The 57671-nt window shown below is 32.5% G+C and carries 56 protein-coding genes (2 of these 56 cut by a window edge); 7 read left to right on the forward strand and 49 right to left on the reverse strand.

All coding sequences use genetic code 11. From position 1 onward, the window contains the following. The 23 genes from HMPREF1630_RS04850 to efp all read right to left on the reverse strand — a co-directional run. Positions 1–363, reverse strand: the 5' portion of a protein-coding gene (locus tag HMPREF1630_RS04850) for a V-type ATP synthase subunit E family protein (protein ID WP_037327580.1). The gene continues 243 nt to the left of window position 1, outside the view; only the first 363 of its 606 coding nucleotides appear in the window; the start codon lies at positions 361–363; its stop codon lies beyond the left edge, outside the window. Positions 364–374: 11 nt separating this feature from the next. Further along, positions 375–611 carry a V-type ATP synthase subunit F gene (locus HMPREF1630_RS04855; protein ID WP_004827556.1) on the reverse strand — a complete coding sequence of 79 codons (237 nt, stop codon included), beginning with the start codon at positions 609–611 and terminating at the stop codon, positions 375–377. Between the two features lies 1 nt (position 612). Beyond that, positions 613–1044 carry an ATP synthase subunit C gene (locus HMPREF1630_RS04860; RefSeq protein ID WP_004827557.1) on the reverse strand — a complete coding sequence of 144 codons (432 nt, stop codon included), beginning with the start codon at positions 1042–1044 and terminating at the stop codon, positions 613–615. Between the two features lie 11 nt (positions 1045–1055). Further along, positions 1056–2423, reverse strand: a complete 1368-nt coding sequence (locus HMPREF1630_RS04865) for a V-type ATP synthase subunit I (protein ID WP_037327583.1) — start codon at positions 2421–2423, stop codon at positions 1056–1058. Then, positions 2407–3300 carry a V-type ATP synthase subunit I domain-containing protein gene (locus HMPREF1630_RS04870; RefSeq protein ID WP_037327586.1) on the reverse strand — a complete coding sequence of 298 codons (894 nt, stop codon included), beginning with the start codon at positions 3298–3300 and terminating at the stop codon, positions 2407–2409. Before HMPREF1630_RS04870 ends, HMPREF1630_RS04865 begins: the two co-directional genes overlap by 17 nt. Before the next feature lie 2 nt (positions 3301–3302). Next, complete coding sequence (locus tag HMPREF1630_RS04875; RefSeq protein WP_004827560.1) at positions 3303–4283, reverse strand: V0D/AC39 family V-type ATPase subunit; 981 nt, start codon at positions 4281–4283, stop codon at positions 3303–3305. Positions 4284–4419: 136 nt separating this feature from the next. Continuing rightward, entirely contained in the window at positions 4420–5775 is a 1356-nt protein-coding gene (gene miaB / locus HMPREF1630_RS04880) for a tRNA (N6-isopentenyl adenosine(37)-C2)-methylthiotransferase MiaB (protein ID WP_037327588.1), read from the reverse strand. A 56-nt stretch (positions 5776–5831) separates the two neighbouring features. After that, complete coding sequence (locus HMPREF1630_RS04885) at positions 5832–7901, reverse strand: bifunctional 4-hydroxy-3-methylbut-2-enyl diphosphate reductase/30S ribosomal protein S1 (protein ID WP_037327591.1); 2070 nt, start codon at positions 7899–7901, stop codon at positions 5832–5834. Beyond that, positions 7882–8496, reverse strand: a complete 615-nt coding sequence (locus tag HMPREF1630_RS04890) for a lysophospholipid acyltransferase family protein (protein WP_331279817.1) — start codon at positions 8494–8496, stop codon at positions 7882–7884. The genes HMPREF1630_RS04885 and HMPREF1630_RS04890 overlap by 20 nt, the downstream gene beginning before the upstream one ends. Beyond that, the gene (gene cmk / locus HMPREF1630_RS04895; RefSeq protein WP_037327596.1) at positions 8483–9136 is read right to left on the reverse strand and encodes a (d)CMP kinase; all 654 of its coding nucleotides are present in this window, start codon (positions 9134–9136) and stop codon (positions 8483–8485) included. The genes HMPREF1630_RS04890 and cmk overlap by 14 nt, the downstream gene beginning before the upstream one ends. Continuing rightward, positions 9133–10347 (reverse strand): BaiN/RdsA family NAD(P)/FAD-dependent oxidoreductase, encoded by a 1215-nt coding sequence (locus HMPREF1630_RS04900; RefSeq protein ID WP_037327691.1) that lies wholly within the window; start codon positions 10345–10347, stop codon positions 9133–9135. The genes cmk and HMPREF1630_RS04900 overlap by 4 nt, the downstream gene beginning before the upstream one ends. A gap of 27 nt (positions 10348–10374) precedes the next feature. Continuing rightward, entirely contained in the window at positions 10375–11070 is a 696-nt protein-coding gene (locus HMPREF1630_RS04905) for a pseudouridine synthase (RefSeq protein ID WP_037327598.1), read from the reverse strand. Further along, the gene (scpB, locus tag HMPREF1630_RS04910; protein WP_037327601.1) at positions 11060–11584 is read right to left on the reverse strand and encodes an SMC-Scp complex subunit ScpB; all 525 of its coding nucleotides are present in this window, start codon (positions 11582–11584) and stop codon (positions 11060–11062) included. The genes HMPREF1630_RS04905 and scpB overlap by 11 nt, the downstream gene beginning before the upstream one ends. Beyond that, entirely contained in the window at positions 11581–12279 is a 699-nt protein-coding gene (locus HMPREF1630_RS04915; protein ID WP_037327602.1) for a segregation and condensation protein A, read from the reverse strand. The genes scpB and HMPREF1630_RS04915 overlap by 4 nt, the downstream gene beginning before the upstream one ends. Further along, complete coding sequence (locus tag HMPREF1630_RS04920) at positions 12269–12817, reverse strand: NUDIX hydrolase (protein ID WP_037327605.1); 549 nt, start codon at positions 12815–12817, stop codon at positions 12269–12271. The genes HMPREF1630_RS04915 and HMPREF1630_RS04920 overlap by 11 nt, the downstream gene beginning before the upstream one ends. Next, positions 12810–14498: a DNA repair protein RecN gene (gene recN / locus HMPREF1630_RS04925; protein WP_037327608.1), complete on the reverse strand. Its 1689-nt coding sequence runs from the start codon at positions 14496–14498 to the stop codon at positions 12810–12812. The genes HMPREF1630_RS04920 and recN overlap by 8 nt, the downstream gene beginning before the upstream one ends. Further along, complete coding sequence (locus HMPREF1630_RS04930) at positions 14498–14950, reverse strand: arginine repressor (protein WP_004827579.1); 453 nt, start codon at positions 14948–14950, stop codon at positions 14498–14500. The genes recN and HMPREF1630_RS04930 overlap by 1 nt, the downstream gene beginning before the upstream one ends. A gap of 8 nt (positions 14951–14958) precedes the next feature. Further along, positions 14959–15789, reverse strand: a complete 831-nt coding sequence (locus HMPREF1630_RS04935; RefSeq protein ID WP_081931873.1) for a polyprenyl synthetase family protein — start codon at positions 15787–15789, stop codon at positions 14959–14961. Next, complete coding sequence (gene xseB, locus HMPREF1630_RS04940; protein WP_004827583.1) at positions 15779–15964, reverse strand: exodeoxyribonuclease VII small subunit; 186 nt, start codon at positions 15962–15964, stop codon at positions 15779–15781. Before xseB ends, HMPREF1630_RS04935 begins: the two co-directional genes overlap by 11 nt. Next, positions 15957–17141 carry an exodeoxyribonuclease VII large subunit gene (xseA, locus tag HMPREF1630_RS04945; RefSeq protein ID WP_037327611.1) on the reverse strand — a complete coding sequence of 395 codons (1185 nt, stop codon included), beginning with the start codon at positions 17139–17141 and terminating at the stop codon, positions 15957–15959. Before xseA ends, xseB begins: the two co-directional genes overlap by 8 nt. Continuing rightward, on the reverse strand, positions 17138–17524 hold the full coding sequence (locus HMPREF1630_RS04950; protein ID WP_037327614.1) for a transcription antitermination protein NusB: 387 nt from the start codon (positions 17522–17524) through the stop codon (positions 17138–17140). Before HMPREF1630_RS04950 ends, xseA begins: the two co-directional genes overlap by 4 nt. Continuing rightward, positions 17524–17853 carry an Asp23/Gls24 family envelope stress response protein gene (locus tag HMPREF1630_RS04955; RefSeq protein WP_037327616.1) on the reverse strand — a complete coding sequence of 110 codons (330 nt, stop codon included), beginning with the start codon at positions 17851–17853 and terminating at the stop codon, positions 17524–17526. Before HMPREF1630_RS04955 ends, HMPREF1630_RS04950 begins: the two co-directional genes overlap by 1 nt. A 9-nt stretch (positions 17854–17862) precedes the next feature. Further along, positions 17863–18420 carry an elongation factor P gene (gene efp / locus HMPREF1630_RS04960; protein WP_037327619.1) on the reverse strand — a complete coding sequence of 186 codons (558 nt, stop codon included), beginning with the start codon at positions 18418–18420 and terminating at the stop codon, positions 17863–17865. A 150-nt stretch (positions 18421–18570) separates the two neighbouring features. Here efp and HMPREF1630_RS04965 point away from each other — a divergent pair, with 150 nt between their 5' ends. Next, positions 18571–19737 (forward strand): nucleotidyltransferase family protein, encoded by a 1167-nt coding sequence (locus tag HMPREF1630_RS04965; RefSeq protein ID WP_037327622.1) that lies wholly within the window; start codon positions 18571–18573, stop codon positions 19735–19737. Between the two features lie 12 nt (positions 19738–19749). On the opposite strand, the gene HMPREF1630_RS04970 is transcribed toward HMPREF1630_RS04965, so the two are convergent. From HMPREF1630_RS04970 to HMPREF1630_RS05020, 11 genes are all read right to left on the reverse strand, one after another. Continuing rightward, positions 19750–20235, reverse strand: coding sequence for a hypothetical protein (locus HMPREF1630_RS04970; RefSeq protein ID WP_004827596.1), 486 nt, complete (start codon positions 20233–20235; stop codon positions 19750–19752). An 8-nt stretch (positions 20236–20243) separates the two neighbouring features. After that, complete coding sequence (gene coaD, locus HMPREF1630_RS04975) at positions 20244–20726, reverse strand: pantetheine-phosphate adenylyltransferase (RefSeq protein ID WP_004827598.1); 483 nt, start codon at positions 20724–20726, stop codon at positions 20244–20246. After that, positions 20723–21265: a 16S rRNA (guanine(966)-N(2))-methyltransferase RsmD gene (rsmD, locus tag HMPREF1630_RS04980; RefSeq protein ID WP_037327624.1), complete on the reverse strand. Its 543-nt coding sequence runs from the start codon at positions 21263–21265 to the stop codon at positions 20723–20725. The genes coaD and rsmD overlap by 4 nt, the downstream gene beginning before the upstream one ends. After that, entirely contained in the window at positions 21265–23256 is a 1992-nt protein-coding gene (locus tag HMPREF1630_RS04985; RefSeq protein WP_052039373.1) for an ATP-dependent DNA helicase RecG, read from the reverse strand. The genes rsmD and HMPREF1630_RS04985 overlap by 1 nt, the downstream gene beginning before the upstream one ends. After that, positions 23249–24817, reverse strand: coding sequence for a DAK2 domain-containing protein (locus HMPREF1630_RS04990; protein ID WP_037327627.1), 1569 nt, complete (start codon positions 24815–24817; stop codon positions 23249–23251). The genes HMPREF1630_RS04985 and HMPREF1630_RS04990 overlap by 8 nt, the downstream gene beginning before the upstream one ends. Before the next feature lie 7 nt (positions 24818–24824). Next, positions 24825–25178 (reverse strand): Asp23/Gls24 family envelope stress response protein, encoded by a 354-nt coding sequence (locus HMPREF1630_RS04995; RefSeq protein WP_037327629.1) that lies wholly within the window; start codon positions 25176–25178, stop codon positions 24825–24827. A 183-nt stretch (positions 25179–25361) separates the two neighbouring features. Continuing rightward, entirely contained in the window at positions 25362–28889 is a 3528-nt protein-coding gene (gene nifJ / locus HMPREF1630_RS05000; RefSeq protein ID WP_037327632.1) for a pyruvate:ferredoxin (flavodoxin) oxidoreductase, read from the reverse strand. Between the two features lie 309 nt (positions 28890–29198). After that, a complete protein-coding gene (nifJ, locus tag HMPREF1630_RS05005; protein ID WP_037327634.1) occupies positions 29199–32723 on the reverse strand; it encodes a pyruvate:ferredoxin (flavodoxin) oxidoreductase in 3525 nt (1174 codons plus the stop codon). Positions 32724–32843: 120 nt separating this feature from the next. Next, positions 32844–33854 (reverse strand): HPr(Ser) kinase/phosphatase, encoded by a 1011-nt coding sequence (gene hprK, locus HMPREF1630_RS05010; RefSeq protein WP_156095808.1) that lies wholly within the window; start codon positions 33852–33854, stop codon positions 32844–32846. A 3-nt stretch (positions 33855–33857) separates the two neighbouring features. After that, positions 33858–35708, reverse strand: coding sequence for an excinuclease ABC subunit UvrC (uvrC, locus tag HMPREF1630_RS05015; RefSeq protein ID WP_037327637.1), 1851 nt, complete (start codon positions 35706–35708; stop codon positions 33858–33860). After that, the gene (locus tag HMPREF1630_RS05020) at positions 35705–37474 is read right to left on the reverse strand and encodes an aminopeptidase P family N-terminal domain-containing protein (RefSeq protein ID WP_037327639.1); all 1770 of its coding nucleotides are present in this window, start codon (positions 37472–37474) and stop codon (positions 35705–35707) included. Before HMPREF1630_RS05020 ends, uvrC begins: the two co-directional genes overlap by 4 nt. A 199-nt stretch (positions 37475–37673) precedes the next feature. Between HMPREF1630_RS05020 and ychF the strand changes: the two genes are divergently transcribed. Together ychF and HMPREF1630_RS05030 are read left to right on the forward strand one after the other, a co-directional pair. After that, positions 37674–38771, forward strand: coding sequence for a redox-regulated ATPase YchF (gene ychF / locus HMPREF1630_RS05025; protein ID WP_037327641.1), 1098 nt, complete (start codon positions 37674–37676; stop codon positions 38769–38771). Beyond that, positions 38764–39387 carry a thymidine kinase gene (locus tag HMPREF1630_RS05030; RefSeq protein WP_197049864.1) on the forward strand — a complete coding sequence of 208 codons (624 nt, stop codon included), beginning with the start codon at positions 38764–38766 and terminating at the stop codon, positions 39385–39387. The genes ychF and HMPREF1630_RS05030 overlap by 8 nt, the downstream gene beginning before the upstream one ends. Positions 39388–39414: 27 nt before the next feature. Here HMPREF1630_RS05030 and map read toward each other — a convergent pair whose 3' ends face one another. Together map and HMPREF1630_RS05040 are read right to left on the reverse strand one after the other, a co-directional pair. Next, the gene (map, locus tag HMPREF1630_RS05035; protein WP_004827623.1) at positions 39415–40221 is read right to left on the reverse strand and encodes a type I methionyl aminopeptidase; all 807 of its coding nucleotides are present in this window, start codon (positions 40219–40221) and stop codon (positions 39415–39417) included. A gap of 41 nt (positions 40222–40262) precedes the next feature. Continuing rightward, positions 40263–41060 carry a nitroreductase family protein gene (locus tag HMPREF1630_RS05040; RefSeq protein ID WP_037327644.1) on the reverse strand — a complete coding sequence of 266 codons (798 nt, stop codon included), beginning with the start codon at positions 41058–41060 and terminating at the stop codon, positions 40263–40265. A 96-nt stretch (positions 41061–41156) separates the two neighbouring features. Here HMPREF1630_RS05040 and HMPREF1630_RS05045 point away from each other — a divergent pair, with 96 nt between their 5' ends. Continuing rightward, positions 41157–42953, forward strand: coding sequence for an ATP-dependent helicase (locus HMPREF1630_RS05045; RefSeq protein WP_037327647.1), 1797 nt, complete (start codon positions 41157–41159; stop codon positions 42951–42953). Between the two features lie 43 nt (positions 42954–42996). Here HMPREF1630_RS05045 and HMPREF1630_RS05050 read toward each other — a convergent pair whose 3' ends face one another. Then, positions 42997–44271, reverse strand: a complete 1275-nt coding sequence (locus HMPREF1630_RS05050) for a bifunctional folylpolyglutamate synthase/dihydrofolate synthase (protein ID WP_037327649.1) — start codon at positions 44269–44271, stop codon at positions 42997–42999. A gap of 62 nt (positions 44272–44333) precedes the next feature. Between HMPREF1630_RS05050 and HMPREF1630_RS05055 the strand changes: the two genes are divergently transcribed. Together HMPREF1630_RS05055 and HMPREF1630_RS09435 are read left to right on the forward strand one after the other, a co-directional pair. Then, entirely contained in the window at positions 44334–45041 is a 708-nt protein-coding gene (locus HMPREF1630_RS05055) for a heparan-alpha-glucosaminide N-acetyltransferase (protein WP_037327652.1), read from the forward strand. 82 nt (positions 45042–45123) lie between these two features. Further along, positions 45124–45255: a hypothetical protein gene (locus HMPREF1630_RS09435; protein WP_004827634.1), complete on the forward strand. Its 132-nt coding sequence runs from the start codon at positions 45124–45126 to the stop codon at positions 45253–45255. 73 nt (positions 45256–45328) lie between these two features. Here HMPREF1630_RS09435 and HMPREF1630_RS05060 read toward each other — a convergent pair whose 3' ends face one another. From HMPREF1630_RS05060 to HMPREF1630_RS05090, 7 genes are all read right to left on the reverse strand, one after another. Continuing rightward, a complete protein-coding gene (locus tag HMPREF1630_RS05060; protein WP_037327656.1) occupies positions 45329–45925 on the reverse strand; it encodes a DUF4230 domain-containing protein in 597 nt (198 codons plus the stop codon). A gap of 56 nt (positions 45926–45981) precedes the next feature. After that, complete coding sequence (gene trmB / locus HMPREF1630_RS05065; protein WP_037327659.1) at positions 45982–46608, reverse strand: tRNA (guanosine(46)-N7)-methyltransferase TrmB; 627 nt, start codon at positions 46606–46608, stop codon at positions 45982–45984. Positions 46609–46650: 42 nt separating this feature from the next. Continuing rightward, complete coding sequence (locus HMPREF1630_RS05070; RefSeq protein ID WP_037327662.1) at positions 46651–47538, reverse strand: DegV family protein; 888 nt, start codon at positions 47536–47538, stop codon at positions 46651–46653. Between the two features lie 50 nt (positions 47539–47588). Further along, positions 47589–48932: a branched-chain amino acid transport system II carrier protein gene (gene brnQ, locus HMPREF1630_RS05075; protein WP_037327665.1), complete on the reverse strand. Its 1344-nt coding sequence runs from the start codon at positions 48930–48932 to the stop codon at positions 47589–47591. A 56-nt stretch (positions 48933–48988) separates the two neighbouring features. Then, the gene (locus HMPREF1630_RS05080) at positions 48989–49339 is read right to left on the reverse strand and encodes a Spx/MgsR family RNA polymerase-binding regulatory protein (protein ID WP_004827644.1); all 351 of its coding nucleotides are present in this window, start codon (positions 49337–49339) and stop codon (positions 48989–48991) included. A gap of 90 nt (positions 49340–49429) precedes the next feature. Then, the gene (locus tag HMPREF1630_RS05085; RefSeq protein ID WP_037327668.1) at positions 49430–51208 is read right to left on the reverse strand and encodes a phosphatidylglycerol lysyltransferase domain-containing protein; all 1779 of its coding nucleotides are present in this window, start codon (positions 51206–51208) and stop codon (positions 49430–49432) included. After that, positions 51205–51906 carry an alpha/beta fold hydrolase gene (locus HMPREF1630_RS05090; RefSeq protein ID WP_037327671.1) on the reverse strand — a complete coding sequence of 234 codons (702 nt, stop codon included), beginning with the start codon at positions 51904–51906 and terminating at the stop codon, positions 51205–51207. Before HMPREF1630_RS05090 ends, HMPREF1630_RS05085 begins: the two co-directional genes overlap by 4 nt. 95 nt (positions 51907–52001) lie before the next feature. Here HMPREF1630_RS05090 and HMPREF1630_RS05095 point away from each other — a divergent pair, with 95 nt between their 5' ends. Then, positions 52002–53369: a leucyl aminopeptidase gene (locus HMPREF1630_RS05095; RefSeq protein WP_052039374.1), complete on the forward strand. Its 1368-nt coding sequence runs from the start codon at positions 52002–52004 to the stop codon at positions 53367–53369. A 58-nt stretch (positions 53370–53427) separates the two neighbouring features. On the opposite strand, the gene HMPREF1630_RS05100 is transcribed toward HMPREF1630_RS05095, so the two are convergent. From HMPREF1630_RS05100 to HMPREF1630_RS05120, 5 genes are all read right to left on the reverse strand, one after another. After that, the gene (locus HMPREF1630_RS05100; RefSeq protein WP_004827652.1) at positions 53428–54141 is read right to left on the reverse strand and encodes an ABC transporter ATP-binding protein; all 714 of its coding nucleotides are present in this window, start codon (positions 54139–54141) and stop codon (positions 53428–53430) included. 12 nt (positions 54142–54153) lie between these two features. Further along, a complete protein-coding gene (locus HMPREF1630_RS05105) occupies positions 54154–54945 on the reverse strand; it encodes an ABC transporter ATP-binding protein (RefSeq protein WP_052039375.1) in 792 nt (263 codons plus the stop codon). Then, the gene (locus HMPREF1630_RS05110) at positions 54929–55903 is read right to left on the reverse strand and encodes a branched-chain amino acid ABC transporter permease (RefSeq protein ID WP_037327677.1); all 975 of its coding nucleotides are present in this window, start codon (positions 55901–55903) and stop codon (positions 54929–54931) included. Before HMPREF1630_RS05110 ends, HMPREF1630_RS05105 begins: the two co-directional genes overlap by 17 nt. A gap of 3 nt (positions 55904–55906) precedes the next feature. Further along, the gene (locus tag HMPREF1630_RS05115; RefSeq protein WP_004827658.1) at positions 55907–56794 is read right to left on the reverse strand and encodes a branched-chain amino acid ABC transporter permease; all 888 of its coding nucleotides are present in this window, start codon (positions 56792–56794) and stop codon (positions 55907–55909) included. A 74-nt stretch (positions 56795–56868) separates the two neighbouring features. Next, positions 56869–57671: the 3' portion of an ABC transporter substrate-binding protein gene (locus HMPREF1630_RS05120; protein WP_037327680.1), read on the reverse strand. It continues 367 nt past the right edge of the window; the window shows 803 of its 1170 coding nt (coding positions 368–1170); its start codon lies beyond the right edge, outside the window; the stop codon is at positions 56869–56871.

The raw sequence follows: 57671 nt of genomic DNA on the forward strand, positions 1-57671 counted from the left end.
TGCTTTCATCATTTTCTTAATATCTTCTTGTAAAGATTTTTTATATGCATCAGTTTTTTTATAAGCTCTTAGTTTAGTGATTAATCTATTATAAAAATCATCAAGCAATTCTTCTCTATAAGCATAGAAATCATTTTTTTCTTCTTGCTTTATTTTAGAGATTTCTTCATTTTTTCTTATTTTTAGAAAGTTTTTTCTATCTTTTATTTTTTCTTCAAATTCTTTATTTCTTTGTTTATTTTTATCGTCTATATAGGATGAATTTTTTTCAGTTGATAAGAATAACTCATTATCAGTTTTTAATTTTTCTTCATCCCAAACCATCTTCCTAAAACTTGATAGTTTTGCTTCTAAGTCTAGCATATTTTATCCTTTCAGCCATCAATAATTACAATCAAAGGCATTGAGTAATCTCTTCTATAATTATCTATCCTATTCATGTTTTTATTATAAACTGACCTTGTAATTATCAATATGGCAAGATTCTCATCCTTGTACGAATTTTTAAATTCCACTTCAAAATTTTGATCTCCAACCAAGCTTGCTTCAATTGCGCCAAGGCGGAACATTGTTAGCAAGCTGTTTGAGTCAGTTAGAATCTTTGCTTTCATTTTATGCGTTTAGAATCATGATAGAAATAATAACACCAAAGATAGCGATACCTTCAGCAAGACCAACGAATATGATTGTCCTACCAAGGATAGATTGGTCTTCAGAAATAGCTCCAAGTGCTGCTGAACCTACTGTACCTACAGCATATCCAGTACCAATAGCAGCAAGTCCTGTTGAGAGTGCTGCACCAATATATTTAAGTCCGTCAGAAGCTGCTGCGGCTGTTGCTGCAGTCTCTGCTGCTTTTGAACCTGTAGGAATCATAAGTACAACAATCATTAACATTACTGGCACAAAGGTAAATAAATTCATCTTTAATGCTTTTCTAATTTTAGATTTTGATGGGTCTTCGTTGTTTTTTAATAGGTACAAACCTGAATAAATTGTTATTATTACTACTGCAAGTGCAAGTAGTGCTGTGTATTTAATCATAATATCTCCTTTTATTTTCTTTCTTTAACTGGTCTAAATTTACGACCATTTCCTTGGTAATATTTACTAAACATTTCATAAAACTCTAATCTTAAACCCTGGATAAAAACTATCATGCCTTCAAGACCAATAATAAGTATGTTACCTAAGATTAAGATAATTAAACCTTTTATACCACCACCAGCTATTTTACTCATAACTTCAAAAGCCATATACAAGCCTACGTGGTTTATAGCAAAGGCTCCTACCCTTGTAAAAGAAACAAGGTTTGAGAATACTGAAAGAAGTGCTTCTATAATTGAAAATGAACTTTCAACATAATAATCAAAGGCACTTGATTCAAAAATTTCATCTCTTTTTTCAATCTTTGCCGCAATTGGTTTTGAAAAAATTATCATAACTATTGAAGCAATTAATAAAGCAAAGCCTACGCTAATAGGCATTGGGTTTACCTTTACAATATTAAGGATAATCAAGACAAAAGAAATCATCATCATAAGGCCTGCAATGCCTTCCTTGCCAAAGATACCTTCCTCAATATTATTTTGCTTTACTAACTTGTTATAAATGCCCATACAATAGGCTATTACAAGTAGTCCAATACCAAATGCAACAGATGCAATAAGAACTTTCATTATATTATCAAATGGTTTTATCAAAATAGCTGGTATAAGAGTTTCTATACCAAATACTGAACCATACATCAAACCAAAGAAACATGCTGAAAATCCGACCCTTCTGATAAGAGCTCCGAATGTTTTGTCTTTTTTGTCGACTAAAAAACTTAATAACACAAATACTAAACCTTGTCCAAGGTCACCAAACATCATTCCATATAGGAGCATGTAAGATACTGCGAAAAATGGAGTTGGATCTATTTCATTATAATTAGGAGCGCCATACATGTTTACTAAAAATTCAAAGGGTCTAAATAATTTGTTATTTCTTAGCTTAGTGGGTGGTTCTTGATTATATTTTTTTTTTACTTCAACATTAGTCTTATCATATTTCTTGGATAAATTCTCAAATTCTTTTACTTTTGAATTTGGAACCCAACCTGTAAGGTATAAATATTTTTCACCCTTTGCCATTTTACTGATGATATCTTCACTCTTTTCGTAATATTCAACAGTGCTTGGAAGAGATTCAAAAGTTTCCTCATTATTTTTTTTGAAATTTTCGATTTCATTTTCCAATGAGTCTAATTCTTGATTAACTTCACTTAATTTGCTTTCTATTGAGTCAAGATTTTCATCAGGAAGCTTTTTATCGATAAAGCCCATTGTATTAACAGCTCTACCTATATCCTCACTAACTTGTTTTGGATAGACTAACAAATAATTTTCTTTTGAATTTTTAATTTTATCTGTCATTGCCATCCCCCTCGATGATTTTGTTAAACGCATTATCTACAAGTAAATCTACTTTTTCTTTATACAAGCTTTCTATGTGATTTTTTCTATCAGAAAAAGAATTCTTTATTTCTAGAGCTTCTTTTTTGATTTTTTCGTCATTATTTGCATTTAAGTTTGCTACTTCACTTGAAAGCTTTTCAAAAAATGTTTGATCAATCTTATTAGCTACTCTTAAGCTCTCAGATTTTTCATTTTCAATTATTTCATCGACACTTTTTCTTCTTTGACTAGTCTTATTATCAAGCTCAATCAAAGTATTTAATGCATCAGCACTTTTTACAGCTTCATCATCTAAGTGAATAATCAATGATGGTATATTTTCATAATTGTTTTTCAATATAAATCTACCGTCTTTGGTAACATCACCGTATCTAAAATCGAAATAATTTAAATGCTTAATCTTTTCAATATCAACATTAGCTTTAGTAAGAATCTCTAAATTATTTTTGTAAGTTAATAATTTATCCTTTTCTTCTACAAGCTCCTCTCGTCTTTTAATCATTGGCTCAAGTCTAGTATATAATCTTTCGAGCTCATCCTTGCTAATAACTTTGGATATTTCACCAACTTCTTCATCATCGCTGATGTCGAAAAATCTCTTTAAATAATTCAACTTTTCAAGTTCTTCTTTAGAAAGCCCATGAAAACTCGTAATATTATTCATATCCTCGGTTAGTTCGACGTTCTCACTACTAGCCTTGACAGAGAAAGCTCTACTAGCCACTTGACCAAAAGCATCAATCGGTTCGATTTGACCTATATTAATAACATCTTTTAGTAAATCAGTAAGATTTTCCAACCTAGATGTTATATTAACAAGGTTCATTTTTTCTACTGCCATATCTACCTTCCTATTAACAATTCTCTCTTCTGATTATAGTCATACTTCTCATCCATTTCCAAAATAGAAACTATATTTTTTATATCAAGATACAAAAGATTTATAGCAGAAACAACATAAAGTATGTCGCAATTGTCGTTGATTATTTCATCCCTCGAATTTTTCCATCTTTTATCTTGTATTCTTTTATAAACCAAGTTTTCGTCTTCAAAAATATTTTTATACCTACCATCAGAAAAATACTCTATAAATTCTTCCTTATTTAGATTAGATATCTCTCTAAGTCTTTCTGCATTAAACAGATATCCACCCTCTATAAGGTAGTTAAAAACTTCATTATTATTTATTTCAAAAAATGATTTTAACCTGTAAAGCATCTCAAAATTCAATAAATTAATTTCTTCAGCTAAATATTTGTTGATATGCTTATACTCACTATTAGGAAATTTTTCGCTAATTTTTAATAAAGCCCTGTAGTACAACTTTATAAGCGCATTAGAAGATAAAAATATCAACTCGTCTTGATCCATATTTTCATTTAAAAATGGTTCAAGAACTCTTTTTATATGATTATCTTTAATTGAGTTTACAAAATCATTTAGAGAAAAATTAGGCAGAAGTTCCATTCCTTCAAAAAATGGACTATTAATAAAGTATTTATAGTTATCTTCCAAAGACTTATTTAAGATACTCGTAATTATTTCCTGTATCAAATAGATTTTATAAATTGAAAAATACAATTGATAAAATTTCTTTTCTAAGCCTCTTAAAAAGAACTCGATAGATTTTTCTTGTTTATAGAAATGATTATATAATTTTTCTTCTATAACAAGCTTGTTATCATTTTCATCTAAAAATTCATAGTTCTTCTTAAGATAAGAAATTTTTCTTGCTAAATCATTCTCGTTTATAGTTCTTTCAAGCAAATAATCATCTAAAAGTTTCCCTAATTTTGCCTTAGCTTTTACAGAAACATCTTTCATAAAACCTCCTTCCTACCACGGTATATTGTACCCAATATTTTTTTAAAAAAAAGCTTTTAAAATACTAATTATGAATCATATATAATGTTTAACATCCAATATTTCTATTGCCATAGAACAATATGAGCTATTAACTTTATTCTACTAAATCTCCAGAGATAGTAAAAGATGTATTTCCAGTGATTTTTACCTTAACAAATTCCCCAATCAGACTCTTATCTGCTTTAACATGAACCAATTTATAGTCGTCAGTTCTGCCAGTTAAGACCTCTGGATTATTTTTACTTTCTGATTCCAATAAAACTTCTACAGTTTTTCCTATATATGTTTGATTTTTTTCATTAAAGATTGGATATAATAAGTCTAAAAGTTTATCAAACCTTGCTTGAACTATATCATCATCAATTGGAGTTAACTTTGCCGCTCTAGTTTTTGGTCTTGGTGAGTACTTAAAAGTGAAGGCTGTATCATAACCAACTTCCTTACAAACCTTAAGTGTTTGTTCAAAATCTTCCTCAGTTTCAGTAGGATAGCCTACAATAATATCAGTAGAAATTGCTATTTCTGGAATCTCTTCCTTTAATTTCCTCGCTCTTTCTAAATATTTTTCCTGAGTGTATTTCCTGTTCATATCCTTAAGCACCTTATCAGATCCAGATTGTAATGGTAGGTGGAAATATTTACATATATTATCATTTCTTTTGATAACCTTGATTAATTCATCAGATAAGTCTTTAGGATGACTTGTTGTAAACCTTAATCTTTTAAGATTAGGAATTTGCGCTACTTTTTCAAGCAATTCTGGAAAAGTGTGATTAAAGTCAGCCTTGTTACCATAGGAATTAACATTTTGTCCAAGAAGAGTTATTTCCTTATAACCTTGGTTAACTAGGTATTCAACTTCTTCTATTATTGATGAAGGTCTTCTTGATTCTTCCCTTCCTCTAGATTCAGGAACTATACAATATGAACAAAAATTATCGCACCCTGTCATTATGTTTACATAGGCTTGGAAATGATTTGGAGTGTTGTATTTTACAAAATCATCTTTTACATTATCGGTAGATACATCAACAACTCTTTCTCCTGTTTCTAGATACCTAAAAATTAAATCGGATAAAGAATTTATATTTTTTGTTCCAAAAATAATATCTACTTCCCTATGTTTATCTATTATAACCTGTCTTGCTACTTCTGTTTGCATCATACATCCTGATACGGCTATAATTTTCTCAGGATGACTTTCTTTTATTTTTTTAAGAGATGATACCTGACCATAAAGTTTTAATTCAGCGTTTTCTCTTACCAAACAGGTATTAAATAAAATGAAGTCTGCTTTCTTTCTATCCTCTTCATAAACATATCCTAAATCTTCTAGGATATAGGATATCCTTTCAGAATCGTGTTCGTTCATCTGACAGCCGAATGTCGTGATATTATAGGTTTTTCCCTTAAAATAATCTTTATATTTTTCTAGTTTCTTACTTACCATGCTACTCCTTAAGTAAAAAAAGAGATGATCTAAGTCATCTCCTTTTGATTCTAATTTTACTCAGCGTCTTCTTCGATTGATCCTAATAAATCATCTGATCCTTGTGCTGATAAAGCTTGTGCTAGCATATCACCAAGGTTATTATTTAAATCATCATCACCGAAAGCTATTGAATTATCTCTTTCAACTTTTCTTCTTGGTTTGTCATTTGTTTTAGCTTGTGGTCTTGGTTTTCTTTCTGGTCTTTCTGGAGCTTCTTTAAGAGCCTTAATTGAAAGTCCAACCTTTTCTTCATCCTTGTCAATTGAAATAATCTTAACTTCAATTGTATCACCAACGTTTAATTCATCTGATGGTTTTTCCACGTGGTCCCAAGAAATTTCTGAAACGTGTACAAGTCCTTCAACACCGTCAGCAACTTCAACAAAAGCACCAAAATCAAGTAAGTTTACAACCTTACCTTCAACAACGTCACCAACTTGGTGTTCGTTTACAAATTTTTCAAATGGTTTTTCGATAAGTTGTTTACGACCAAGAGAGATTCTGTTTTTCTCTTTGTTTAGTTTTAAAATCTTAACTTCGATTTCATCGCCAACATTCAAAACATCTGATGGATGTTCAACTCTTGTCCAAGCTATATCAGAAACGTGAAGTAGACCATCAAGACCATTAACTTCTACGAATGCACCAAAATCTGTAAGTCTTGCTACCTTACCCTTAACTACTTGACCTTCTTCAAGCTCATCCCAAAGGTCATCTAGCTCTGCTTCTAATACATCTTTTCTAGATAAAACAAGTCTATTTTTTCTTTCATCGATGCTTATGATCTTAAGATCCCATTCTTCACCAACGAATTTCTTTAAATTTTTAACAAAGTATGTTGCTATTTGGCTAGCTGGTACGAAACCATTGACGCCATTAACTTCAACAGTAAGGCCTCCCTTATTAAAGCTTATAACTTTACCATGAACTAATTCTTCATTTTCAAATTTATCAGATAGTTCTTTCCAAGCTTTCATTCCTTCTACTCTTCTTGTAGAAAGGGAAACATTACCCTCACCATCATCTAGTTTAATTACGTAAACATCGATGTCAGCACCAACTTCAAAACTGTTTTTTGGATCTTTTTGTTCTTCTTCAGTCATTTCATCTAGTTTAACAATACCATCTGCACGATATTGAATGTCAACAAATACTTCATCATCTTTAACGTTGATTACTGTACCTGTGATTACCTCTTTTGGGTAAATCTTTCTTAAACTATTCTCCAGACTGTTCATAAATTCTTCTTTTGTGAATTCATCCATACTACTTACTACCTCCTCGATAATCGACTCAGGCGTAGACGCTCCTGCGATTATTCCTAATTTTTTAAATTTAGAGAGCTTTTGCAAAGGTAGATCTTTAACAGTTTCAATCCTAAAAACATTTTTACAAAACATACTAGCTACTTGGTATAGCTTATTCGTATTAGAACTATTAAAACCACCAACAACAATCATGCAATCCACTTGACTTGCCAGTTTTTTAGCAGAGTCCTGCCTTAATTTTGTAGCATTGCAAATTGTGTTTTCTATTACTACACTATCATTATTTTCTTCTAACTTGTTAGCAATATTTCTGAAAAACTCTAACCTATTTGTAGTTTGGCTTACCACATATAGCTTATCGTAATTCTTAATATTTTTTGCTTCAGTCTCATCTTTAACTACTATACCATGTTTTATGCAAGAGTCCATAGCAATTATTTCAGGATGTGTATTATCACCTACAATTATAACCTGGTAACCATCTTTTTCCTTTTGAATAATTTTTTTATAAATACTATTTAGGACTGGACAAGTCGCATCGTAAAGTTCATTTCCATTTTCGATTAGCTTATCTTTAAAATTTTTATCCTCACCATGAGCTCTTATCACAATCAAGCTATCTTTTATATTCAAAGCTTCATCATGGTCAATCACAGTAAGTCCTCTTTTGCTAAAAGATTCGACAAGTTGAGGATTATGGATTAAGGGACCCAAGCAGTAAACAGTTTTATTACTATCCAAAGCTTTTTCTGCAAGTTCTACGCTTCTTTTTACACCAAAGCAAAAACCTGAATTTTCAGCAATTATTATTTCCATTTTTTTCACTTTCTATTATATCTCTATGGTCATATATGGCATAGAATACCTCATCGCTAATCATCTTCATTGCCTCTTTATTTTTAATGTCAGCATATTTTTCAATAGCAATAGGCTCTTTGACATAAATATCAACACTAGAAAATAATTTATAACTTGTTACTATTTCAATAGGTAGGATATCTGCCTTTGCTTTTAGAGCGATGAACCCAATTCCTTCGTGCATATTTTCCCTTGATATTTTCTTTACCCTAGTTCCCTCAGGGAAAATGCCAAGAGTTTTGCCATCTTTTATGAGTCCAATTGCATATCTAAGAGCTTTTAAATCATTTCCCTTTCGGTCTATGGGAAAAACGCCAGCCGCTTTTAAAATATTTCTTAAGACTGGTATTTCAAAAAGTTCTTTTTTGGCCATAAAGTTAAACTTTATGGGGAGATTAAGGGCTAGAAAAAAAGGGTCAAGGTTAGACCAATGGTTCGCACAAGCAATTATATCGGTCTTTTCAGGAATATTTTCCCTGCCATTGACTCTTACCCTATAAAAAGGAAAAAATAAGACCCTCAATATGGCGACAACAACCCTATAAAACATCATTTTTCTCCATTAAAGATAAGATTTCATTAACTGTTTGGTCAATATTTAAGTTTGAGCTATCAACGACAATGGCGCCTTCGGCAACTTTCAAAGGTGAAACTTTTCTGTTTGAGTCATAGTCATCTCTTTTTATTATTGCTTTTTCTATTTCATCTATTGTCATATCAGATTCGCCTTGGTCAAAACGTCTTTTAGCTCTTGTTAACGCAGAAGCAGTTAGATAAAATTTATATTTTGCATCAGGGAAAACCACACTTCCGATATCCCTACCATCAAGAATAAATGAAGTGTTTTCTGCAATTTTTCTTTGTAGGTCTACCATTTTTTCCCTTACATAATCTCTAGCGGAGACCCAAGAAACATTAGCTGTAACTTGATCATTCCTCAATCTATCAGTGACATCTTCATCATTTAAAAACAGTTTGTTGTCTCTAAAGTCAATTGTGATTTCATCTAATAAGTCTTTTAAAATTTTGTCATCAGTATTTTCTCCAAAGCCCTTATCAAGAAAATACTTTGTAACAGCCCTATACATAAGGCCTGTATTTAAGTATTCAATATTTAATTTTTTTGCCAAGATTTCTGATACGGTTGATTTTCCAGATCCACTTGGGCCATCAATTGCTATTATATATGTCATGTGTTCTCCTTAATGTAAGTCCCGGCTGAATATGCTGTGCTAAAACAAATTTGTAAATTAAAACCACCTGTAAGACAATCTATATCCAGGATTTCGCCTGCAAAAAATAAACCCTCTACTAATTTTGATTGCATATTTTTTGGATTTAACTTAGTTACATCTATTCCGCCTCTAGTTACAACTGCAGATTCAAACGACCCTAGTCTATCAAATTCAAGATCAAAATCTTTAATTTTTTCAATCAATGATTTTCTATCTTCTTTTGTAAATTCACTTGATTTTTTTCCTAAATTCAAATTATTTCGTCTAAATATTTCATCAAGTAAATATGGATTTAAAAGGGTCTTTAATGCGTTTCCAACACTTTTCTTCGAGTTTTCACCCAGTAAATTTAGAATTTGCTTATCTAAATCATTATAAGTTAGATTTGGATAAAAATCTATAGACACCTTGCTTATTTTTTTATCTCTCATATAAGAACTTGCCTTAAGCGCAGCAGGTCCAGTTAAGAAATTAGCATTAATAAGAAGATCACCTTCGACTGAAACATTATCTTTATCTGTTAATATATTTATTTTTATATTCCTAAAAGACTGGGCTTTAAAATTTATCTTGTCCTTTATAAATATAGGTACAAGAACCGCTTTAGGCTCAATGATTTCATGCCCTAACTTTCTTGCAAGTTTATAACCAATTCCATCAGAGCCTGTTTTAGGGTAAGATTTTCCACCTGTAGCTATAATTAAATAATCAAATTCGTAGGTTTTTCCATTTTGATCGGTGAGATAAAAATTTTTATCCTTATATACCTTATTAATTTTTGTATTAGTTATAAGATTTATAGACTTCTCTTTAAGCTTAGCTTCAAAAAACTTTACAATATCTATCGCCTTCTCAGATTTCGGAAAAACTCTACCATCTTCCTCTATGATTGTTTCTATCCCATTTTTATTTAAAAAATCAATCATAGAAAAATTATCAAAATTCGTAAAGGCAGAATAAATAAATTTCTTATTTGTAACGACATTATCTAAGAAATCTTGATAGTAAGCAGCATTCGTAATGTTACATCTGCCACCACCAGTCATGAGGAGTTTTTTACCAATTTTCTCATTAGTTTCAAAAACTGTAACTATATTATTTTCATTCTTTGCTCTTATAGCAGCCATCAACCCCGCAGGGCCTGCACCAATTATCCCAATTTTTTTCATATTTATCCCACAAAAAAAGATAGTCACCTATCTTCTAATTTCTTCTACAAATTTTAATTCCTCTTCATTAAAATATCTGTATTCTTTTTCCTTAAGATTTGATAGGCTAATCTTCCCTATCCTTATTCTTTTTAGACTTACAACTTTTATTCCGAAAACCTTAAACATCCTTCTTATCTGTCTATTGTATCCCTGATGGATTATAACCCTGTAAGTGTTATTTTCCAAATATTCGATTTTAGCATCAGATGTTTTTTCACCATTGCCTAAATCAAGGCCTTGTGCAAATTGCTTTTCTTGATAGTCCTTAAGTTTTTTATCGACTTTAACTATGTATTCCTTATCAAGTTTGTATTTAGGATGGATTAGATTGTTGGTAAATTCGCCGTCATTTGTTATTATTAAAAGTCCTTCACTATCCTTATCTAACCTGCCTGCAGCAAAAAACCTCTTATCAATATCAACTAAGTCATTTAAGTCTTTTTCATTATAGGGATCAAAATTCGATGTTATAAAGCCTACTGGCTTATACAATTTTATATAAAACTTCTTTTCGATCGATAAAACTTTACCTTCTACTTCAACCCTATCATCATCACAAACATCAATTCCTGGTTCTAAGATTACTTCATCATTAATTTTTACCTTGCCCTTTAGAATCAGCTCGTCAGCCTTTCTCCTTGAAGTGTAACCAGCATGAGCAATAAATTTATTAATCCTCATTTTTCTCTATCCTTATTTCAGGCAAGTCATCCAAAGAATTCAAATTAAAATATTGCAAAAAGTTATCAGTTGTTACATAGATAATTGGCTTGCCTATTTTATCGAGCCTTCCTTTTTCTGTAATTAATTTTTTTTCTAAAAGCGAATCAATAGTTGATTGAGAATTAACCCCTCTGATTTTATCTATCTCAACTCTTGTTATTGGCTGCTTATAAGCTATTATTGATAAAGTCTCTAGGGTTGAATTTGTTAGTTTTTTATCTGACTTTGAAAGAAGTGATTCAAAATACTTATCGCTAGCCTTCCTAGTTGTAAATTGGAAAGAATTGTTAAAATTTCTTATAACAAGACCAGTTTGCCTGTCTTTTCTTTCATCAATCATCTCATCTAGGCATTTTTTTATATCAGCCTTAGGCAAGTCATATAAAATTTTACTAATTTCATCAATACTTATAGGTTCAGCCCATATATATAAGACCTCTTCAATGAGACCTTTTAAGTAGTCTTCCGTCATTTAACCCTCTTAATAATCTTAAATGAGTTCATATCTATTTGTTTAATATATATTTCATTTAGCCTTACCATTTCTAATAAGGCTAGGAAAGTTGCAATACACTCAGCTTTTGAATTAATTCTTTTGGTAATATCAACCAAGTTTAATTCTTTAGAAAAGTTTAGGGTCTTCCTAAGACTTATCAAATATGAATTAACATCCGGTATCTTAACTTGCTCAAAAATTTTCTCTTCGCTCTTTTTTTCTATCGCAAGTCTTCTTAGTAACTTTGAAAATTCATTAGAAAGAATATCGACATCTTGAGATATGATTAAATTATCTTTTTGATAAGTTGAGAGATCTTCTTGATATTTTGAATGAATTTTCCTAGCTTCATCTTCTAAAAATTTAAAATCATCTTGAACAGATTTTATTTTTTTATATTCAATAAGATAAGAAAGAAAATCTTCTTCTAGCCCTTCATTTTCAGGTTTTGGCAAGAGTTTGTTTGCCTTAATTGTCAATAGAATTGAAGATGTATATATAAATTCAGATAGCATAGAAATATCAATATCCATTTTTGCCATTTCCTCTAAAAATGGAGCTGTAATCTCTTCTATTTTTACGTCATATATGTCAATTTTTTCCCTATCAATCAGTTTTAACAATAGCTCAAAAGGGCCCTCAAAATCTTCAAGTTTTATATTAAGCTTCATTTATCCTTCTTAGAGCATAAAAAATTGCAATAATTGTCTTAGCGTCAGTTATTTCACCATTTTCAATCATCTGATATAAATCAGTTAATAAATATGATTTACTCATCAAATTTTCATCCTCGTCTAAGTCTAATGGAGATTCTACTAAATCTTCAGCAACGAAAAAAGATAATTTATCGTTTGTAAAACCAGGTGAAGCGTGCATATCGAATAGATAAGTTACTTTCTGAGGGAAAAATCCCACTTCTTCTTGGAGTTCTCTTTTTGCAGTTTCAATTGGAAGTTCACCTGGGTCCACAAGACCTGCAGGAATTTCTAGAGTTACCTTATCGATAGCCTTCCTATATTGACGAACCATCCATATCTTATCAGGACCATCAAAAGCGATAATACCAACTCCTTTTTGGTGGTCGACTATTTCCCTCTTAGAATATCTCTTATTTTCAAGTTCAACAGTTTCCACCCTGAGCTTAAGAATTTTACCGTCATAAATAGTATCTGACTTTATTGTTTTTTCATATAACTTTTCTTCATTCATTTCTTAGATCCTCCGCCATTTTCAAAATTTCTCTGGCTGATTTAATAGTAGTTTGTGTAATGTCAACTCCACCAATTAATCTAGCAATTTCAAGAGTTCTCTCGTCTTCTTTTATATTTTTGGAACTTGATATTGTATAATTTCCATCATCTTCCTTGCTGATTAATATATGGTTATTGGCAAGGGAAGCTATCTGTGGCAAGTGACTTATGGCTATAATCTGTCTTTTACTAGAAAGGTCTAGTATTTTTTCTCCGACAATCTGTGCAGTCCTACCACTTATACCAGTATCAATTTCATCAAAAATCATTGTGTCTATCTCATCAAAACTAGCAAAAACGTCTTTAAATGCTAACATTATCCTGGAGATTTCTCCTCCAGATGCAGTTTTTGTTAAAGATGTCAAACTCTCACCTTTATTTGTTCTTATTAAGAAATCAACATCATCGAAACCAGTTTTATCGATGTTTTCTTTTTTATTAATACCGACTTTAAACTTACCATTTTTTATATTTAATTCCACTATTTCTTTGTTCAATGATTTTTCTAGGCTCTTTATTTTATTTATTCTTATCTCGTGAATTTCTTCCGAATATTTCATAATCTTATTATCAATATCTGATAAAATATTAGTAAGATTATTCCTTAAATCATCAATTTGATCTAACTCACTCAGCCTTTCTTTCATCGAGTCATAATAAGCCTTGATGTCATCAATGTTGTTGCCGTATTTTCTTTTTAAGTCAAAAAGTTTTTTATTTAAATCTTCCAATGCTTCCAGTTTTTCAGGATCTGTTGATAGAAAATCTACATAGGAATCTGCTTGCGAATAAATGTCGTCAAGTTCATCCGATAAGGCTACTAACCTGTTATAAAGGTCAGAAGATTTTTTATCTATAGTAATGAATTCGGATATATTTGAAGCAGCTTCATTTAGAAGTTTGCTTGCTGATGCTATCTCATAATCACTTGAATCTAGTAGTTCAAGCATCCTGTAGTAACCGTCTTTCAAACTTGAAATATTAGTAAGTCTCTTATACTCACTTTCAATTTCTTCCTCATCAAGATTAAATAAATCAATACTATCAATCTCATCAATTTGATAGTTCAACAAATCTCTTTCCCTACTTAATTCTTCATCGGATAAATCAAAATCTTTAAATCGTCTTAAGTAGTCGTTTTTTTCCTTAAATAAACTTGCCAACTTGCTTCGGATGTCTTTTGTTTTGCCATCATTTTGATATGAATCTATAAGGTCGATATAATTAGCCTTATTCATATAGATATTTGAGTCACCTTGCTTATAGACATCAATCAAATCATCACTTATTTCTTTTAGAATATTAATATTTGAAAGTCTACCATTAATTCTAATGCTTGAAGTGTTTTTCCCAATATTTCTAGTAATAATAAGTTTATCATCATCAAAACTAATACCTAGATTTGTTAATTTTTGTATCAAATCATCCTTTAGTAAAAAAACAGCTTCTATGATACTTTGATCTTTAAAATTGCCAATAATATCCTTACTGGCTCTTTTGCCTAAAAGTAAATTAATCGCTTCAAGGATTATAGATTTTCCTGAACCTGTTTCACCTGTCAAGACATTAAACTTATCTTCAAAAAATATATGATCTTTTTTGATAATAATAAAATTATCTATATAAAGCTCCGCAAGCATTATTTAACAAGTGCCCTTATATCTTCAACAAGATTTTCAATTGATTCAAAGTCTTTAGGTGTTATAAATATAGTGTCTATTCCGGTAACCATACCACCCACATTATCTAATTTGGCATTGGTAATATATTGTCCACATACAGTTGCGCAATATGATATGGTTTTAATCACTATAAGTTGAGCAGAAATTTCTACAGATAGTACCGCTTCCTTAAAAATCTTTTCAATTCTTTCTGTTAAAGTATCATAAACAGCATCTACGACAGTATATTTGTACTCATAATCATCACTTTGCACCTTTGAAATTCTTAACTCTTTTATATCCCTAGAAATTGTTGCTTGAGTCGCATTTACCCCTTGGGATTTCAAGATTTCAGAAAGTTGGCTTTGGGTTCTGACGTCATTGTTTTGAATAATATCTAATATTAATCTTTGTCTAGTGTATTTTTTCATAATTTCCCCTAATAACTTCGACTTGATAAGTAATCAATTAAATATGATAAAACTTCATTATTTTTAAAATCTCTAATAGAGTTTCTTGCATTATTATCGACTTCATCTAAAAGTTTAATAGCATCCTGTTTTTCCATTACATTTAGAATATTAAGTTCATCTTTGTAAGTATCCTCGAGTAAATCATCTTGGATTTGAAAGGCGAGTCCAAGATTTTCTGCAAATACCTCGATTTTTCTATAAGTATCTTCAGTCTCGTTGCTAGTTAAAGCTGCTGCTAGGCATGCCGCCTTAAATAAGTCTGATGTTTTTTTCTTATATACTTCTAAAAGATAGGATAAATCATAAGTCGACTCTCTTCTTAAATCCATGACTTGTCCTTCAATCATTCCATATCTTGATGCTCTTTCTAGAATATAAGACGAAGCCTTTAGATATGAAGAATCTTTAATACCTATATCAAAAAGTACAAGTGCCGCTTCATTTAGTAAGGAATCTCCGGTAAGGATACCAATATCTTCACCAAACTTTTTATGAACACTTTCCTTTCCTCTCCTATAATCATCATCATCCATTGCAGGTAGGTCATCATGGACTAAAGAATAGGCATGGATAAATTCGATTGACATAGCGAGTTTATAGTCCAATTCGCTAATGTTTTGTGAAAACATTTTCTTTGTTTCTAGGTATAAGAATGCTCTTATCCTCTTACCACCATCTGTTGCATAGACCATAGCCTCTTCAAGTTTATTTTTAGGATTAAAGTATGATTGAATTTCCCTGTCAATAATCTTCTTATCTAAACTGAGACTTTCCAAAAATTTTTCTTTATTCATCATTTCCTATAACTTCCACCTTGGCTCTAAAGTCTTCTAACTTTTCTTCAAGGTCCTTATACATATTTTTAGCTTTGTCATAAAGCTTGATTGCTTCATCTAGATTATCCTTATTATTTTCAATTTCATCTAAAATTTCTTCGATTTTTTTGTATTGGTCTTCGAAAGATTTATCCATTAATAATCCTTGCCTTTAATTTTCCATCAACAAATATCAATTCTATTTGATCTCCTTCAGTTAAGCTGTGTGCAGAATAGACGTTTTTCCCATCAAATTTTATTTCAAAATGTTGTTTTCTAACATCAATTAATTTTTCTACATAATCCAGTTTGATTGCCAAATTCTTAAACTTATTTTCATTGTAGCTGAAAACATTTTTTATAGCCTTGTTGATCTCTTGGTTTAGCGAACTAAGTGCATTTATTTTATCCTCAGTTAGCTTAGCTGGTGAAGATTTTTTTATTTTAGCATCTAATACCTTAAGCTTAAGTTCAGTCATAACTATTGTGTTTTTAATTAATGACTCAGCCTTATCAAATTTGTTAATTATCTTTTTTTCGTAATCTACATAATCACTAATCAAATATGACCCCACCTCAGTTGGTGTTTGCAGGCTTAAATCACTTGTGTAGTCAATTAAAGTCGTATCTATGTTATGACCAATAGCTGAGATAATTGGGGTTTTTGCTGCAAATACAGCTTCAATAATTTTTCTCTTGTTAAAGCTTGATAAATCTTCATTAGAGCCCCCACCCCTGGTGATAACAATTACATCCAAGCTAAGATTATCTAAAGTTCTGATAGCATTTGCAATCAAAACTTCTGCGTCATCACCTTGAACCTTTACAGGATCTAGATAAATATGTATATCATTAGCCTTGCTGTTTATCATGGCAAGAAAATCCATAATAGCAGCTCCGTCTTTAGATGTTATTAACCCTATTTTTTTAACAAGTTTTGGTATCGGCTTTTTGTTTTCCTTTTCAAAGTAGCCCTTTGACTTAAATTCCTCTTTCATTTTGAGAAATTCTAAAAATTCTTTTGAAATACCGACATCCTCAACTTCATTTACAATAATAACAAGCTTTGAAGAGTAATTATTAAAAGAAAGATTTCCCTTAATAATTACTTCTTTACCAGGGCTAAAATCAAAACTTATTTCCTTATCTTCGTAATAGTAAATAACAGCATCTATTAAATCATTGCCTTCCTTTAAGGAAAAATATAAATGATAATTGTTAATTCTAATATTGCAAAGTTCACCTATTAAATTTATTCTTTGAAAGATTGGGTCATGTTTAATATTCGATTTTATATATTCATTAAATTGCTTAACACTTAAGGGTTTTCTCATTTATTTTCATTTCTTACAATATTGCCAAGGATCAAATTAACTATCTTATAGTCGTCTTCATTAGAAAACTTTTTGGCAATATTTACAGCTTCATTTATTGAAACAGAAACAGGTATATCAAGAAAATATATTTCATTGATGGATAAATAAATTATCGACTTAACCACCCTACTAAGCTTTGGCATACCTTTTGGTGCATTGTCTTGTAAAATCTTATCAATCTTTTCAAAATTTTTCTTATAAGAATTAATAGATTCAACAATAAAAGTCTCATCCTCACTTAGCTTGTGGTTGGATAATAAATCTTTAGTATCTTCGATTTTATTTATTGTGTCTTGAAAAATAAGTTTAAAAACCCATTCTCTTTGATCAGTTCTTTTCATTAGATTTCTAGTTTGCTTATATTAACATTAATCTTGCTAACATTAAGTCCAGTCATAGTTTCAACAACATTTTTAACATTTTCTTGAATTTTTTTAACTGTTTTCCTAACATTAACATTTTTATCCAAAGAAAGATCTAAATCTATAACAAGGTGACCATCAACATTTCTAATTGATGATTTATTTGTCCTAGTTCCTAGTGAATGAATAAATCCTTCATCAGAATTTTCTTCATATACTCCATAAACGTCATTAGCCGCTTGGATTGCGATTTGATCTAAAACCTCATCTGCAATCTTCACAGAACCGTCTTTGAAATTACTTGACATTATCTACTCCTAAACTCTTGATAGGTATTCACCACTTCTTGTATCTATTTTAATTACATCGCCTTCGTTTACAAATATTGGCACGTTGATTACTGCTCCAGTTTCAACTGTAGCTGGTTTTGTAACGTTAGTAGCAGTATCTCCCTTAACACCTGGCTCTGTTTTTACTACCTGAAGTTCAACAAAGTTTTGTGGATCAATAGAGAATGGCTTACCTTGGTAAAATTTAATAAGAACTGTATCATTTTCTCTTACATAGATAATAGCATCCTTAACATTGTCTTCTTCGATTCCAATTTGTTCGAAACTTTCTGGGTCCATAAAATAATACAATTGACCGTCATTGTATAAATATTGCATTTCTTTTGTAGAAATAACTGCATTTTCAAATTTTTCACTTGGGTTAAAGGTTACATCTTTTGCTCCGCCGTTCATAACAGACCTAATTTTAGCTCTTACAAAAGCAGCTCCCTTGCCTGGTTTAACGTGTTGGAAATCGACAACTTGATATACATCATTATCGTATACGAAAGTTACACCTTTTCTTAAATCATTTGCTGAAATCATAATTCCTCCTAGTTGATATTTCTTTAATTATTATACCATATTTAGCCCTTAATTGAAAATTTTATTCATAAATATAAAACTATTTTCATGTGGTTTTCATCCCTATGCATACTTTTATAAATATAAGTATAATACACTCAAGGAGTCTTTATGAAAAGCTTAGGAATTATTTCAGAATTTAATCCCTTTCACAACGGGCATAAATTTTTATTAGATCAAGCCAAAATCCAATTAAATACAGATTTACATATCTCAATTATGAGTGGCGACTTCATCCAAAGAGGTGATGCCAGCATTATGGATAAGTATTTAAGAGCCTATGTGGCTATTAAATCTGGCTTTGACCTTGTGGTCGAAATGCCAAGTTTTGTAAGCTTGCAAGCTGCTGAATTTTTTGCTTTGAAATCAATTGTTATTTTAGATAAAATGAATATTGACTACTTAGTTTTTGGCATTGAAAACATTAGCCCAGATGACTTTCTCCAAGGAGCTAGGAAAATCATTGAAAATCAAAATTCTATTGATGGAAAGATAAAAAGTCTTTTAAAGGAAGGGCTATCTTATCCTAAAGCATATAACCTCATAATTAATGAGCTTGTCGGACGCGACTTTGTTTCATCTAATAATATATTGGCTCTTGAATACTTAAGGGCTATTAATAAAATAAATTCAAAAATAAAACCTTACCCTATTAAAAGAATCAAAACTGCTAACAAAGATAAATTAATCTACGACGAATGTTTTGCATCATCGACTGCGATTAGAAATAATTTAGATTCAGAAATTTATAAGCTAATGCCAGCTATTTCCTTTGAAAAACTTATTGATTTTAGAAACACCTACCAAGATTTTGATGAAGATTATATATACAAGATATTTAGGTACAAAATTCTAATAGAAAAATCTCCTATGACTACTATATTAGGTTTTGAAGAAGGTATCGATAACTATCTTTATAGGTTAGCAAGAAGAAATCTTTCTTATAAATCTTTCTTAGACGAGGCTACATCGTTGAGATATACGAGGTCAAGGATAAAAAGAATAATATTAAATTATATCTTAGCTAATACCGAAAATTTAAATGACATTGATATTTCTTTCATAAAAATTCTCGCCTACAATGAAAATGCGAGTCAGATTTTTAAAAAATTATCAGAAAATCTCAAGCTTGTGATTAATAAAAAAGACATCTCTAAGCTAGATTCTAATAATCTTCTAATTCATAAAAAAATGATAGAAGCATCAAACCTCTATAGCCTCGGTATTAATCGAGATATTGATTATGATTTTGTGCACAATAATAGACCTATCGATTGATAGGTCTTATTTTTATCTATTTTCTAAAATTTTATCTCTATTTTTTTCAAGTTGTTGAACAAGTTGACCAAAGTTATCTATTGAACCAGTGAAAAGTCTGTCAATATAGTCATAGGATTGTTGTCTTATATTTTTAGCTTCAGCTGCAGCTTCTTGTAAAATCCTATCAGCTTCTTTTCTTGCTTGTTGGGTAAGTTCATGTTCGCTTACCATTTTTTGGTATTGGCTCTTAGCTTGTTCTTTAAAATTTTTAATTTCGCCTTCAGCTTGGCTAAGTCTATTGCTTGCTTCACTGCTTGCTTCAGACAGAATCCTATCTTTTTCATCAGTTACCCATTGAGCTTGCTTGATTTCTTCAGGTAGGGAATCTTTCATTTCATTTAAAATCTCATAAATCTCATCAGGATCTACTGCGATTTTCTTAGAGAAAGGTACAGAGCTTGCCTCGTCCATTATATCTTCCATCTCAAGAATAAGATCAGTAATTTTGTTTGCCATGTTTCCTCCTAATAGTTAAATTTTTCTTTAATTTTTTTCTCAACGCTTGGACTTACAAACGCTGACACATCACCTTTAAAAGCAGCTATTTCTCTAACACCACTCGAACTAACAAATGAATAAGTAGGATTACTTAGTAGAAAAATTGTCTCAAGTCCCTCATAAAGAGTTGAATTAACTCTAGCAATATCCTTTTCATATTCATAATCTGTAACACCCCTTAATCCCCTAGCTATTAGCTTGACATCATGATCTTGTGCAAATTTTACTAATAGTCCATCGAAGGAATATATGTATGTGTTAGATAGCTTTTCGTCTCTAATTTCCTCTTTTATTATATCTTTTCTTTCATCAACAGTAAATAGAGAACATTTGTTTTCGTTATTTAATATAGCTACAATCACTTCATCAAACATACTACTCAGTCTTTTGATAATGTCCATATGACCCTTTGTAAGGGGATCGAAGCTACCTGGGTAAATTACTTTCATTTTGTATAAAATTTTATAAATTTCCTTCCATAAGATTTATCTTTCAAAATATTTAAGTTATACTTATCAGAAAAATCTATATCTTTACTTGATTCAGTAATAACTATACCATCTTCACTTAATAAGTCATACTCTAAAATATAAAATAAAGCCTTGTCTATAAAGTCTGTCTCATAGGGTGGGTCTAAAAAAATATAGTCAAAATCCAAACCTTTTTCTGACAAATCTTTCAAACACCTTATAAAATCCATCTTTGAAGCATAAACTCTTTGCCTATCAACCTTATCTAGATTTTGATTAAGGATGGAAAAATTAGAATAATTTTTTTCGTTAAAGTAAACTTCATCAGCTCCCCTAGATAAAAACTCTATCCCCATTTGACCGGTGCCAGAGAAAAGATCTAAGGCCCTAAAACTATTTTTGTAAGGATAAAGCATATCAAAGATAGCTTCTTTAACTTTATTGTCGGTTGGCCTAGAAGTCTTAGACTTGGGACTCAATAGATTGTATCCTTTATATTTTCCTGCTACTACTTTCATCAATTTAATATAATATCCTTATCTTCATCAAAATAATCTCTTATAAATTCTAAATTAACACCATTATAAGAATTTTCTTTTAGGTAATCAAATATTTCGAAGGTTTTATTCGTTTCTTCCTCAGTCATATTTAAAAATTCAATCTCAGAAAGATTTTTCCCGTGTTGGATGAGGGATAATATCTTGCCCCCACCTCTCAGTTCATAGTCTTTTTGTGATATTTCAAAACCATCATTAGAATCTACTAGAATTTTTAGCTTACTTTTAGGATTAACATCTTTACTAACTAAGTAGCAATAAGAATCATATTCTCCCCTGCCAACTCTACCTCTCAATTGGTGAAGTTGGGATAAGCCAAAATTATTAGAATTATAAATAACCATCGTATTTGCATTTGCCACATCTATTCCTACTTCAATGACTGTCGTAGAAATCAAAATATCAATTTCATGGTTATTAAACTTTTTTAAAATTTCTTCCTTAAGACTCGCCTTAAGTTTTCCGTGAAGTTTTTCTATTCGATGAGTCTTAAAGATTTTCTTATATTTTTTATAAAGATTTTCTACAGAATTAGTATCCTCTGCATCAATATTGTTGCTAACAACATAAACTTGCCTACCAGCTTTTAGACCTTCTTTTATATTTTCAAAAAGAATTTCCTGGTGGTCTTCATTGACAATACTTGTTATAATGCTAGCCCTGCCTTTAGGAAGTTCGTTGATTATACTTAGATCCAACATCTTATTTATTCTAAGACTTAAAGTTCGTGGAATGGGTGTAGCTGTCATTGTTAGGTAGTTAGCATCAATACCTTTCTTTGCCAATTCCTGCCTTTGCCTTACACCAAACCTGTGCTGTTCATCATTTACAACAAGTCTTAAATTCCTAAATTTCACGTCTTCTTCTATTAGGGCATGAGTACCGACTGCCATATCAATAGTGCCGTCTCGAAGACCTTCTTTAATTTCTTCTTTATTCTTGGAAGAACCAGTTAAAAGAGCAAGCTTTAGTCCAAATCCTCCAATAAAATCCTTATATTTTTCATACTGTTGGATAGCAAGCACCTCTGTCGGTACCATCATGGCTGCTTGATAAGAGTTTAATCCAAAAACTAGCATTGAAACCATGGCCACAATAGTTTTACCAGAACCAACATCTCCTATTAAAAGTCTATTCATCGAAATATCTTTATCAGAATCTTCTAAAATTTCCTTCAATGACCTTAGTTGAGACCTTGTTAGGGAAAAAGAAAGTTTGGCTAATATTTCTTTCAAATCATATTTTAAACTTATATCTTGTTTATTTCTTTGAAGTTTTCCGAGATAATCTAAAAAAATTAATTCTTTTAATAAATCACCAATTTTTATGTCTGTTTTTGCTTTGAATAAGGTTTGAAGATTACTAGGAAAATGCACTTCTTTAAGTGCCTTTTCCCTATCCATAAGATTAAATCTTTCCTTTAGTGACTTTGATAAAATGTCTTCTCTTACATCAAATTCTTTTAAGGCTTCCTTGATAAAAGCATTCAGATTTTTTTGGCTGATACCAGAAGCTAGTGGATATATAGAGTATATTGCCCCTATCATATCCCCTTCTAAATTTTCAAAAATAGGATTTACTGACTCATAGTAACCATTTTTATAAGCTACTTTAGTGTAGAACTTATAAGTCTCGTTTAATCTAATCTTTCTTATAGAAAACCTATCATTAAACCAAATGACTCTGATTTTTTTAAAATCGCCTTCCGCAAAATACATATAAGAAACAATCATGTTCTTTAATCTTTTTACGTAGGCTTTTGAAATAGCTTTCCATTCGAAATAATAAGACCTAGTTGGACTTGCCTTTAAAACGCTAGCTTTAATCCTTCTATCCTCGTATTCCCTTGGATAGTAAGAATATAGGTCCCTAACAGTATATATATCTAGCTTTGAAAGAGCCTTGGCTTTTTTAGGGCCTATCCCTTTCAAGCTTGTTAAATCCTTATTCAAGTGTAGCTTGATAATAATATACTGGCTGTCCGCCAAAGACTAACTCAATATCAATATCCTTATAGTCTTTTGAAAGCTTCTTCACAAGGTCTTTTGCCTTTCTCTTATCAGCTTCCTCACCATAATATAGGGTTACTAATGATATATCATCGTCCTTATCAACGGCAATTTTGATAGCCTCTCTAGTTGTTTCTTCAATATTAGAAGTAGTTGCCACAATCTTTCCATCAAGGATGCCTATATAGTCATCTTTCTTAATTTCAATATTATTAACACTTGTGTCTCTAATAGAAATAGAAACTTCTACTGTGTGCATATCACTAATAGCATCTGCCATATTCTCAATATTCTCTTCTAAATCTTCATCTTCATCGAACTCGAGCATAGCTGTGAATGTTTCTGGAATAGATCTTGTTTCTAAAACCATAGCATTTTTGTCAGTCAATTGGCAAGCCTGTTTTGAAGCCATAATTATATTCTTATTGTTTGGGAAAATAATTATATTTTCAGCTGCCACTTCTTCGATATTTTTATAAATATCTTCTGTAGAAGGGTTCATAGTTTGACCTCCTGAAATAATTTTGTCTATATTCATAGACTTTAATATTTCATCAAAACCTTCACCCCTTGATACAGCTATAAATCCGTATTTTTTAAGTTTTTCAGGCTCTTTTACAGCATTTTCGATATCTGGTTTAGTATTTTCAACTTCAAGTTTTACTAAAATACCGTCAACTAGGATCTTCGAAATTATTTGTTGTGGATATTCAGAACGAGCTTCTGCCTTTAGGTGACCATCTTTATATTCATAGTCGAAATTTGTTGACAAAGAATCAATTGAGTCACTAATTTTTTCAAAGTCATTTTCTTTTATTAAAAGTTCGAAGTAAATCTTATAGGAACCTTCTTCTACACTTTCTGAACTTGATAGGTCAATATCTCTGTCGATATCTCCATTAAGAGCATTAAGAGCACCCCTAAGTAGGAACATCAGACCTTGTCCACCAGAATCTACTACTCCAGCTTCCTTAAGAACTGGAAGTTGTTTTGGTGTATTATCAAGAGCAATTTGACCTTCAGTTATGATCTCCACAAGATAATCATCTAAATTTTTATTTTCATCAAAAGCTTCTTCTGCCTTTTCAGACATCTTTCTAGCAACAGTAAGGATGGTACCTTCTGTTGGCTGCATGACAGCTTTATAGGCAGTTTTTGTTGCATTTTTAAAAATATCTCTTATTTCAAGAGCACCAATCTCATCCTTACCTTTGAGAGTCTTAGACATTCCTCTAACAAGTTGAGATAAGATAACCCCAGAGTTACCCCTAGCACCCATAAGTGTGCCTTGGCTAAGAGCTTTGGCTATTTCTTCAACACTTAATCCGCTTGTTTGATTTACTTTATCTACACCGGATTTCATGGTCATATTCATATTTGTACCTGTATCTCCATCAGGAACAGGGAATACATTTAATTCGTCTACAAGAGACTTATTCTCTTCTAAATATTTATAGGCTCCAATGACCATTTGTTGGAGCTTACTTGCATCAATTACTTTCATACTTCTCCTATCTATTGATTCCTTGAACATAGATATTTACTTCTGCAACATTAACATTCAAAGATTTCTCAATATTATATTTAACATTTTCGATTATATTTTGGCATACTACAGGTATTCTTATTCCATATTCTAAAAATAAAGAAATGTAAATAGCAACTGTACCATTGTCTCTTCTTATAACCTCAACGCCTCTTTGCATGTTATTTACTCCAAGAAGCTTGTATATCCCATCTCTAGCAGATCTTGATGCGAGTCCTACAACCCCATAAGATTGCATAACACTTGCAACAGCTATATTTGCAATAACGGAATCATCGATTGTTATTTTTCCTAAATTATTTACATATCTGATCGTCATAATACCTCCAAAGTGTATTAATAATAAATCTTCGTTTTACTTTATTATACCATAAATTTGTAAGTCTGATAAATTATTGCCACCTATCTGAATTCTATTTTAATTATATTCTTATTTAATATAATAATTATGTATTTTTGCAAAGAAAAAATCGCCAATGAATGGCGATTTTCCTTGCTTATATTATTTATTTGCTAATTTCTTGTAAGATTCATATCTTTCCTTAGCTGCTTTTTCAGCTTCTTGATAAAGCTCATCAGCAGTTTCTGGGAATGATCTCTTAAGTGATGAATATCTTACTTCACCTTGGATGAATTCTTGGAATGATCCTGTAGGTTCTTTAGAGTCTAATTGGAATGGATTTTTGCCCTCTTCAGCAAGTCTTGGGTCAAATCTCCATAAGTGCCAGTAACCTGCTTCTACGGCTTGTTTTTCTCTGTATTGTGATTTACCCATACCAATTCTGATACCGTGGTTAATACATGGAGCGTAAGCAATTACGATAGATGGTCCATCATAGCTTTCAGCTTCTTTAATAGCCTTTAGAGTTTGGTTTTGATTTGCGCCCATAGCAACTTGTGCTACATATACATAACCATATGAAGTCATCATTAGACCAAGGTCTTTCTTTCTTACCTTTTTACCAGATGCAGCAAATTGTGCTACTGCTGATAATGGTGTAGATTTAGAAGATTGTCCACCTGTGTTAGAATATACTTCTGTATCGAATACGAAGATATTGATGTTTTCACCACTTGCAAGTACGTGATCAACGCCACCAAATCCTATATCGTAACTCCATCCGTCACCACCAAAGATCCATACAGATTTTTTAATCATGTAGTCTTTTAGTTTAAGGATGTTGTTTAGATATTTCTTAGCATCTTCGCCTTCAACTTCTTCTTTAACATTTAAGATAGCTGCTGTTGCTTCTTTAGAAGCTCTAACATCATCTTTTCCTTCAAGCCATGCTTTGAATGCTTCGTTATATTGAGAATCAAGACCTAGTTCTAGGAACTTAGTCATGTTATCTTCAAGTAAGTGAGTATTTGCTTCTGCTGCAAGTTTCATACCATATCCGTATTCAGCAGCATCTTCAAATAATGAGTTACCCCAAGCTGGACCCTTACCTGTTGCAAGGTTCTTTGTGTATGACATAGCTGGTGCAGATGCTCCCCAGATTGAAGAACAACCAGTAGCGTTTGCTATATACATTCTATCGCCAAATAATTGGGTAATTAATTTAGCATATGGAGTTTCACCACAACCTGCACATGCGCCAGAGAATTCGAATAATGGTTGTTTGAATTGGCTTCCCTTTAATGTCATGTCGTCCATAACATTTTCTTTGTAGCCAACAACTTCATGAGCATATGTCCAATGATCTTTTTCTTTTTCAACTTCTTCTTCGAAAGGTTTCATTAGAAGAGCTTTCTTTGGAGCTGGACATACGTCAGCGCAGTTACCACATCCTGTACAGTCTAGTGGAGATACTTGAATCCTAAATGTAAATCCGTCCATGCCCTTACCAATAGCTTTTTTAGTTTCAAAGCCTTCAGGAGCATTAGCCTTTTCTTCTTCTGTTACTAAGAATGGTCTAATTACAGCGTGTGGGCAAACGTAAGAACATTGGTTACATTGAATACAATTATCTATTTGCCATTCAGGAACGTTAAGAGCTATACCTCTCTTTTCGTAAGCTGTTGTACCTGATTCAAATTCACCATTTTCGATGCCTTTAAAAGCAGAAACTGGAAGGTCATCTTCTTTTTGTTCAAGCATTGGTTTAACGATGTTTTTAATGAAATCTGGTAGTTCTTTTTCTTCTTTAACTTCGTCAACTGCATCTTTCCATTCAGCTGGAACGTTAACTTTAATTGGAGCTTCAAGACCCTTATCAACAGCATTGTAGTTCATGTTTACAATGTCTTCACCCTTATGACCATAAGATTTAACTATTGATTCTTTTAAGTATCTAACAGCGTCTTCTACTGGAATTACTTTTGTTAGGTTGAAGAATGCTGATTGCATGATCATGTTTGTTCTTCCACCAAGACCGATGCTTTGAGCAATATGGCTTGCATCTAGGATATAGAAATCAATGTTCTTTTCAGCAAGAACTCTCTTCATCTTAGCTGGAAGGTGTTGTTCAAGTTCTTCAACTGACCAAACAGTATTTAATAAGAAAGTACCACCTTCTTTAATACCTGCTAATAGGTCATATTGGTTAACATAAGCTTGTTTTGAACAAGAAATAAAGTCAGCTTCGTCTAATAGGTATGTTGATAGGATAGGTTCTTTACCAAATCTTAAGTGAGATACAGTCAAACCACCTGATTTTTTAGAGTCATAATCGAAATAACCTTGTGCATACATGTCTGTATTATCACCGATTATCTTGATAGCTTGTTTGTTAGCACCTACAGTACCATCAGAACCGAATCCCCAGAATTTACATCTGCTTGTACCTTCATGTCTAACTTTGAAATCATCTCTTGGAAGTGATTTGTTAGTAACATCATCAGTGATTGATAATGTGAAGTCATGTTTTGGTTCATCTTTGTCGAGGTTGTCATAAACAGCCTTAATGTCTGCTGGAATTGTATCTTTTGATGAAAGACCGAAGATACCACCAATGATTAATGGTCTCTTTTCTTCTTCATAGTAGCATGCTTTAACATCAAGGTAAAGTGGGCTTCCTACAGCGCCTTTTTCTTTTGTTCTATCAAGAACAGCTATTTTCTTAACTGTAGCAGGAATTGCTTTTAGTAAGTGTTCTTTTGAGAATGGTCTGTATAGGTGAACTTCTACCATACCAACTTTTCTGCCTTCTTTTAGAAGAACATCAATTGTTTCTCTAGCAGCTTGACATACAGAACCCATAGCTATGATGATATTTTCTGCATCATCAGCACCATAGTATGTGAATAAACCATAGTTTGTTCCAATTTTTTCATTGATTTGGTTCATATAGTTTTCAACTATACCAACGATATCTGTATAAGCTGTGTTGCTTGCTTCTGTTCTTTGGAAGAAGATATTCTTTTCAGCTGTACCCATGTGTTTTGGTCTTTCTGGGTTTAGTGAATGGTTCTTGAATTCTTCAACAGCCTTGAAGTCTAACATTGTAGCAAGGTCTTTGTAGTCCCAAACTTCAACTTTTTGAATTTCGTGACTTGTTCTAAATCCGTCAAAGAAATTGATAAAAGGAATTCTACCTTCAATAGCAGCTAAGTGAGCTACTGGAGATAAGTCCATAACTTCTTGAACTGAGTTTGATACAAGCATAGCGCAACCTGTTTGTCTAGCAGCCATAACGTCTGAATGGTCACCATAAATAGATAGTGCGTGAGTTGCTATAGTTCTTGCAGAAACGTGGAAAACACCTGGTAATCTTTCTCCAGCAATCTTATACATGTTTGGAATCATTAATAATAGACCCTGGCTTGCTGTATATGTACTTGTTAGTGCTCCTGCTGCAAGTGATCCATGCATAGCTCCTGCTGCGCCGGCTTCTGATTGCATCTCTTTAACTTTAACTTCTTGACCAAATAAGTTCTTGCGTCCGTTTGCTGCCCATACGTCTACGCTTTCTGGCATTGGTGAAGAAGGTGTGATAGGATATATTGTAGCTACATCAGTAAACGCATATGAAACGTGCGCTGCTGCTGTGTTACCATCCATAGTCTTCATTGCTCTAGTAATTGTCATCTAGACCTCCTAAAATAATTATAAGCAATTATCGTTAACACTACTATTAGTATAATTATATTTTCATTCTTTGTCAAGACTTGGAGAAAATATTTTCATTTTTTATTCATATAGCATATTTATTATCAATCTATAACCGTCTAATAAATAACCAAATTCATCCATTTCCATAAGCTATATAATTTATAAAACATAAGCAAATGAATAAATATGCTCGTATTTAGGAGCAGTCTGTATAAAATTTTATTTCTCTAAAGTTTTAAATAGATTTTAAAAAGAAGCAAGCTTCTGCCTGCTTCTTTTATGAAATTATTTTCCTGCAAGTCTCTTATAGGTATTGTATCTTGCCTTCGCAGCTTTTTCTGCTTCTTCATAAAGCTCGTCAGCTGTTTCAGGAAAAGACCTCTTAAGTGAAGAATACCTTACTTCACCTTGGATAAATTCTTGGAAAGATGCAGATGGCTCTTTAGAATCTAATTGGAATGGATTTTTTCCTTCATCTTCTAGTCTTGGATCATATCTCCATAAATGCCAATAACCAGCTTCAACTGCTTGTTTTTCTCTGTATTGAGATTTACCCATACCAATTCTAATACCATGATTGATACAAGGTGCATATGCAATTATGATTGATGGACCATCATAGCTTTCTGCTTCTCTCATTGCCTTTAAACATTGGTTTTGATTTGCACCCATGGCCACTTGTGCCACATAAATATAACCATATGTGGATAGCATTAAACCCAAGTCTTTCTTTCTTACTTTTTTACCTGATGCTGCAAATTGAGCTACTGCTGCAAGCGGTGTGGCTTTTGAAGATTGACCACCTGTATTCGAATATACTTCTGTGTCAAAAACAAGGATATTTATGTCTTCTCCACTGGCTAAAACATGGTCTACACCACCATAACCAATATCATAAGACCAACCATCACCACCGAAAATCCATACAGATTTTTTAATTAAATAATCTTTTAAATCAAATATTTTTTCTAATAGACTACGTCCATTTTCAGAATCTACAGTTTCGTTCTTTAGTTTTAATATTTCAGCTGTCGCTTCTTTTGAACCTTTAACATCATCTTTGTTTTCAATCCACTTTTTAAAGGCTTCATTAAATTGAGTGTCGAGGTTTAAGCCTAGGAAGTTTTTCATATATACTTCTAATAGATACTTATTTGACTCTGTTGCAAGTTTCATGCCATAACCATACTCGGCGTTATCTTCAAACAAAGAGTTTGCCCATGACGGACCCTTGCCCTCACAATTTTTCGCATAAGAAACTGAAGGTGCACTTGCTCCCCATATTGATGAACAACCGGACGCATTAGCAACCAACATCCTATCTCCAAATAATTGGGTTATAACTGTTGCGTATGGAGTTTCACCACATCCTGCACAAGCACCAGAAAATTCTAGTAAAGGTCTCTTAAACTGACTGCCTTTAACCGAAGAATCATCCATGACATTTTCTTTATAACCCACAACTTCATGGGCGTAAGTCCAATTATCTTTCTCTTTTTCAACTTCTTCTTCGAAAGGTTTCATAATCAAAGCTTTTTGAGGAGCAGGACATACATCTGCACAGTTGCCACAACCTGTGCAATCAAGTGGTGATATTTGGATTCTAAAATCGTAACCTTCTAGTCCCTTACCTATAGCCTTCTTTGTTGCAAAACCAGCTGGAGCCTTTACTTTTTCTTCTTCTGTTACTAAAAATGGTCTAATGACAGCATGTGGGCATACAAACGAACATTGGTTACATTGGATACACTTATCTATTTGCCATTGAGGTACATTTAATGCTACTCCTCTTTTTTCGTATTGGGTTGTCGCTGTTTCCCATGCACCATTATCAATATCTTTAAAGGCAGAAACAGGGATTTCATCTTCTTTTTGCTCTTCCATTGGCTTAACAATATTTTTGATAAAGTCAGGTAGTTTTACTTCCTCCTTTATCTCATCCTTTGCACTTACCCATTCGTCTGGAATTTCAATTTTTTCATAAGCACTTGCCCCCATGTCAACAGCCTTGTTATTCATCGCAACTATGTCTTCGCCTTTATGACCATAGGCCTTAACAATAGAATCTTTTAAGTATTTCATAGCATCATCTGTGTCTATTACCTTGGTTAGGTTGAAAAAAGCTGATTGCATAATCATGTTTGTTCTTGAACCAAGACCTATTTTCTCGGCTATATGGCTGGCATCAATTATATAAAAGTTGATTTTATGTTTGGCAAGATATCTCTTCATTGATCCAGGTAGACGCTCTGCTAATTCTTCTTTTGGCCAAACGGTATTTAATAAGAAAACACCCTCATCTTTAAGACCTGCGAGAAGGTCATAATTGAATACATAAGCTTGTTTTGAACAAGAAATGAAATCAGCCTCATCTAGTAAATATGTCGAAAGAATTGGTTCCTTGCCGAATCTTAAGTGGGATACTGTTAAGCCTCCCGATTTTTTTGAATCATAATCAAAGTAGGCTTGAACATACATATCAGTATTATCGCCAATAATTTTAATAGCTTCCTTATTAGCTCCAACTGTACCATCAGAGCCAAAACCCCAAAACTTGCATCTTGATTGACCTTCATGCCTAATTCTCAATTCAGTTCTTTGAAGTGATTTATTAGTTACATCATCATGGATAGCAAGAGTAAAGTCTTTTTTCATCTCACATTTAAGATTATTAAATGCCGCCTCAATATCAGCTGGAATAGTATCCTTAGATCCAAGACCAAACCTACCACCTATTATTTCCGGTTTATTCTTTTCGTCGTAAAAGGCTGTAACAACATCCTTATAAAGTGGTTCACCCTCAGCACCTTTCTCCTTAGTCCTATCTAAAACCCCTATTTTTTTGACAGTTTTTGGTATTACCTTTAATAAGTGTTCTTTAGAAAATGGTCTAAATAGATGGACTTCAACCAAGCCTATTTTTTCATCATTTTTCCTTAATTCATCAATAGTTTCTCTAATGGTTTGGCACACAGAGCCCATAGCTATAAGAATTCTTTCTGCATCTGGTGCACCATAATAATTGAATAGCCTATAATTTGTACCTATTAAATCATTAATTTTATCCATATAATCTTCAACAATACCCGGTACTTGTTCATAAATCATATTTGAAGCTTCTGTCGCTTGGAAGAAAATATTTTTTTGAGCAGTACCCATAGTCTTTGGTCTTTCTGGATTTAATGATGTATTCTTAAAGAACCTAACTTGGTTATAATCAACAAGAGGTGCTAGATCTTTATAGTCCCAGACATCAATTTTTTGAATTTCATGACTGGTCCTAAACCCATCAAAAAATTGCAAGAATGGAAGCCTTGCTTTAATAGCTGATAGGTGGGCAACAGCCCCTAGGTCCATAACTTCTTGTACCGAATTTGCCGCCATCATGGCTACACCTGTTTGCCTTACACTCATGACGTCAGAGTGGTCTCCATATATTGATAAGGCATGAGTTGCTATTGTCCTGGCTGCAACGTGAAAAACTCCAGGTAGTCTTTCACCAGCGATTTTATAAAGGTTTGGAATCATTAATAAGAGACCCTGGCTTGATGTATATGTAGTAGTAAGGGCGCCGGCTCCTAGTGAACCATGCATAGCGCCAGCAGCACCTGCTTCAGATTCCATTTCTTTAACTATAACTTCCTTGCCAAATATATTTTTCCTGCCATTGGCAGCCCACACGTCAACGCACTCAGGCATTGGTGAAGAAGGGGTTATCGGAAATATAGTTGCTACTTCAGTAAATGCATAAGAAATATGTGCCGCAGCCGTATTTCCATCCATTGTTTTTTTAGATCTTTTAATTGTCATTTCAATCCTTCCTCTCTTTTATAATTTATAATGCATATAAAGAGATTAATTTCATCTCTTAATTTTATTATATAGGAAAAAGTTATCCTTGACAAATTTTTCAAAATAAAAAAATAGGAGTTAACCCCCTATTTTTTCTGATTTATCTACAAGTCTTTCTGGATGGAAAATGCTATCAGTCATTATTCTTGCAGCATTATATCCAAAAGCTTTTTCTCTTTGATTCATGGCAGCAACTTCAATAATAAGTGCAATATTTCTACCAGCCCTTACAGGCACAACTAGATGAGGTAGCTTAATGCCGAGTAGTTCGATGTAGTGCTCATCAATCCCAAGCCTATCATATTCATAATCATCTTTCCATTGCTCAAGCTCAATTACCATATCAACTTCTGTCTGAAGCTTAATTGCTCCCGAACCATAAAGTCTACGAACGTTTATTATACCAAGACCCCTTAATTCCATAAAGTGCCTAATGTTTTCTGGAGCTTCACCTACAATTTTTTTATCAATCGCAGTTATATCTACCATATCATCGGCAACTAACCTGTGACCTCTAGTTACAAGTTCAAGAGCAGTTTCAGACTTACCTACTGAGGACTTGCCCATTATCAAAACTCCTATACCAAATATTTCTAGAAGCTCACCGTGAACATTTGTTGTCGGTGCTAATTGATATTCGAGTTGGTCTGATATATCTGAAATCAATTTAGTAGTCTTGGCAGGTGATCTTAAAAGAGTGATATTATAATATCTCGCCAAATCAACTATATCTTCATTTATTTCCTTATTATTAGAAAAAATTACTGCTGGTATAGCATAAGACAAAATCCCCCTAAATCTTTCGTATTGCATCTTGCTATCCAGACTTGTTAGATAGTTATACTCTACAGTTCCTATAACCTGGAGTCTTTTATAAGGAAATTCTTCCATGTAACCAGTAAGTTGCAGACCCGGTCTATTTACATCAGCGTTTTCTAGAACAATTTCCTTATAATCTGTCGAAGCGCTAATAATTTCGAGTCCTAAATTTTCTACAACCTTATAAAGTTTAATTGTCTTATGGTTTACTCCGGAATTAACTTCCGTTATCTGTTCACTTTTATCATTAATATCAAAAACTTCTGTCATCAACTATCCTTTCAGCCTAAAAAATTTGTATATCTCAACAGCTGCTTCCTTGCCTACAAGAGGAACTTCCATCAATTCTTCAATACTAGCCTTTTTAATATTAGAAATAGTCTTAAAATGCTTGTAAAGATTTGCCTTAATCTTTTTACCCACGCCCTTTATATCATCAAGTTCAGATTTTTTCATCGACTTTCTCATTAGAGACCTGTGGTAATTTATAGCAAACCTATGGGCTTCTTCCTGAATTTCATAAATCAATTTATAAACTGGGTCTTTTCTTCTAATTTGAATCTCATCGTTATTATAAATAATGCCTCTTGTGGTATGCTTATCATCTTTAACAAGACCAGCTACTTCAACGTCAATATTCATCTGTTTAAAAACTTCTTTGGCGATAGAAACCTGCCCCCTACCACCATCCATCAAAATCAAATCAGGTAATTTACCAAATCCTGTATGGGTACTGCCTTTGGCTATTTCTTTTTTTGCATTTGTAAACCTTCGAATCAACACTTCTCTTAAAGAAGCATAATCATCTGGACCTTCTACTGTTTTAATTTTAAATTTCCTATATTCCTTAGGAGCAGAAATCCCATTTTCAAAAACTACCATCGATCCAACAGACTGTACACCAGAAGTATTCGAAATATCATAAGCTTCAATCCTATTAATTTTGTCAACATTTAAAATTTCTTTAAGTTGGTTTAGCCCTGAAGACTTATTTCTCTCTTTCCTATCAATTCTTTTTTCATGTTTAATACGCATGTCTTCAGCATTTCTTGCAGCCATGGTAATAAGTTCAAACTTCTTGCCCAATTTGGGTTGATGGATTTTAACCTTGGAGCCTTTTTTCTGATTAAGAAAATCGGTTATTGATTCCAAATCACTAGGCAGGGTTTGGACAAGTATCTCTTTTGGTATAAAAATCAAATCTAAGTAGAATTGCTTGATAAAGGACGAAATAATATCAGCTTCTTCTTCCGCAAATTCATTTTTAATGATATAGTGTTCTCTATCGACAATATGCCCCTTACGCATAAAGAAAACTTGAACAACTATAATTGAAACACCCTTGCTAATAGCGATAATATCGACATCATCACCAGTTGTTTCCGTCACATTTTGTCTTTCAGAAAGAATTGAAAGTGCCCTATAATAATCCCTGTACTTAGCTGCCATTTCAAAATTCAGTTTAGCACTTTCTTCATTCATTCTTTCTAGAACCTTATCAGAAATTTTTCTATCTTTTTTATCAAGAAACTGCCTGACATCATCCATCTTACTTAGGTAGGTGCTTTCATCTTCTTCGCCAATACACGGACCCTTACACTTTTTTATAAAATAATTTAGGCATGGCCTATCAAGACTCTGACCCCTATCAAAATTCAAATTACAAGTCCTAAAGGGGTAATAGTCATGAAATAAATCTATGGCATCATTAACTGCATAGGCATCTGGATAGGGCCCAAAATAATCTGCCCCATCCTTATGAACTTGCCTTACCTTTTGAATCCTGGGGAATTTTTCTTTATTTATTTTTATATAAGGGTATTGTTTGTCATCTCTTAAAACAATATTGTATTTTGGTCTATTTTTCTTTATGAGGTTAGACTCAAGAACCAAGGCCTCAACTTCATTTTGAACAATTATATATTCAAAATCAGCAATATGACTTACCATGGCAAGAACCTTGGCGCCCTTGTTTTTATTATTGTCAAAATACTGTCTGACCCTATTTTTTAGAGAAATAGCCTTACCAACATAAATAATTTCCCCATCAGCATTTCTCATTATATATACACCAGGTTTTTCTGGTAGTTCTTTTAATTTTTCCTTAAGTTCTTTGTGACTCAAATTTCCTTGCAACTTTCTTTTAAGTATTCTAAATCATGACCATCTAAATATGGACTTAGAAGTTCATAGCATTTCTTGTTATAAGCATTAAGCCAGTCAATTTCTTCTGTAGAAAGCATTTCAATTTTAATTGGTCTAGTGTCAATTGGTACATAGGTTAGAGTTTCAAACTCGAGAAAATGACCGAACTCATTATCAAATGCTTTTTTTACATGAGCTTCACTCTCAATTCTAATTCCATGGCTATTTTCTATATAAAGACCAGGCTCAATTGATGTTGTCATGTTTTCAACAAATTCAACTTCATTTCTTTCTGAAATTGCCTGTGGACCCTCATGAACAGTAAGGACAAAGCCGACTCCATGACCAGTTCCATGGAAGAAGTCTTTTCCGGCCTTCCATAATGGATATTTAGCTATCATATCAAGTCTGGTACCCTTAGTCTTATTCTTAAACTTAGCCAAAAATAAACTTAAGAAAGATTTCAAAACCAAAGTATAATCAATTTTTTCATCTTCTCTAAGGCTACCAAGAGCTATGGTCCTAGTAATATCAGTTGTTCCTTCTTTATAGTGGGCACCTGAATCAACAAGGATCATTCCCTCATCTCTTAATGTTTTTGAACCAGTTTTTGAAGGCGCATAATGAACTATTGCTGCATTGTCTTTATAACCAGCTATAGTTTCAAAAGAATCTTCTATGAAACTTTCATTTTGAGCCCTCAAATCATGGAGCTTGTTTGATGCAACTAATTCATTTAATGACCCTGTCTTAGCTCCAACTTCTAGCCAGTTAAAGAATTTTACAAGACTTACCCCGTCAATAATATAAGCTTTTTTAATACTTTCTATTTCTGCATCAGTTTTTACAGCCTTCATATAGGTAGTTAGGTTAATTCCTTGGGTGATTTTTACATTTGCATTAATAGCATCATAAATAGCCACATTTGTCCTTGCAGGATCAAGGTAAATCCTATTTTTCCCAGGAATATTTTTTAACAAACTATAAATATATTCATAAGAATAAATGCTGATACCATTTTCTTCCAAATATTCGCGAACATTTCCAGCAATCTTTTCTTCATCAATACATAAACAAGCCTTATCTTTAGAAATAAGCATATAGGAAAGAATAACCGGATTATAAGCTACATCATTTCCTCTAATGTTTAAGAGATAACAAATATCTTCTGGTGCACCAATGAAGGTGTAATCACAATGGTTTAAAGCCATTTTTTCTCTTAGGATATCAAGTTTCTCTTTTAGACTTAAGCCGCAATATTTTTCATCGTGAATCCACGCCTTATCTTGTGGTAGGGCTGGTCTATCAGTCCAAATTTTAGAGATATAATCAAGGTCTGAAACCAAAACTCTCGCACCCATATTTTCTGAAAGGTTCTTGTAACCTGTCACAGAATAACATTCTCCATCAAAACCAATTTTTCCAAACTCAGCTATATTTTCGTCTAAGTATTCAACAATACTTGGATAACCTTCAACTCCCATCTTCATTAATTCAAATTCAGAGCCTTCCAGTTCTTTTTGGGCTTGCAAGAAGTACCTGGAGTCTGTCCATAACCTAGCTTCTTTTAATGTTATTACTGCTGTTCCTGCCGAGCCAGTGAAACCTGAAATAAATTCTCTTGTTTTATAATGATCTGCTAAATATTCTGATTGGTGAGGATCTGATGTTGCAACAATGTAGGCATCAATTTTTCTATCTCTCATCAAAGATCTTAATTGTTCTAATCTTTTATTTATACTCATCCTTATCTCCTAATCTTTAAATTAAGCAAGACTACTTGCTCGAGCTTATAGTAATATTTTATCACAGTTTAATATTATTTCTACATATCATTATACCAGACTTTAGGACCTATTTTAAGATTGATGAAGATTGATTTTTTCTTTAAATCCATTATAATATAATAGTTATAAGAATAAATAAAAAGAGAGAGTGAATGAGATGAAACTAGGAATAGTCGGCCTACCTAATGTTGGCAAGTCAACATTATTTAATGCCATAACAAAAGCAGGTGCCCTCGTAGCAAACTACCCTTTTGCTACTATTGACCCAAATGTTGGTCTTGTTAACGTACCTGACAATAGATTAAATGTGCTGTCAGAAATGAGCAATTCAAAAAAAATAGTCCCTGCTGTTGTAGAATTTTACGATATAGCTGGCCTTGTAAAGGGAGCTAGTAAGGGTGAAGGACTTGGTAATAAGTTTTTATCAAATATCAGAGAAACTGACGCTATTGTAGAAGTTTTAAGGTGTTTTGATGACCCAAATGTGACCCATGTAGATGGTTCTGTTGACCCACTAAGAGATATAGAAACTATTAACCTTGAACTAATCCTTTCTGACCTTGAACTTGTTGACAAGGTTTTGGAAAAGAAAAGAAAAGTAGCTAGGGCTGACAAAAGCGCCAGATCCGAAGTAGAAGTTTTAGAAAAAATTGTTGCAGTACTTGAAGAAGGAAAATCTGCAAGAATCCTTGACTTAAACAATGAAGAGAAAAAACTTTTAAGATCCTACCAACTCCTATCTACCAAACCAATTATTTATGTATGCAATGTAAATGAAGATGATGCCGCTGATGACGGTGCTAGCAATAAATATGTAGAAATGGTTCGTGACTTTGCTAAAAGTGAAGGAGCAGAAGTTTCTGTTGTATCTGCAAAAATCGAGCAAGAAATTTCAGAATTAGAAACAGAAGCAGAAAGAGAAGAATTCCTTGCCATGATTGGACTTACAGAATCTGGTACAGATAGGGTAATTAGAGACTCCTATAAGACTTTAAACCTCATATCCTACCTAACAACCGGTGAAGTTGAAACCAGAGCTTGGACAATCACAAAAGGTACTCGTGCCCAAGATGCAGCAGGAAAAATCCACTCAGATATAGCACGTGGTTTTATTATGGCAGATGTTATTTCCTATGATGATTTAGTAGCAGCTGGTAGTGAGGCAAAAGCTAAAGAAGCTGGTAAACTACGAATGGAAGGAAAGGACTACATCATGCAAGATGGAGATGTAGTGGAATTTAAGTTCAATGTTTAAGAAAATGATAAAAAGACAAGGTAAGTTAATTGTCCACACAGGATCAATGTTTTCAGGCAAAACAACCTCCCTCTGGAGAGAGCTTTACAGGATGACAATAGCAAATTACAAAACAGTAGCCTTTAAACCATCAGTTGATAACAGAGATAGTGATAAAAAAATTGTCTCTCATGATAACTTATCCCTAGATGCAATTAAGATAGAAAATCTAAATGAAATTTTGGACTACGTTAAAAAACATGAAGTAGATGCAGTCGGTATCGACGAATTACAATTTTTTCCAAACGAGCCTAGTGAAGTAGTTGACATTTTTAATAAACTCATGGCAAAAAATATAACCATAGTCATTTCTGGTCTTGATATGGATTACAGGGCTAAGCCTTTTGAGATTATAAAAGAAATAATGCCCCTAGCAGATGAATTAATAAAACACCACGCTATTTGTGCATCATGTGGTGAAGACGCTTGGGCATCCTACAGAAAATCTAGTGATGATTCAAGGATACAAATAGGTTCAAAGGATGTTTACGAACCCCTATGTAGGTCTTGCTATAATGAAAAAATGGCCGAAAGAGAAAAAACAAAAAATCAAATAGAATTGAATTTAGGCAAGTAAAAAATCTACCCAGTTGGGTAGATTTTTTTAAAACTTATAATTCTTTATAAATTCGAGGTCAGACTCTGTTAATTTATATTTTGATTGGTCTGTTATAACTTCAGGACCATCCTTGTGAATTATTAGTTGGTGTTCAAATTGACTAACTTTTGATCCATCAACAGTCCTTGCAGTCCAGCCATTACTATCAAGTTTCATACGCCAATCGCCTATAGCTATCATTGGCTCAATGGTAAAGACCATTCCTACTTCGATCCTTGGTCCTCTACCAGCCTTGCCGTAGTGTGGTACTTGTGGGTCTTCATGCATTTCTTTGCCGATACCATGACCAATAAAGTCACGTATAACAGAAAATCCATTTTCATCTTCTACACATTCTTGAATGGCAGCACCAATATCACCAATCCTATTTCCTGGCACAGCAACTTTTATTGCCCTATTTAAGGCTTCTAGGTTTACATCTACAAGCTTTTGATCAGTTTCACTCATCTCGCCTATGGTATAAGTCCAACAAGAATCAGCTAAGCCTCCATCTAAGTTGACAACATTATCAATTGATAAAATGTCTCCTTCTTTAAGAGGTTTATTTGTTGGATAGCCGTGGCAAATCTCATCATTTACTGATGTGCAAAGAGTAAATGGAAAACCCTGATACCCTAATTGTGCTGGTATTGCCTTTTTATGGTCTACGATAAATTTATTAGCAAATTTATCCAAATCATTTGTTGTTAGACCTGGTCTTATTACTTCCCTTAAGGCAAGGTGAGTTTGACATAAAATCTCAGCTGCCTTTCTCATTTTTTCAAAATAAGTTTCGTTATAAATTCTAATCAATATTCCACTCTCCTAAAAAGGACGCCTTGGCGCCCTTCATCTTATAGTTGTTTACTTGCTATATAGACATATTTGTCGTCATTAAGTTCTGGTTTAATTTCCCAATTTGAACCCATAGAAATACTTTCACCTAATTTGTCGATGTAGTACATAATAATACCTGCATCAAGTAGGTTTGCATTTCCCTTATAATCTTCAATGTATAGTTTGATTAAGTCATCAACAAGGACAAATCTCCATGGTTGAGCATTATAAGCTGATGGTGCAAATCTCGCATAAGCGAAAATCTCATCAAGTCCTCTTTGTTCAAGATCTTCATTTGTTGCTTTATTTTCTAGATCATCAATAAATACAAATTCACCAATACCCTTTCTGTCATCAAACTGATGTTCTCTAACAGTTGTATCTACAGGATAGCCTATAGCTAGAAGTAAATTAACTTCTCCTTTTTCATAATTAAATACAGATTTTTTAATGTCTTCCCCTACATCTCCTACTGTAATCCAGCAGTTTCCGATGCCCATTTTGTCAAGCTCTGTTATTATTTCTTCTACCCCATAAGCACCTTTAACCAAGCTTGATGGGTTGTCATTTAAAGTGTTTAAAGCAAGATAAGCTGGAGCTTTTATCATTATTCCTTTGTATCCAGCCTTGCCATCAAGAGCCTTATAAACTGCTTCTCCATCAGTTTGAACTATAAAAGCAAGGTCATCCTTACCAAGTTTTATAATTTCAGAATCAATTATATTTTCAAGCTTTTCTAAATCAGCTTTTTTAAGATCCACATCCTTGAAATCTCTTGTTGAAGTTCTAGACTTTAAAAATTGTGTTGTAAGCATATATTCCCCCATATTTATATTCTACTGCTTCTATTATACTATACCTACATTCTATTTTATCATATTTTTCAAAAAAATATATGGTATCATATTAATATGAAGCTAACTGACATACAAAATAGGGCAGCAAATTTTATAGATGGACCCTGTCTAGTCCTTGCAGTTCCTGGCGCGGGCAAGACTACCATGCTTCTAGAAAGAGTAAAAATTTTAAGTAAAATTACTTCGCCAAATAAAATATTAACCTTAACTTTTTCTAGAACCCAAGCTATAGATATGAATAACCGTTACACAGGTGACGATACAAATATCATGACCATTCATGCTTTTTGCTACCTTATTATTAGAAATTACCTAAAAAAATTTCATAGAGAGTTAAGATTATTAGAATCAACTGATACCTACAATAAATACGACTTAGTTAAACGTATATACCAGGATATTAATAATAAAAAGCCATCTCGAGAAGATATTTTGAATTTTTTCACAGAAACATCTTACATGAAAAACGCTATGCTTGATGAGTCATATTTAAAAAAAGTTAGGATAAAAAATATTGAGAAAGTCTACCAAACCTATGAAAATTTCAAGAAAATAAATAACTACATAGATTTTGATGATATGCAAATCCTAGCTCTCAAGCTTCTGGAAGAAAACCCAAGGCTCCTAAAATCCATCCATCAAAAGTATGAATATTTTCAGCTAGATGAAGGCCAAGACACTTCCCTATTGCAATTTAAGATTCTAAAAGAAATTGTAAACCTAAATAATAATTTTATGGTTGTTGCAGATGATGACCAGTCAATTTACTCTTTTAGAGCGGCTGATCCTGAGTATCTTTTAAATTTTAAGGCCTATTATCCTAGGGCTGAAATCATAATTATGAACGAAAATCATAGGTCAAGCAAAAATATTTCGACTCTTGCAGGAAATTTTATTAAAGAAAATAAATTTCGCTATGAAAAAGAAATCATTAGCAAAAAAGATAAGGGGGATAAAATTATTATTAAAACCCTACACGATTCCTATGATCAATACAATTTTATAAGAAAAAATATTGATAACGACAAAACCAACGCGATTTTATTTAGGAATAATATCTCAGCTATAAACCTTGTCAGTTTTTTACTTGAAGATGGGATTGATTTTTCTATAAATGATGATTTCCTAGATTTCTTCAAATCTCAAATTATAGATGATATATTCGATATAATCAAATTTTCTGAGGATTTTAATAATGTAAGCGCCTTTGAAAATATTTATTATAAGATAAAAACTTTTATCAAAAAGACGGAGATTGAAAAACTTAACACTAAGCCTCTTAACCAAGATGTCTTTGATTTTTTTTATAACTTTATAGACTATGATAGAAAAAATTCTCTATATGACATAGAAAAAAAGCTAAAGCACTTAAGAAACCTTCCCCTATCGAGGAAAATTTCCTACATTTACAAATATATGGGCTATAAAGAATACGCCTCCCTAAAGGCAAACAAGTTTGCAGAAGAAGTTATTAACAAGGATTTATTTATTGAAAGTCTAATAAATTTCACCCAGGACCTTGAAACAATAGGAGATTTTGATAAGAAAGTTTTGAGCCTTAAGAAAAAAATTAAAATAATAAGCAAATCTAGCATCATTCTTCAAACTATCCACAGGTCTAAGGGACTCGAGTATGATAAGGTCTTCGTGGTCGATTTAAATAAAAATGAATTTCCTATAATCGACTACGAGAAAGATCCAATAAAAAACTTAGAAGAAGAAAGAAGGATTTTTTATGTAGCTATGACCAGGGCTAGGGATAATTTATACATCCTAGCAACCAAAAAGAGAAATAATAAAAAAGCCTTGCCTTCTGAATTTTTTACAAGAATAAAATATTTAAACAAATAAAAAATCGTCCTTTGGCATGGGCGATTTTTTATAATATGATTTCTTATTTTTCCAAATAGGATAAAATTTTTCCGATAAGGTACAAGGACCCACACCAAAGAACTAAGTCTTTATCCTTGGCTTCTTTTAAAGAAAATTCAAAGGCTTGCTTGTTATTTTCAATTACATGAATGTCTTTAGCATAAGCTTTTGCTTCTTCGTCTATTATTTGTGTATCAAGCGCCCTTGGATTGTCATCAATATGGGTTATGATAAGTTCATCAGCAAGACCTGCAATCTTTCTTATAATATCTTTATGGTCCTTATCTTTTAGGATTGAAAAACCTACTATTAACTTGTCATAATCAAACTTTTTAAGACTAGCTAATAAGGCGTCAATTGATTCTTTATTATGAGACCCATCTAAGAGCACTCGTGGATTTGTAGAAACCAAGTCAACTCTACCTGGATTGTAGGTTTCTCTTATCCCATCTTTGATATCATCTTCGCTGAGGTTGAAGTCTTTTTTGAAATAATCTAAAACCATAAGGGCAAGGCTTGCATTATAAATTTGGTGCTCACCCCTAAGATTTGTTTTTAAATTTTTATAAGATTTAAAATCAAAAGTATTTCCAACGTTAGAAGAATCTTTTATATTTATTTCATCTTTTTCGAAGGTGAAAAGTTGAGCTCCTACGGCTTTGGCTTTCTCTTTTATAACCTCAAAGGCAACTTGGCTTGTTTGTGGATATACGAATACAGGTCGGTTCTTTTTTATAATACCTGCCTTGTTTGCAGCAATTTCTTCAATAGTAGATCCCAAAACATTCATGTGATCCATAGAAATAGAGCAAATTACTGATGCAAGAGGACTTTTTATAATATTAGTAGAATCAAGACTACCACCGAGGCCAACTTCTATCACAGCCACATCTACCTTTTGCTCATAAAAATAAAGATAAACCATAGCAGTTAAAAATTCAAAATAAGTTATGTGGTAACCTTCTTCATCACATTTTTCTGCAACTGGGCGAATCCTATCCATAAGGTTGCAAAAATCTTCATCGCTTATATCTACACCATTAATCGAAATTTCTTCATTTATCCTAACCATATAAGGTGAAGTGAAAATCCCACACTTAACTTTTTTACCGAGGACATTAGCAAGCATCTTTGCTGTAGAGCCCTTACCATTTGTCCCAGCAACATGGATAGTTTTTATCTTATCTTGGGGATTGTCAAAGGCTTCCATAACTTTTCTTATATTTCTAAGAGTGTGGTCTTCACCAGAAGATCCCCTCCCATATAGATAATCTAAATAATCGTCAAAATTTTTCATATTTCCTCCAGAAACTTTATAAGTTTATTTTACCATATGTTATAATAAAGGGAGGAGATTTTATGAAAAGAATACAAATAATTGATACTGTTAGAGGCCTTACCATAATTTCTATGGTCCTCTTCCACTTATTTTACAATATAAACTACTTTCGGACCCTAGATTTTTATAACGGAACTGTTTTTAATAGGATTTGGCAACTGTCAATTGCTTTGTCATTTTTTCTCATTTCGGGGATAACTTCTAGCTTTTTTAATCCTAGAAAAAATTTCAAAAGAGGTCTCAGTACAAGTCTAATCGGTTTTGCAATTACCATAATAACCTTTCTTTTTGCCAAAGACCAGTTGATTATTTGGGGAGTTTTAAATGGACTTGGCCTATCAATGATAATCGCTGGTTTGATACAAAATTTAATTAACCCTAAACTATGGCCAGTTTTCCTACTTGCCTTTGCCTTTTCCTACAAAATTCCAGCCGGACTTTTATGGGATAATAGTTTTTTTAATGGTCTTTACCAAATGAATTTATTTCCTATAGGCTTTCCATCATTTGACTTTTATTCAAATGACTACTTTCCATTAATTCCTTGGCTATTCGCCTTTTTGGCTGGACTTTCTCTGGGGAAATATTTACATAAGAAAAACTTTTTCAACTTTGACGTCAAAGAAAATTTCCTTGCAAAAATCGGAAGACATTCGATGCTTATTTACATCACCCACCAAATAATCCTCTATCCCTTGGTTAGCCTAATCTATAAGTTAACTTTGTGATGTAAGTTGATTTTTGTCCATATAGGCTTATAATAATATACAATTAAATACAAGAAGAGAAAATTTAAGTGGAGGAAAATTTATGGACCGTATAAAAAAATATAAAGAGCACTACCCAGCATCTTATTTTATACTTGCATCTATCATAACCCTCGTTCTAGTTTATAAGTTTGGTTATGCAATAGGAAAATTTGTAGCACATCTTGGATTATAACTATTACTTTAAGATATTAAGTTAAAAATACTAATAAAAATGCCCTTAGAATCTATATTCCAAGAGCATTTTTTTAGTTAAATTCGATTGTATATTCTTCTAATAATGGATTTATCTTTAGAATTTCTACTATAGCTTCCTTAGTCTTTTTGTCAGCTTCTTGTAAAAATCCCTTTTCTTCAAGGTCTTTTTCTATCTTTTTCATTTCATCTTTCCTAAAATCAGAAAAATCCTTCACTTCCAATTGATTAAATATTGAATTTTTTTCGTCAAAAATTGTTAAGGAATTTTCATCGATTACATGGTTAAGGATTTCTGCTTTAGGTACTTGGATACTAATTTTTTTATCCTCCTTATTTAAGGTGACCTGAATATCATTTAGATTTATCCCAGCATTCACCTCTCCATCATAAGATATTATAAATTTCTTTTGGGTAAATGGTAATTTCATACCGTAGAATTCGGCTTGATTTTCAAAAGAACCTACATTTGTGTACTTATACTTAAGTGTAGTTAATTCCTTAACTGAGAGGATTTGATTTTTAATTATTTCTGATGAAATTTTTGTTTCTGAATTTTTAAGACTGCTTTTCATTCCAAAAAAGTATGAAGCAAAAATTAAAATCACAGCTGTAAACAATCCAAGAATTAATTTCTTAGCTTTTTTCATTTTATCTCCCCTTTTTATTAATTTATGGTAACTTTACCTTATTTTATTGAAAATGTCTATTTAAATTTAGCTTTTACATAAAAAATCGGCATATTCTTATTTCTAAATTTTCTTTCATATTCTGTTACAATAGACTTTTCTTCGGCAAGATTTCTATTAACCTCTATTATTTCCATGCCAAATTCTTGAAAATATGCTAAAGATCCTTCAAAAAAATCTTCGTTATCTGTTTTTAGCTCTAGTTCAGCCCCACTTTTACAAATAACTTGGTATAATTTTAAAAAATTTTGGTGGGAAAGTCTTCTCTTGTTGTGACGTTTTTTAGGCCATGGAGTAGAAAAATTTAGATAAAGCTTTGAAATCTCATTTTGTTCAAACATATCTATGAGGTCTTCAGCCTTACCGACAATCCCATATACATTTGTTAGTTCATTTTCTTCAATTTTTCTACAAGCAGCTACAAAGGCATTTGTATTCATCTCCAAAGCTAAGAAGTTTTTGTTACTTTCCATTATAGCCTTACCTACAATAAACTCTCCCTTACCTGCTCCTATCTCTAATTCTATTTCATTTTTATTTTTAAATAAGTCTTGCCAAGCGCCCTTATGATTTTCTGGATCAAAAATAATGTATGGGCTTTCTTGCATGGTGGGAATTGCATTTGGTTTGTGTCTTAATCTCATAAATTACCTCATAAAAAAAGGAAGTCGCCTTTAGCGACTGTCCTATATAGTTTTTTCCTCGCCCCAAAATCCAGCACCAACTGTACCTGGTCCTAGGTGGGCACCGACTGTAGTTCCAATCTCGTGGATACTTATGTTGCCTGTATAATCAGGCAAAAGTTCATTTAACATTGATTTTAATTCTTCAGCATCTTCCTTTGAATGAGTATGAACTATAAAAATCTCATTAAGATAAGGAAAATCTTTAATTAATCTCTTAGAAATTTGCTTGGCAAGAGATTTCATCGCCTTTTTCTTTGTTCTAATCTTATCCCTTACAATAAGTTTCCCTTCAAGGTTAACTTCTATAATTGGACAAATATTTAAAAGATTTCCAAAAGAACCTGCGGCTTTTGATAATCTTCCACCCCTAACTAAATATGTAAGGTCAGATGTAAAAAATAAAGCATTAACATTCGCCCTATTTTTTGTAGCCCAGTCATAAACCTCATCAATAGTCTTTCCTTCATTTCTTTGCTCATTTAGAGCAAGAAGCAAAACACCTTGGCAAGCAGTAGCTGTCAAACTATCTAAAATTAAGATTTTTCTTTCAGGATATTTTGTCTCTAACTCTTTTTTTGCCATCAGTGCTTGTTGGTACTCACCTGTAATTCCAGATGATAAGCACATATGAAGGATATCCTTACCTTCCTTAAGCAAATCTTCAAAATAATTTATATATCTAACATAGGTGATTTGGCTTGTTGTTGCCACAGCACCATCTATCATAGCCTGATAGAAATCATCTAGCGAAAGAGTTTTTCCTAAATCATCCATATACTCTTTGCCATCAATCTGGTAAGGAAAACTAATCCATTTTATATTTTCTTTTTCTAGCTCTTCCCTACTAATGTCAACAGTCGAAGTAGCGCTTAGTATAAAATCACTCATATTTACCTCTCATAAATCCAAATTACATCATACTTTTTATTAAGATAAATTCAATTTCTGAGAAACTTCTTATCAATTATTAGACCTACGATGAAGGCAATAACAGCTGGCATAACCCAAGCAAAACCTGTTTCATAACCCGGAAGGCTATTATTAGCATAATCTAGGATCTTAAGTACCATAGGTGCTTTACTAATAAAATCTGGAGATGTTTTTAAGAAATCCAAAAATGCAAAAGCTGCTGTAACTGCAAGGCTTAGCTGGTAAACAAATTTTCTTTTGCCCATAAAGATAGAAATAATAGAAATAGCTATTAGTACTATCGATATTGGGTAAATAAACATTAATACTGGCAATGATAAGGTGATAATTTGTTTTAATCCAAGATTTGCTATTAATAGTGAAACAGCAGAAAATATTACACAATATGTCTTATAGGAAATCTTGTTTTTTATCATCTCTTCAAACATTTCAGAACAAGCTGACACAAGTCCAATAGCAGTTTTTAAGCAGGCAACAAATACAATTATTGATAAAAGTATATGGCCAAGACTGCCTAGGTAATGCTCAGATATTTGTGATAAAATTACAGCACCATTAGCGAAATCATCAAGGATGTTTGCAGAAGCACCACCCATAAATGAAAGTCCCGCGTAAATAATTGACATTGCTAATAGGCAAACCAAACCTGATTTTAAGGTTTCAAGTGCCATTGACTTTTTATCTGTCACTCCTAAGTCCTTAATATTAGAAATTATTATAATAGCAAAAGCTAGTCCTGCTGGTGCATCTAAGGTGTTATAGCCATCGACAAATCCAACTGCAAGAGCATTTGACAAATACTTGGCAGTTGGCAAATTCATACCAACTGGTCCCATAGGTTTAAATATTGTAAAAATCAATAAAATTGATAACAAAATTAAAAATAAGGGAGTCATAAACTTACCAATAGTATCGATTAGTTTTGCTTTTTTGATTGAAAAATACAAAACCAGAGCAAAAAATACCAAGGAGAATATTAAAAGTCCGAAAGAATTATAAAAACTCTCGTTTCCTTCAAACATTACTTCATAAGTAGTAGTTGCCGTCCTTGGAATGGCAAAGCCAGGACCTATTGTTAAGTATAATAGTGTTGTAAAAAAGTAAGCAAATTTACTTCCTGCTGCCTTTGATAGGTCAAATAAACTTTCACTATCACTTGCCGCAGTTGCAACAACAGCAAGGATAGGCAGACTTACTGCCGATAACAAAAATCCAATTGTTACTAATGAAATATTGGCTCCAGATCTTTGGCCAAGTTCTAAGGGGAAGATTAAGTTTCCAGCACCAAAGAATAAGCCAAAAAGTAAGGAGCCAATTAATAAGTTTTCTGATAAAGTTAATTTTTTTCTCATATCTAACCCCTAAAGTTTTTTATATGATACACCTTTATCAGTTAATCTGCAATTACTTATAATGAATCAACGTATTTTTTTACATCAGGACCAACTAAAATTTTTCCATCATCCAAGAAAAGAATAGGCCTTTTTACAAGCATTCCATCTGAGGCAAGTTTTTCATATTTTTCCTCAAGGCTCATTCCATCAAGCTTATCTTTTAGATTTTCTTGTCTATAGATCATGCCAGAGGTATTAAAAAATCTTTTAATATCATAGTCTGTTGCCTCATGCCATTTTTTTATTTCTTCCTTAGTTGGGTTATCTTCCTTAATATCCCTTAATTCATATTTTAATTTTTTCTCATCCATTGTTTTTAAAACACCCTTGCAAGTTGAGCACTTGCTATAGCAAATAATTTTCATATTTCCTCCTTTTATTCTTTAATATTTTACCCATAGTCCTCTTAAACTAACCTAAGCAATTTTATACTTACTTATTTTATACAAAAAAATTTATTTCTCTCCAATTTTTCCCTTATCAGCAGCCATTATCGCGAGTATAGATGTGATAATGAAATTCCCCTTGCTAAAGCAAGTGTACCTGCTTTCCCAGTGTGTTGCATACTTGGATTTGTAATTTCTAAGCCCCTTAAATGGATATAAACTATCTGCATATTTAAATATAAAGGAAGCAATCCTTTCAGATAAATAAGCAGATTTATAGATTCCAACATTAGATAGGGGCGCCATTCCCAAATTAAAATACTTGTAATTATTTTCTTGGGCATAGATAAACAAGTTTAAAAATAAATAATCCATCATAGAATTAACATTCATATCCGTATCATAACGCATCAGATCTATAGTCATTATTTTATCATCATAATTTGGCATCAAACTCGTAAAAGCTGTTATTTCTTTGTTCTCATCAAGCACAAAAGCTATACTAGAATCATTTAAGTAGGATATATCAAAAAATCCTAAGGAAAATCCTTTTTCTTCCCTACCCTTTAGCCACTTATCGGAAATGATTTTAAGCCTATCGAGAGTTATATCATCAAAGGGTGGGGTTACAATTTTAAATTCATACCCATCTTTTTCAAACCTATTTAAAATATTACGCAGACTAGATTTTTTTCTTCCAGCCAAACTAAATTCTCCTAGGTCTAGAAAGGCATTTTCTCCAAACTTCATAAAATCGTAACCATAATCGTGAAGCAAGAAGGTAAATTCCCTGCCCACTTCATAAAAAATAGGATTTAAGGATAAGACTTCACACTTCTTTATAAATTCATTTAAGCCTTCTTCGAGAAATTCCTTATTGCCAATTGGCTCACCCATTACTATTATCTTATTATTTACAACTTGATATATGAAGGCCAAGAGTCTTTTATCATCTTTTTTATAATAATAAATATACTTATCCCCAAGTAGCCCTAGACCAGCGGATGTTGAAGAATTTAAATTATTTTCCTTCAAAAATTCCTTATATATCTTTAGGTCAGGATTTTCTAAAAACTCATCATGGCCTTTCATATACAAGAGAATCATCCTTAAGGCAAGAGCCATGGCAAAGAATGTAAGGGTAAAAAATATAAATTTATATGTTAATGGAATGGTTAAAAGAGGTCTAGTCTTAAATGTATTTTTAAAATAAATTATTATCCAAAAACCACCAAAGACAAGATCAATTAAAACTTCCTCCATACTATAAATAAAGCTTTCTTTAACTAGGGTTTCCCTTGTAAAATATGTCAATAATGCCATTATTATTAGTGGGATGAGAGATATAAATGTCTCACCTACCAAATAGAGATAAATTCCAGTAAAACCTATTAAAAAATAAAGAATTTTTTCTATTCTTTTCTGTCTTGCAAAAGAAAGTCTTGATGCTACTATAAATAGAAAACCTGTCATTAGTTCGGCAACGGACCTAAACAACCCTACTGTGACATAAGAAAATTCATTAAATGGAAAATAGGATAAAAATCCACCAACATCAGCACTTAATATAAAGACCAAGCCATAAAAGCCTATAAAAACAGAATTTATTTTTTGAATAGCCTCTTTAAAAAGTCTTGCTGCAATTTCGCCATAATTTTCCTTAATTTTTATAAAAAATCCCTTGAACTTCAAGAATACCTTAAAGAAAAAACCCAAGAGGGCAACGCCAAGTAAAACCCTGACCCATATATTCAAGGCAGATTTGGCTATATAATAAAGTGAAATTGATATTATAGATAATATTAAAATATTTATTATTCCCTGCCTATATTCTTTTATTTTTTTCATAAGTCTCCTTTCAAAAATTCATATACTAACTTATTAAATATTTCAGGTGATGTCCTTGCCAACCTATGTCCTTTGTTTTTAATAATCACTAGCCTCGAATTTTTAATATTTCTAGCAATTTTTTTAATATGGGATATCCTTATTAAATCTCTAGATCCTACTAATATTAAAGTGTCCTTATCAATATTCCTCAAATCTTTTATATCAATTTTTAAGTCTGTTAACAAAAGGTTGGCTACTCTCTTATTCCTTTTAAAAAAAGGCAGAATCGACCACAAAATATTTTCCAAAACCATTATGACTTTTGCAGGAAAAGTTATACCCTTAAATCTAGCATTCGGTGCGTTTAAAATCATCTTATTAATCTTATCTGGGAATAATTTATTAAAAATCAAACAGAGGTTTGCCCCATCAGAAAAACCTAAAAGGTTAGCTTTTTTTATGCCCATTTGGTCAAAAACTTCATTTAAATCATTTGCCAAAAGGTCAAAGTCTAGTCTTCCCTTTGTATTTGTAGAAAATCCATGATCTCTAAAATCTATCAATATAAGGTGAAAATACTTTGATAAGTAACCTATTTGATATTCAAAATAAGTCATATCTCCATCATTGCCATGAAGAAGAAATAAATCTTCACCAGAACCATATTCCTTATAGTATATCCTTGTCTTATCTTTCAGAATTATTTCATTTCCCATAAGTACCTCTGCCTATATTATATCCTATTGTAAGTAAATGTTATAAATAAGTGAATAATATTTTTTATCTTGTATGATATTTAAAGGAGGAAATTATGAAATTTAATTATAGATATAAAGAAATAAACCAAATTAATTTTGCCTTTAAAGATAAAAATGAACTTGAATTTTTTAAGGGTGATAAAGGAGAAGTCCTTGCTTTTCATGGGAAAATAATCCTAGGTCTTGGTGAAGAGGATAAGTTTAATAAAGAAATTTTTAAGGAAGCTATTTGCAGTTTAGGAAAATTCCTTAAGGACAAAGACGTAAAAGAGATTTCAATAAAGGAAAACTCAACAGGTCTTGATGATAAAGATTTTGTCCTTAGCTTAGCAGAGGCACTTATTGTTTCTTCATATGACTTTAATTATTATAAGTCAGATAAAAAAGAAAATTTATTTGAAGTTGTTAATTTAGATGAAAGCTTTAATGAGTTTGAAGCTGATGTAGACGAACTTCAAAAAGTTCTATGTGGCCAATTTTTAACTCGTGACCTTGTAAACCTTAGATCAAATGACATTTATCCAGAAACTTTAGCTCAAAAAGCATCTGAAAACTTATCAGACCTTGGTGTTAAGGTGAAAATTTACGGAAAGAATGAAATTCTCAATATGGGCTTAACTGCCTTTTATGAAGTAGCAAAGGGTTCAGATAAGGAGCCTAAGTTCATAGTTATGGAATATTTCCATGGTCAAAAAGATAAGGCACCTCTCGCTCTTGTTGGCAAGGGTCTTACCTACGATGCTGGTGGGTATTCTATCAAAACATCAAATGGTATGAAAACCATGAACTCTGATATGGGTGGGTCTGGCTCTGTTATTGGTGCCATGAAAGCAATAGCACTAAATAAGTTAGAAGTGAATGTCGTTGCAATAGTTGCTGCTTGTGAAAACCTAATTTCAGGCAGGGCTTATAAACCGGGCGATATAATAAAAGCTCGCAATGGTATGACAATCGATGTAGATAATACAGATGCTGAAGGAAGAATCACCCTAGCTGATGCTGTAAACTACGCTGCTACAGAGTATAAACCAGCTCTTATAGTGGATCTTGCTACCCTTACTGGTGCTGCTATTGGTGCACTTGGCGAAACTTATACTGCTTCTATTACAAATAACGAAGAAGCCTTCAAAAAAGTTCTTCAAGCAAGCAAAAAAGTTGATGAAAAGATTTGGCTTTTACCAAATGATCCATTTTATAAAACTTACAATGAATCAGAAAATGGCGATGTGAAAAACTCAGGTGGACCAAAGGCAGGCTCTATAACTGCTGGTCAATTTATAGAAAACTTCGTTGAAGCTTATCCTTGGGTACACTTAGATATAGCAGGAACTGCTTACCTATCAGCTCCACAAGGTATTAACAGCAAGGGAGCTACAGGAGTCCATGTTAAGACTCTCTATGAATTAGCTAAAGAATTTTAAGAAAATAAGCCCCTCTTTCTGGTTTTCCCAACAAAGAGAGGCTTATTATTTTTGGATTTTATACGCCAAGGTAGGCTGCTTTTACGTCAGGATCAGATTTTAAATCTGAAGCCTTTCCTTCTTTTACAATTTTTCCAGTCTCTAATACATAGGCTCTGTCGGCTATATCAAGAGCTAGATTTGCATTTTGTTCAACAAGTAAAATAGTTCTGCCTTCTTCTTTTAGAATTCTGATTGTCTCAAAAATCTTATCTACGAATAAAGGCGAAAGTCCCATGGAAGGTTCATCTAACAAGAGTACCTTTGGATTTGTAAGTAGGGCTCTTCCCATAGCTAGCATTTGCTGTTCACCACCAGAAAGTGTGCCTGCCTTTTGATTTTTCCTTTCCTTAAGAACTGGAAAAAGCTTGTAAATTTTTTCTAATTCTGCCTTAAGTTCATCAGGATTTAGCCCTGCAGAAATTGATCCGAGTTTTAGGTTGTCCTCTACTGAAAGACCCTTGAAAACTCTTCTTCCCTCTGGGACTTGGGCAAGGCCCTCCCTAGTGATTTGAAAAGCCTTTTTCTTCTTTATTGATTTATCATTAAAGTATACATCCCCTTCTTGAACAGCTAAAAGTCCAGAAATGGTTTGAAGGGTAGTAGTTTTACCTGCACCATTGGCACCGATTAAGGAAACTACCTCGCCTTCCTCAACCCTAAGGCTAATTCCCTTTAATGCCTTGATGTTTCCATAAGAAACACTTAAATTTTCTATTCTTAAAATACTCATTCTTTCCTCTTTCTAGCTTCCAAGGTAGGCCCTTACAACTTCTTTATTTGAGATAACTTCTCTTGGATTGCCCTGGGCTAAAATTTCGCCATAATTTAAAACTATAAGTCTATCGGTAATACCTAAAACAAGGTTCATATCATGCTCTATAAGCAAGATTGATACACCAGTATTTTCTCTTATTACTCTTATTGAATCCATCAAATCTTGAGTTTCAGACTCATTCATTCCTGCTGCAGGCTCATCTAGCAATAAGACCTTAGGACGAGTTGCCATAGCCCTAGCTATTTCTAGTTTTCTTTGGGCACCATATGGGAGAGATCCCGCGAGGGTCATATAATATTTTTCCAAATCAAATAGTCTAAGGATATCTTTTGCCATTTTAGTTGCTTCTTTTTCTTCCTTCCAATAAGATGGAAGTCTAAACATACCAGTTAAAACTCCGTATTCCATATATTGGTTCATGGCAAGTTTTACATTGTCAAGGACAGTTAAGTTATCAAACAATCTTATATTTTGAAAAGTTCTTGCAACTCCAAGTTTGGACAATTTGTCAGGTGAAGTTCCATTTACTTTTTTTCCATCGAGAATAATTTCCCCACTTGTAGGTGTATATACACCTGAAAGCATATTAAAAAGTGTAGTCTTGCCTGCACCATTTGGTCCAATCAATCCTAAAAGTTCGCCTTTTTTAATTTTGAAACTTACATCCTCTACTGCCTTAAGTCCTCCAAAAGAGATGCCAAGTTTATTTATTTCAAGAACATTTTCGCTTACTACTTCCTTACTATTCACCTTCAACATCTCCCTTCTTATACTTTTCTAGCTTTAATAACTTTCTTAAGGAAAATTCCTTTCTACCTAACAACCCTTGTGGCCTATAAATCATAACAGCAATTAATATAACAGCATATATTACCATTCTCCACTCTGCCATTGGTTTTAATACCTCTGGCAAAATTGTAAGTCCAATTGTTGAAAATATAGCGCCTGTCATTGATCCCATACCACCTAATACTACCATTACTAAGTAGTCAAAAGATTTATTATAATTGAAAATATTTGCTGCTAAAACTCCAAAGCTTTGTGCATACAAAGCTCCTGCTACGCCCGCAAATAAGGCTGATAAAGCAAAGGCAAAAGTTTTGTATTTTGTTATATTGATACCACAACTTTCCGCAGCTAGTTCATTATCTCTTATAGATAAGACAGCCCTACCATGTCTGCATGAAGCATAGGTAAAAATCATGGTAACTAGAAAGGCTGCTACCAAGAAATATTTGCCAAAATCATGGGTGGTAGGTATCCCTGCTAGACCTTGGGCACCACCTGTAAATGATAGATTTTCAATTAAAACCCTTATAATTTCACCAAAAGCAAGGGTAACTATAGCTAGATAATCTCCAGTAAGTCTTAAAACAGGTAAACCTATTAATATTCCGAATACTGTTGCAACAACACCAGCTATGATCAAACTTAAGAAGTATCCTAAAAATCCTCCAACTAAACCTGACTTTAAAAATAAGGCCGCAGCATAGGCTCCAATTGCCATAAAGCCAGCGTGTCCTAAGTTAATTTGTCCCAAAACACCTACTGTCAAGTTTAAGGATGTTGACATTATTATATTGATGCAAATCAATATCAAAATATTTTGCCAGTACCTGTTTATTATTCCCCCACCTATAAGTCCTTGGATGATGACGAAAAATAATATTACTAAAGCTGTTGTGATAAGATAAGTTTTCTTTTTATTTGTAGACATGTATCACACCTTTTCTTTCTCTAGTTTTCCAAACAATCCATTTGGTTGGATTAATAGCACTAGTATTAAAATAACAAAAACAATGGCATCGGCGTAGGCGCTTGATAAATAAGCTCTGGTTAGAACTTCAATTATTCCAAGAATGAGTCCACCCACTACAGCTCCTGGTATTGAACCAATTCCGCCTAAGACTGCAGCAGTAAATGCCTTAATACCAAGCATAGAACCCATAAAAGGTTGAATTTGTGGATAGCTTGCTACATATAAAACAGATGCAACACCTGCAAGAGCAGATCCTATAGCAAAGGTCATAGTCATAACTTGGTTTACATTGATACCTACAAGTTCTGCTGCACCATAATCTTCACTTACAGCCAGCATAGCCTTGCCATACTTGGTTTTGTTTACAAATAAATTTAATAGATAAGTTAAAATAATTGTAGAAATTATTGTAATTACTGTTGCTAGTGATAGGTGAACATCCCCAAAAGATAAGGACTTTTGTGGGAAAAGTGCTGGTAGAGGTTTGGCATTTGATGTAAATATCTTTACAAAAAGGTTTTGTAAAAATAAAGAAACACCAATTGTTGTTATAAGTAAAGAAATCCTTGATGAATTTCTTAAAGGTTTGTAGGCAACTCTTTCTATCAAAACACCTAAAAGTGTGCATACTATAACAGCAGGTACTACTGCTAGCCATAGAGGAAGGCCTGTCTTAAAAAGTGGGAGGCCTATTGCTAAAAATACAGTATAACCTCCAACCATGATAATATCACCATGGGCAAAATTTATTAATTTGGCTATACCATATACCATTGTATATCCGAGAGCTACAAGGGCGTAGATACTGCCTAATTGTAAGCCATTAAAAAATTGGCTGATAAAATCCATTAATATCTCCTCCTAATAGGAAACTTCACATTTTAACTTGGGTCTGACTTTAGCCAGACCCCTTAATTTTTATCTTACTTATTTACTCCTACATCGCTGTCAAATTCATACTTACCATTTTCTATTCTTATCATTTTTGCTGTCTTAACTGGGTTGTTGTTTTCATCGTAAGTGAATGATCCAGTTATACCTTTAAATGATACTTTCTTTAGAGCAGCGATTACCTTATCCCAATCAAAACTTTTAGCTTCTTCTACAGCTTGTTTATATAGATAAACTGTATCATATCCTTCTGCTGCAAATGTTGATGGGTCGTCTTTGTAAGCTTCCTTATATGCTTTTATAAATTTTTGAACATTTTCACTTGGATCTTCAAGGGTAAATTGGTTGGTAAAGTATGAATTGTTTATAGCATCAAAGCTTGATTTATCCATTACTGATAAAACTGTATCCCAACCATCTGCTCCCACTAGAGTTGCATCTATACCAGCATCTCTTACTTGTGGAACTATTAGGGCTACTTTTTCGTAATAATCTGGGATGAATAATACATCTGGTTCTTCTTTTCTAACCTTAGTCAATTGAGCCTTGAAGTCTGTATCGCTATCACCATAAGATTCGTCAGCTACAACGTCCATACCAAGTTCTTTGGCTTTTTTAACAAATACATCAGCAACTCCCATAGAAAAGTCTGATGATTGGTTACGAAGTACTGCTAGTTTCTTTGCCTTTAATTTTTCTTTTGAGAAGTTTGCTAAAACTTCACCTTGGAAAGGATCTGTAAAGCAAGTTCTAAATACATTTTCCTTACCCTCTGTTATATTAGCTTGGGTGCCTGTTGGTGTGATATAAACAACTCCGTCATTTGTAGAAGATT

This window comes from Anaerococcus lactolyticus S7-1-13, assembly GCF_000758765.1.
Lineage (GTDB): Bacteria > Bacillota > Clostridia > Tissierellales > Peptoniphilaceae > Anaerococcus > Anaerococcus lactolyticus.

Bases quoted from the DNA above. Each gene is read 5' to 3' on its own strand.
- HMPREF1630_RS04855 (WP_004827556.1), bottom strand. From the start codon at position 611: ATGAAAGCAAAGATTCTAACTGACTCAAACAGCTTGCTAACAATGTTC.
- HMPREF1630_RS04860 (WP_004827557.1), bottom strand. From the start codon at position 1,044: ATGATTAAATACACAGCACTACTTGCACTTGCAGTAGTAATAATAACA.
- HMPREF1630_RS04865 (WP_037327583.1), bottom strand. From the start codon at position 2,423: ATGGCAATGACAGATAAAATTAAAAATTCAAAAGAAAATTATTTGTTA.
- HMPREF1630_RS04870 (WP_037327586.1), bottom strand. From the start codon at position 3,300: ATGGCAGTAGAAAAAATGAACCTTGTTAATATAACATCTAGGTTGGAA.
- HMPREF1630_RS04875 (WP_004827560.1), bottom strand. From the start codon at position 4,283: ATGAAAGATGTTTCTGTAAAAGCTAAGGCAAAATTAGGGAAACTTTTA.
- miaB (WP_037327588.1), bottom strand. From the start codon at position 5,775: ATGGTAAGTAAGAAACTAGAAAAATATAAAGATTATTTTAAGGGAAAA.
- HMPREF1630_RS04885 (WP_037327591.1), bottom strand. From the start codon at position 7,901: ATGGAAATAATAATTGCTGAAAATTCAGGTTTTTGCTTTGGTGTAAAA.
- HMPREF1630_RS04890 (WP_331279817.1), bottom strand. From the start codon at position 8,496: ATGATGTTTTATAGGGTTGTTGTCGCCATATTGAGGGTCTTATTTTTT.
- cmk (WP_037327596.1), bottom strand. From the start codon at position 9,136: ATGACATATATAATAGCAATTGATGGCCCAAGTGGATCTGGAAAATCA.
- HMPREF1630_RS04900 (WP_037327691.1), bottom strand. From the start codon at position 10,347: ATGAAAAAAATTGGGATAATTGGTGCAGGCCCTGCGGGGTTGATGGCT.
- HMPREF1630_RS04905 (WP_037327598.1), bottom strand. From the start codon at position 11,070: ATGAGGATTAATAAATTTATTGCTCATGCTGGTTACACTTCAAGGAGA.
- scpB (WP_037327601.1), bottom strand. From the start codon at position 11,584: ATGACGGAAGACTACTTAAAAGGTCTCATTGAAGAGGTCTTATATATA.
- HMPREF1630_RS04915 (WP_037327602.1), bottom strand. From the start codon at position 12,279: ATGAAGCTTAATATAAAACTTGAAGATTTTGAGGGCCCTTTTGAGCTA.
- HMPREF1630_RS04920 (WP_037327605.1), bottom strand. From the start codon at position 12,817: ATGAATGAAGAAAAGTTATATGAAAAAACAATAAAGTCAGATACTATT.
- recN (WP_037327608.1), bottom strand. From the start codon at position 14,498: ATGCTTGCGGAGCTTTATATAGATAATTTTATTATTATCAAAAAAGAT.
- HMPREF1630_RS04930 (WP_004827579.1), bottom strand. From the start codon at position 14,950: ATGAAAAAATACACTAGACAAAGATTAATATTAGATATTATTCAAAAC.
- HMPREF1630_RS04935 (WP_081931873.1), bottom strand. From the start codon at position 15,789: ATGATGAATAAAGAAAAATTTTTGGAAAGTCTCAGTTTAGATAAGAAG.
- xseB (WP_004827583.1), bottom strand. From the start codon at position 15,964: ATGGATAAATCTTTCGAAGACCAATACAAAAAAATCGAAGAAATTTTA.
- xseA (WP_037327611.1), bottom strand. From the start codon at position 17,141: ATGAGAAAACCCTTAAGTGTTAAGCAATTTAATGAATATATAAAATCG.
- HMPREF1630_RS04950 (WP_037327614.1), bottom strand. From the start codon at position 17,524: ATGAAAAGAACTGATCAAAGAGAATGGGTTTTTAAACTTATTTTTCAA.
- HMPREF1630_RS04955 (WP_037327616.1), bottom strand. From the start codon at position 17,853: ATGTCAAGTAATTTCAAAGACGGTTCTGTGAAGATTGCAGATGAGGTT.
- efp (WP_037327619.1), bottom strand. From the start codon at position 18,420: ATGATTTCAGCAAATGATTTAAGAAAAGGTGTAACTTTCGTATACGAT.
- HMPREF1630_RS04965 (WP_037327622.1), top strand. From the start codon at position 18,571: ATGAAAAGCTTAGGAATTATTTCAGAATTTAATCCCTTTCACAACGGG.
- HMPREF1630_RS04970 (WP_004827596.1), bottom strand. From the start codon at position 20,235: ATGGCAAACAAAATTACTGATCTTATTCTTGAGATGGAAGATATAATG.
- coaD (WP_004827598.1), bottom strand. From the start codon at position 20,726: ATGAAAGTAATTTACCCAGGTAGCTTCGATCCCCTTACAAAGGGTCAT.
- rsmD (WP_037327624.1), bottom strand. From the start codon at position 21,265: ATGAAAGTAGTAGCAGGAAAATATAAAGGATACAATCTATTGAGTCCC.
- HMPREF1630_RS04990 (WP_037327627.1), bottom strand. From the start codon at position 24,817: ATGAAAGTAATTGATGCAAGTAAGCTCCAACAAATGGTCATTGGAGCC.
- HMPREF1630_RS04995 (WP_037327629.1), bottom strand. From the start codon at position 25,178: ATGACGATCAGATATGTAAATAATTTAGGAAAAATAACAATCGATGAT.
- nifJ (WP_037327632.1), bottom strand. From the start codon at position 28,889: ATGACAATTACTAGAGCAATGAAGACTATGGATGGTAACACAGCAGCA.
- nifJ (WP_037327634.1), bottom strand. From the start codon at position 32,723: ATGACAATTAAAAGATCTAAAAAAACAATGGATGGAAATACGGCTGCG.
- hprK (WP_156095808.1), bottom strand. From the start codon at position 33,854: ATGACAGAAGTTTTTGATATTAATGATAAAAGTGAACAGATAACGGAA.
- HMPREF1630_RS05020 (WP_037327639.1), bottom strand. From the start codon at position 37,474: ATGAGTATAAATAAAAGATTAGAACAATTAAGATCTTTGATGAGAGAT.
- ychF (WP_037327641.1), top strand. From the start codon at position 37,674: ATGAAACTAGGAATAGTCGGCCTACCTAATGTTGGCAAGTCAACATTA.
- HMPREF1630_RS05030 (WP_197049864.1), top strand. From the start codon at position 38,764: ATGTTTAAGAAAATGATAAAAAGACAAGGTAAGTTAATTGTCCACACA.
- HMPREF1630_RS05040 (WP_037327644.1), bottom strand. From the start codon at position 41,060: ATGCTTACAACACAATTTTTAAAGTCTAGAACTTCAACAAGAGATTTC.
- HMPREF1630_RS05045 (WP_037327647.1), top strand. From the start codon at position 41,157: ATGAAGCTAACTGACATACAAAATAGGGCAGCAAATTTTATAGATGGA.
- HMPREF1630_RS05050 (WP_037327649.1), bottom strand. From the start codon at position 44,271: ATGAAAAATTTTGACGATTATTTAGATTATCTATATGGGAGGGGATCT.
- HMPREF1630_RS05055 (WP_037327652.1), top strand. From the start codon at position 44,334: ATGAAAAGAATACAAATAATTGATACTGTTAGAGGCCTTACCATAATT.
- HMPREF1630_RS09435 (WP_004827634.1), top strand. From the start codon at position 45,124: ATGGACCGTATAAAAAAATATAAAGAGCACTACCCAGCATCTTATTTT.
- HMPREF1630_RS05060 (WP_037327656.1), bottom strand. From the start codon at position 45,925: ATGAAAAAAGCTAAGAAATTAATTCTTGGATTGTTTACAGCTGTGATT.
- trmB (WP_037327659.1), bottom strand. From the start codon at position 46,608: ATGAGATTAAGACACAAACCAAATGCAATTCCCACCATGCAAGAAAGC.
- HMPREF1630_RS05070 (WP_037327662.1), bottom strand. From the start codon at position 47,538: ATGAGTGATTTTATACTAAGCGCTACTTCGACTGTTGACATTAGTAGG.
- brnQ (WP_037327665.1), bottom strand. From the start codon at position 48,932: ATGAGAAAAAAATTAACTTTATCAGAAAACTTATTAATTGGCTCCTTA.
- HMPREF1630_RS05080 (WP_004827644.1), bottom strand. From the start codon at position 49,339: ATGAAAATTATTTGCTATAGCAAGTGCTCAACTTGCAAGGGTGTTTTA.
- HMPREF1630_RS05085 (WP_037327668.1), bottom strand. From the start codon at position 51,208: ATGAAAAAAATAAAAGAATATAGGCAGGGAATAATAAATATTTTAATA.
- HMPREF1630_RS05090 (WP_037327671.1), bottom strand. From the start codon at position 51,906: ATGGGAAATGAAATAATTCTGAAAGATAAGACAAGGATATACTATAAG.
- HMPREF1630_RS05095 (WP_052039374.1), top strand. From the start codon at position 52,002: ATGAAATTTAATTATAGATATAAAGAAATAAACCAAATTAATTTTGCC.
- HMPREF1630_RS05100 (WP_004827652.1), bottom strand. From the start codon at position 54,141: ATGAGTATTTTAAGAATAGAAAATTTAAGTGTTTCTTATGGAAACATC.
- HMPREF1630_RS05105 (WP_052039375.1), bottom strand. From the start codon at position 54,945: ATGTTGAAGGTGAATAGTAAGGAAGTAGTAAGCGAAAATGTTCTTGAA.
- HMPREF1630_RS05110 (WP_037327677.1), bottom strand. From the start codon at position 55,903: ATGTCTACAAATAAAAAGAAAACTTATCTTATCACAACAGCTTTAGTA.
- HMPREF1630_RS05115 (WP_004827658.1), bottom strand. From the start codon at position 56,794: ATGGATTTTATCAGCCAATTTTTTAATGGCTTACAATTAGGCAGTATC.